At 67.0% G+C, this 55,499-nt stretch carries 55 protein-coding genes and 3 tRNA genes (1 of these 58 running past the window's edge); 37 read left to right on the forward strand and 21 right to left on the reverse strand.

Annotated features, from left to right (window positions below; genetic code table 11):
* The first annotated feature begins 12 nt into the window (after window positions 1-12).
* Complete coding sequence (locus AC5RU7_RS05945) at window positions 13-1,131, forward strand: alcohol dehydrogenase catalytic domain-containing protein (RefSeq protein WP_494051513.1); 1,119 nt, start codon at window positions 13-15, stop codon at window positions 1,129-1,131.
* Between the two features lie 23 nt (window positions 1,132-1,154).
* Here AC5RU7_RS05945 and AC5RU7_RS05950 read toward each other — a convergent pair whose 3' ends face one another.
* Window positions 1,155-2,054, reverse strand: a complete 900-nt coding sequence (locus AC5RU7_RS05950; protein WP_494051514.1) for a LysR family transcriptional regulator — start codon at window positions 2,052-2,054, stop codon at window positions 1,155-1,157.
* Window positions 2,055-2,194: 140 nt separating this feature from the next.
* Between AC5RU7_RS05950 and mmsB the strand changes: the two genes are divergently transcribed.
* On the forward strand, window positions 2,195-3,097 hold the full coding sequence (mmsB, locus tag AC5RU7_RS05955) for a 3-hydroxyisobutyrate dehydrogenase (protein ID WP_494051515.1): 903 nt from the start codon (window positions 2,195-2,197) through the stop codon (window positions 3,095-3,097).
* A 34-nt stretch (window positions 3,098-3,131) separates the two neighbouring features.
* On the forward strand, window positions 3,132-4,616 hold the full coding sequence (locus AC5RU7_RS05960; protein WP_494051516.1) for a CoA-acylating methylmalonate-semialdehyde dehydrogenase: 1,485 nt from the start codon (window positions 3,132-3,134) through the stop codon (window positions 4,614-4,616).
* Window positions 4,617-4,619: 3 nt separating this feature from the next.
* Here AC5RU7_RS05960 and AC5RU7_RS05965 read toward each other — a convergent pair whose 3' ends face one another.
* Genes AC5RU7_RS05965 through AC5RU7_RS05975 form a run of 3 tightly spaced genes read right to left on the reverse strand, consistent with a single transcriptional unit; the run spans window position 4,620 to window position 7,314 of the window.
* Window positions 4,620-5,195 carry a hypothetical protein gene (locus AC5RU7_RS05965; RefSeq protein WP_494051616.1) on the reverse strand — a complete coding sequence of 192 codons (576 nt, stop codon included), beginning with the start codon at window positions 5,193-5,195 and terminating at the stop codon, window positions 4,620-4,622.
* Window positions 5,196-5,217: 22 nt separating this feature from the next.
* Entirely contained in the window at window positions 5,218-6,396 is a 1,179-nt protein-coding gene (locus tag AC5RU7_RS05970; RefSeq protein ID WP_494051517.1) for a winged helix DNA-binding domain-containing protein, read from the reverse strand.
* A gap of 48 nt (window positions 6,397-6,444) precedes the next feature.
* Window positions 6,445-7,314: an SGNH/GDSL hydrolase family protein gene (locus AC5RU7_RS05975; protein WP_494051518.1), complete on the reverse strand. Its 870-nt coding sequence runs from the start codon at window positions 7,312-7,314 to the stop codon at window positions 6,445-6,447.
* A 78-nt stretch (window positions 7,315-7,392) separates the two neighbouring features.
* Between AC5RU7_RS05975 and AC5RU7_RS05980 the strand changes: the two genes are divergently transcribed.
* Entirely contained in the window at window positions 7,393-8,043 is a 651-nt protein-coding gene (locus AC5RU7_RS05980) for an alpha/beta hydrolase (RefSeq protein WP_494051519.1), read from the forward strand.
* A 75-nt stretch (window positions 8,044-8,118) separates the two neighbouring features.
* Here AC5RU7_RS05980 and AC5RU7_RS05985 read toward each other — a convergent pair whose 3' ends face one another.
* Window positions 8,119-8,349, reverse strand: a complete 231-nt coding sequence (locus AC5RU7_RS05985; RefSeq protein WP_009359372.1) for an RNA-binding S4 domain-containing protein — start codon at window positions 8,347-8,349, stop codon at window positions 8,119-8,121.
* A 32-nt stretch (window positions 8,350-8,381) separates the two neighbouring features.
* On the opposite strand from AC5RU7_RS05985, the gene AC5RU7_RS05990 reads away from it, so the two are divergent.
* The 3 genes from AC5RU7_RS05990 to AC5RU7_RS06000 all read left to right on the forward strand — a co-directional run bounded on the left by AC5RU7_RS05990 (window position 8,382) and on the right by AC5RU7_RS06000 (window position 11,930).
* The gene (locus tag AC5RU7_RS05990) at window positions 8,382-9,377 is read left to right on the forward strand and encodes a DMT family transporter (protein WP_494051520.1); all 996 of its coding nucleotides are present in this window, start codon (window positions 8,382-8,384) and stop codon (window positions 9,375-9,377) included.
* 130 nt (window positions 9,378-9,507) lie between these two features.
* Window positions 9,508-10,893: a glycine--tRNA ligase gene (locus AC5RU7_RS05995; protein WP_494051521.1), complete on the forward strand. Its 1,386-nt coding sequence runs from the start codon at window positions 9,508-9,510 to the stop codon at window positions 10,891-10,893.
* A gap of 2 nt (window positions 10,894-10,895) precedes the next feature.
* A complete protein-coding gene (locus AC5RU7_RS06000) occupies window positions 10,896-11,930 on the forward strand; it encodes a GNAT family N-acetyltransferase (RefSeq protein ID WP_494051522.1) in 1,035 nt (344 codons plus the stop codon).
* Between the two features lie 169 nt (window positions 11,931-12,099).
* On the opposite strand, the gene AC5RU7_RS06005 is transcribed toward AC5RU7_RS06000, so the two are convergent.
* Window positions 12,100-12,879: an alpha/beta hydrolase gene (locus AC5RU7_RS06005; protein ID WP_494051523.1), complete on the reverse strand. Its 780-nt coding sequence runs from the start codon at window positions 12,877-12,879 to the stop codon at window positions 12,100-12,102.
* Window positions 12,880-12,933: 54 nt separating this feature from the next.
* Here AC5RU7_RS06005 and AC5RU7_RS06010 point away from each other — a divergent pair, with 54 nt between their 5' ends.
* The 6 genes from AC5RU7_RS06010 to AC5RU7_RS06035 all read left to right on the forward strand — a co-directional run bounded on the left by AC5RU7_RS06010 (window position 12,934) and on the right by AC5RU7_RS06035 (window position 19,400).
* A complete protein-coding gene (locus tag AC5RU7_RS06010; RefSeq protein ID WP_494051524.1) occupies window positions 12,934-14,478 on the forward strand; it encodes a YibE/F family protein in 1,545 nt (514 codons plus the stop codon).
* A gap of 54 nt (window positions 14,479-14,532) precedes the next feature.
* On the forward strand, window positions 14,533-15,714 hold the full coding sequence (gene dusB / locus AC5RU7_RS06015; RefSeq protein WP_494051525.1) for a tRNA dihydrouridine synthase DusB: 1,182 nt from the start codon (window positions 14,533-14,535) through the stop codon (window positions 15,712-15,714).
* A gap of 22 nt (window positions 15,715-15,736) precedes the next feature.
* The gene (locus AC5RU7_RS06020) at window positions 15,737-17,023 is read left to right on the forward strand and encodes a deoxyguanosinetriphosphate triphosphohydrolase (RefSeq protein ID WP_494051617.1); all 1,287 of its coding nucleotides are present in this window, start codon (window positions 15,737-15,739) and stop codon (window positions 17,021-17,023) included.
* Between the two features lie 82 nt (window positions 17,024-17,105).
* A complete protein-coding gene (gene dnaG, locus AC5RU7_RS06025) occupies window positions 17,106-19,031 on the forward strand; it encodes a DNA primase (protein WP_494051526.1) in 1,926 nt (641 codons plus the stop codon).
* Between the two features lie 77 nt (window positions 19,032-19,108).
* Window positions 19,109-19,181: transfer RNA gene (locus tag AC5RU7_RS06030), tRNA-Asn, on the forward strand.
* Between the two features lie 146 nt (window positions 19,182-19,327).
* Window positions 19,328-19,400: transfer RNA gene (locus AC5RU7_RS06035), tRNA-Asn, on the forward strand.
* 54 nt (window positions 19,401-19,454) lie between these two features.
* Here the strand turns inward: AC5RU7_RS06035 and AC5RU7_RS06040 are convergent.
* The 3 genes from AC5RU7_RS06040 to AC5RU7_RS06050 all read right to left on the reverse strand — a co-directional run bounded on the left by AC5RU7_RS06040 (window position 19,455) and on the right by AC5RU7_RS06050 (window position 21,446).
* The gene (locus AC5RU7_RS06040) at window positions 19,455-19,862 is read right to left on the reverse strand and encodes a hypothetical protein (protein ID WP_494010500.1); all 408 of its coding nucleotides are present in this window, start codon (window positions 19,860-19,862) and stop codon (window positions 19,455-19,457) included.
* A 74-nt stretch (window positions 19,863-19,936) separates the two neighbouring features.
* Window positions 19,937-20,164, reverse strand: a complete 228-nt coding sequence (locus AC5RU7_RS06045; RefSeq protein ID WP_494051527.1) for a hypothetical protein — start codon at window positions 20,162-20,164, stop codon at window positions 19,937-19,939.
* Window positions 20,165-20,222: 58 nt separating this feature from the next.
* Window positions 20,223-21,446, reverse strand: coding sequence for a multidrug effflux MFS transporter (locus AC5RU7_RS06050; RefSeq protein WP_494051528.1), 1,224 nt, complete (start codon window positions 21,444-21,446; stop codon window positions 20,223-20,225).
* Window positions 21,447-21,620: 174 nt separating this feature from the next.
* Here AC5RU7_RS06050 and AC5RU7_RS06055 point away from each other — a divergent pair, with 174 nt between their 5' ends.
* The 6 genes from AC5RU7_RS06055 to AC5RU7_RS06080 all read left to right on the forward strand — a co-directional run bounded on the left by AC5RU7_RS06055 (window position 21,621) and on the right by AC5RU7_RS06080 (window position 26,878).
* Complete coding sequence (locus AC5RU7_RS06055; RefSeq protein ID WP_494051529.1) at window positions 21,621-22,475, forward strand: phage holin family protein; 855 nt, start codon at window positions 21,621-21,623, stop codon at window positions 22,473-22,475.
* Window positions 22,476-22,563: 88 nt separating this feature from the next.
* Entirely contained in the window at window positions 22,564-23,187 is a 624-nt protein-coding gene (locus tag AC5RU7_RS06060; RefSeq protein ID WP_494051530.1) for a CDP-alcohol phosphatidyltransferase family protein, read from the forward strand.
* Window positions 23,187-24,095 carry a DMT family transporter gene (locus tag AC5RU7_RS06065; protein ID WP_494051531.1) on the forward strand — a complete coding sequence of 303 codons (909 nt, stop codon included), beginning with the start codon at window positions 23,187-23,189 and terminating at the stop codon, window positions 24,093-24,095. The genes AC5RU7_RS06060 and AC5RU7_RS06065 overlap by 1 nt, the downstream gene beginning before the upstream one ends.
* A 110-nt stretch (window positions 24,096-24,205) precedes the next feature.
* Entirely contained in the window at window positions 24,206-25,402 is a 1,197-nt protein-coding gene (locus AC5RU7_RS06070) for a glycosyltransferase (RefSeq protein WP_494010494.1), read from the forward strand.
* Window positions 25,403-25,475: 73 nt separating this feature from the next.
* A tRNA-Ile gene (locus AC5RU7_RS06075) sits at window positions 25,476-25,549 on the forward strand.
* Window positions 25,550-25,687: 138 nt separating this feature from the next.
* Window positions 25,688-26,878, forward strand: a complete 1,191-nt coding sequence (locus AC5RU7_RS06080; RefSeq protein WP_494051532.1) for an acyl-CoA dehydrogenase family protein — start codon at window positions 25,688-25,690, stop codon at window positions 26,876-26,878.
* A 45-nt stretch (window positions 26,879-26,923) separates the two neighbouring features.
* Here AC5RU7_RS06080 and AC5RU7_RS06085 read toward each other — a convergent pair whose 3' ends face one another.
* The gene (locus AC5RU7_RS06085; protein WP_494051533.1) at window positions 26,924-27,514 is read right to left on the reverse strand and encodes a M23 family metallopeptidase; all 591 of its coding nucleotides are present in this window, start codon (window positions 27,512-27,514) and stop codon (window positions 26,924-26,926) included.
* A gap of 450 nt (window positions 27,515-27,964) precedes the next feature.
* Between AC5RU7_RS06085 and rpsB the strand changes: the two genes are divergently transcribed.
* From rpsB to AC5RU7_RS06115, 6 genes are all read left to right on the forward strand, one after another.
* The gene (rpsB, locus tag AC5RU7_RS06090) at window positions 27,965-28,816 is read left to right on the forward strand and encodes a 30S ribosomal protein S2 (RefSeq protein ID WP_009357887.1); all 852 of its coding nucleotides are present in this window, start codon (window positions 27,965-27,967) and stop codon (window positions 28,814-28,816) included.
* A gap of 127 nt (window positions 28,817-28,943) precedes the next feature.
* Entirely contained in the window at window positions 28,944-29,780 is an 837-nt protein-coding gene (gene tsf, locus AC5RU7_RS06095; protein ID WP_142044739.1) for a translation elongation factor Ts, read from the forward strand.
* A 134-nt stretch (window positions 29,781-29,914) separates the two neighbouring features.
* Complete coding sequence (gene pyrH / locus AC5RU7_RS06100; RefSeq protein WP_009357885.1) at window positions 29,915-30,652, forward strand: UMP kinase; 738 nt, start codon at window positions 29,915-29,917, stop codon at window positions 30,650-30,652.
* A gap of 127 nt (window positions 30,653-30,779) precedes the next feature.
* The gene (gene frr, locus AC5RU7_RS06105) at window positions 30,780-31,337 is read left to right on the forward strand and encodes a ribosome recycling factor (protein WP_494051534.1); all 558 of its coding nucleotides are present in this window, start codon (window positions 30,780-30,782) and stop codon (window positions 31,335-31,337) included.
* On the forward strand, window positions 31,337-32,260 hold the full coding sequence (locus AC5RU7_RS06110; RefSeq protein ID WP_494010491.1) for a phosphatidate cytidylyltransferase: 924 nt from the start codon (window positions 31,337-31,339) through the stop codon (window positions 32,258-32,260). The genes frr and AC5RU7_RS06110 overlap by 1 nt, the downstream gene beginning before the upstream one ends.
* Window positions 32,261-32,334: 74 nt before the next feature.
* Entirely contained in the window at window positions 32,335-32,919 is a 585-nt protein-coding gene (locus AC5RU7_RS06115) for a DivIVA domain-containing protein (RefSeq protein ID WP_494051535.1), read from the forward strand.
* A 15-nt stretch (window positions 32,920-32,934) separates the two neighbouring features.
* Here AC5RU7_RS06115 and AC5RU7_RS06120 read toward each other — a convergent pair whose 3' ends face one another.
* From AC5RU7_RS06120 to AC5RU7_RS06140, 5 genes are all read right to left on the reverse strand, one after another.
* Window positions 32,935-33,279 carry a hypothetical protein gene (locus AC5RU7_RS06120; protein WP_494051536.1) on the reverse strand — a complete coding sequence of 115 codons (345 nt, stop codon included), beginning with the start codon at window positions 33,277-33,279 and terminating at the stop codon, window positions 32,935-32,937.
* Window positions 33,280-33,290: 11 nt separating this feature from the next.
* Window positions 33,291-34,757: a sodium/solute symporter gene (locus AC5RU7_RS06125; protein WP_494051537.1), complete on the reverse strand. Its 1,467-nt coding sequence runs from the start codon at window positions 34,755-34,757 to the stop codon at window positions 33,291-33,293.
* Window positions 34,758-34,824: 67 nt separating this feature from the next.
* Window positions 34,825-35,175 carry a DUF485 domain-containing protein gene (locus tag AC5RU7_RS06130; protein WP_494051538.1) on the reverse strand — a complete coding sequence of 117 codons (351 nt, stop codon included), beginning with the start codon at window positions 35,173-35,175 and terminating at the stop codon, window positions 34,825-34,827.
* Window positions 35,172-35,888: a LytR/AlgR family response regulator transcription factor gene (locus tag AC5RU7_RS06135; protein ID WP_494051539.1), complete on the reverse strand. Its 717-nt coding sequence runs from the start codon at window positions 35,886-35,888 to the stop codon at window positions 35,172-35,174. The genes AC5RU7_RS06130 and AC5RU7_RS06135 overlap by 4 nt, the downstream gene beginning before the upstream one ends.
* 35 nt (window positions 35,889-35,923) lie before the next feature.
* Window positions 35,924-37,105, reverse strand: a complete 1,182-nt coding sequence (locus tag AC5RU7_RS06140; RefSeq protein WP_494051540.1) for a sensor histidine kinase — start codon at window positions 37,103-37,105, stop codon at window positions 35,924-35,926.
* 180 nt (window positions 37,106-37,285) lie between these two features.
* Between AC5RU7_RS06140 and AC5RU7_RS06145 the strand changes: the two genes are divergently transcribed.
* Window positions 37,286-37,666, forward strand: coding sequence for a DUF485 domain-containing protein (locus tag AC5RU7_RS06145; RefSeq protein WP_494010485.1), 381 nt, complete (start codon window positions 37,286-37,288; stop codon window positions 37,664-37,666).
* The gene (locus AC5RU7_RS06150) at window positions 37,663-39,279 is read left to right on the forward strand and encodes a monocarboxylic acid transporter (RefSeq protein WP_494051541.1); all 1,617 of its coding nucleotides are present in this window, start codon (window positions 37,663-37,665) and stop codon (window positions 39,277-39,279) included. The genes AC5RU7_RS06145 and AC5RU7_RS06150 overlap by 4 nt, the downstream gene beginning before the upstream one ends.
* An 84-nt stretch (window positions 39,280-39,363) precedes the next feature.
* On the opposite strand, the gene AC5RU7_RS06155 is transcribed toward AC5RU7_RS06150, so the two are convergent.
* From AC5RU7_RS06155 to AC5RU7_RS06170, 4 genes are all read right to left on the reverse strand, one after another.
* Entirely contained in the window at window positions 39,364-39,984 is a 621-nt protein-coding gene (locus AC5RU7_RS06155) for a hypothetical protein (protein ID WP_494051542.1), read from the reverse strand.
* 6 nt (window positions 39,985-39,990) lie between these two features.
* A complete protein-coding gene (locus tag AC5RU7_RS06160) occupies window positions 39,991-40,395 on the reverse strand; it encodes a DUF4383 domain-containing protein (RefSeq protein WP_494051543.1) in 405 nt (134 codons plus the stop codon).
* 141 nt (window positions 40,396-40,536) lie between these two features.
* Window positions 40,537-41,091 (reverse strand): hypothetical protein, encoded by a 555-nt coding sequence (locus AC5RU7_RS06165; protein ID WP_494010481.1) that lies wholly within the window; start codon window positions 41,089-41,091, stop codon window positions 40,537-40,539.
* Between the two features lie 242 nt (window positions 41,092-41,333).
* Window positions 41,334-41,807, reverse strand: a complete 474-nt coding sequence (locus AC5RU7_RS06170; protein ID WP_494010480.1) for an Lrp/AsnC family transcriptional regulator — start codon at window positions 41,805-41,807, stop codon at window positions 41,334-41,336.
* A 194-nt stretch (window positions 41,808-42,001) separates the two neighbouring features.
* On the opposite strand from AC5RU7_RS06170, the gene pdhA reads away from it, so the two are divergent.
* The 3 genes from pdhA to AC5RU7_RS06185 are packed head-to-tail and all read left to right on the forward strand — an operon-like array spanning window position 42,002 to window position 45,578.
* Entirely contained in the window at window positions 42,002-43,171 is a 1,170-nt protein-coding gene (gene pdhA, locus AC5RU7_RS06175) for a pyruvate dehydrogenase (acetyl-transferring) E1 component subunit alpha (RefSeq protein ID WP_494051544.1), read from the forward strand.
* Window positions 43,171-44,181: an alpha-ketoacid dehydrogenase subunit beta gene (locus tag AC5RU7_RS06180; protein ID WP_494010478.1), complete on the forward strand. Its 1,011-nt coding sequence runs from the start codon at window positions 43,171-43,173 to the stop codon at window positions 44,179-44,181. Before pdhA ends, AC5RU7_RS06180 begins: the two co-directional genes overlap by 1 nt.
* Window positions 44,182-44,189: 8 nt before the next feature.
* Window positions 44,190-45,578, forward strand: a complete 1,389-nt coding sequence (locus tag AC5RU7_RS06185) for a dihydrolipoamide acetyltransferase family protein (RefSeq protein WP_494051545.1) — start codon at window positions 44,190-44,192, stop codon at window positions 45,576-45,578.
* A gap of 110 nt (window positions 45,579-45,688) precedes the next feature.
* On the opposite strand, the gene AC5RU7_RS06190 is transcribed toward AC5RU7_RS06185, so the two are convergent.
* Window positions 45,689-46,348, reverse strand: coding sequence for an SACE_7040 family transcriptional regulator (locus tag AC5RU7_RS06190; RefSeq protein ID WP_494010476.1), 660 nt, complete (start codon window positions 46,346-46,348; stop codon window positions 45,689-45,691).
* A gap of 144 nt (window positions 46,349-46,492) precedes the next feature.
* Between AC5RU7_RS06190 and AC5RU7_RS06195 the strand changes: the two genes are divergently transcribed.
* From AC5RU7_RS06195 to AC5RU7_RS06225, 7 genes are read left to right on the forward strand one after another with little or no spacing between them, the layout of a single operon-like run.
* Window positions 46,493-48,100 (forward strand): carboxyl transferase domain-containing protein, encoded by a 1,608-nt coding sequence (locus AC5RU7_RS06195; RefSeq protein ID WP_494010475.1) that lies wholly within the window; start codon window positions 46,493-46,495, stop codon window positions 48,098-48,100.
* A gap of 7 nt (window positions 48,101-48,107) precedes the next feature.
* Entirely contained in the window at window positions 48,108-50,243 is a 2,136-nt protein-coding gene (locus tag AC5RU7_RS06200; RefSeq protein WP_494010474.1) for an acetyl/propionyl/methylcrotonyl-CoA carboxylase subunit alpha, read from the forward strand.
* A 3-nt stretch (window positions 50,244-50,246) separates the two neighbouring features.
* Window positions 50,247-51,410, forward strand: a complete 1,164-nt coding sequence (locus tag AC5RU7_RS06205) for an acyl-CoA dehydrogenase family protein (protein WP_494010473.1) — start codon at window positions 50,247-50,249, stop codon at window positions 51,408-51,410.
* Window positions 51,411-51,458: 48 nt separating this feature from the next.
* A complete protein-coding gene (locus tag AC5RU7_RS06210; RefSeq protein WP_494051618.1) occupies window positions 51,459-52,226 on the forward strand; it encodes a CoA transferase subunit A in 768 nt (255 codons plus the stop codon).
* Window positions 52,223-53,005, forward strand: a complete 783-nt coding sequence (locus AC5RU7_RS06215) for a CoA transferase subunit B (protein ID WP_494051546.1) — start codon at window positions 52,223-52,225, stop codon at window positions 53,003-53,005. Before AC5RU7_RS06210 ends, AC5RU7_RS06215 begins: the two co-directional genes overlap by 4 nt.
* Window positions 53,002-53,628 carry a MaoC family dehydratase gene (locus AC5RU7_RS06220; RefSeq protein WP_494010471.1) on the forward strand — a complete coding sequence of 209 codons (627 nt, stop codon included), beginning with the start codon at window positions 53,002-53,004 and terminating at the stop codon, window positions 53,626-53,628. Before AC5RU7_RS06215 ends, AC5RU7_RS06220 begins: the two co-directional genes overlap by 4 nt.
* Complete coding sequence (locus tag AC5RU7_RS06225; protein ID WP_494010470.1) at window positions 53,625-54,464, forward strand: HpcH/HpaI aldolase/citrate lyase family protein; 840 nt, start codon at window positions 53,625-53,627, stop codon at window positions 54,462-54,464. The genes AC5RU7_RS06220 and AC5RU7_RS06225 overlap by 4 nt, the downstream gene beginning before the upstream one ends.
* 32 nt (window positions 54,465-54,496) lie before the next feature.
* On the opposite strand, the gene AC5RU7_RS06230 is transcribed toward AC5RU7_RS06225, so the two are convergent.
* Window positions 54,497-55,499 carry the 3' portion of a lipase maturation factor family protein gene (locus tag AC5RU7_RS06230; protein WP_494051547.1) on the reverse strand. It continues 455 nt past the right edge of the window, so only the last 1,003 of its 1,458 coding nucleotides appear in the window; its start codon lies beyond the right edge, outside the window; its stop codon occupies window positions 54,497-54,499.

Raw genomic sequence — 55,499 nt, forward strand, 5'->3', positions numbered from 1 at the left:
CAAGGAACCCCCATGCGAGCCGCTGTCCTTTACAACACCGTTCCCGCGGGAACCAGGTACTCCGACGCCCGCCCCCTGACGGTGGAGGAGCTGGAACGGCCCGAACCGCGGGCAGGCGAGCTGGGAATTTCCATCAAGTATTCGAGCCTGTGCCACTCCGACCTCTCCGTGGTGGACGGTTCGCGCGTCCGGCCCCTGCCGATGGCGCTGGGGCATGAGGCGGTGGGCAGGGTGGCCTCGGTGGGCAGCGGAGTCACCGGTGTCTCCGAGGGCGACCACGTGGTGCTGGTCTTCGTTCCAAGCTGCGGGGACTGCCGCGCCTGCCGGGCAGGCCGGCCCGCCCTGTGTCACCGTGCCGCCGAAGCCAACGGGTCCGGCGACCTCCTGCACGGTGAGGCCGTGCTGCGGACCCGGTCAGGGGAGCGCATCAACCACCACCTTGGCGTGTCGGCTTTCGCAGACTACGCGGTGGTTGCGCGCGAATCGGTCGTGGTGATCGACGACGACGTCCCGGACACGGTTGCCGCGATGTTCGGCTGCGCGGTGCTGACGGGCATGGGCGCGGTCTTCAATACGGCAAAGGTCGACGGCGGGGAGTCGGTAGCCGTGTTTGGCCTCGGCGCCGTCGGCCTGTCGGCAGTCATGGCAGCCCGCATCGCCGGTGCGGGCTCGATCGTCGCCATTGATCCAAACAGGGACAAGCACCAGCTGGCCCTGGACTGTGGTGCCAGCGCTGCGGGTACCCCAGAGGACGCTGCAAGGCTGATTGCAGATGCCGCCGGTGACGGCGTGGATGTTGCCGTGGAGGCAGTGGGCTCCGCCCGTGTCATCGCCTCCTGCCTTGAGCTGGTGACCAGGGGCGGCGCCGTGGTTTCGGTGGGCCTGCCGCATCCGTCCGCGGAACTGGCCGTCCCGGCGCTCCAGTTTGCGGGTGCGGGCAAGCGGCTGCTCGGCTCGTACATGGGCGACGCCGTCCCCGGCCGGGACATCCCGCGCTATCTCGGCTACTGGCGGGACGGCCGGCTGCCGGTGGAACTGCTGCATTCGGACACGCGCCCGCTCGCCGAGATCAATGAGGGCCTGGACGCCCTGGCGGCCGGGAAAGTGGTCCGCCGGCTGTTCCGCCCCTGAATGCTTGCCGCCCGCGGCAGGACTCAGGCGACCAGCAGGTCCTGCCGGGCCGCCACTTCTTCCTTGAGCGCGGCTATGACCGCCTGGACGCGCCCGGACCGCATCGACTCCGGCCGCGCCACTGCCCAGATGGGAAGCTGGCGCTCGAAATCGTGCGGAAGGACGGGGATGAAACCGGGGTCGCGGGCCACCATGAAGTTGGGAAGCAGCCCGATGCCCGCGCCCCTGCGCACAGCCTCCACCTGGGCGAAGATGCTCGTGGCCTGGAAGCTGGATTTCGGCGCGGGCAGCTGCGAGGACCGGTGGCCGAGTTCCGCCACCTGGAGGGCGGATTCGACGTACGACACGAAGCCGTGCTGCCCCACGCCGTCGGGCGTTTCCGGCAGTCCGCGCTGGGCTGCATAGGCGGCGCTGGCGTAAAGCCGGAGGTAGTAGTTGGTAAGGAAAATCGTCTGGGCATTGTTGACGTCGGTTCCGCCCACCACCACTTCCAGGTCAACTCCGGACCGGTTGCGGCTGACCTTGCGGGTTGCGCTGAGCATCTCGATATTCAGAAGGGGATGGCGCTGCTGGAGGCGTACCAGCGCCGGAGCCACGAATTCGGCGCCGAAACCGTCCGACGTGCTGATCCGGACCATGCCGGACAGGGCATCGCGTTCCTGGCCGATGGTGCCGGCAAGCGAGCCCAGCGTTTCCTCGATGGCCTCGGCGGCCGCCACTGCGGAGGCGCCAAGCTCGGTCAGCTCCCAGCCCTGCGGGCTGCGTTCCAGCGTCCTGCCGCCCAGTTGCCGGTCCAATGCCAGGATGCGGCGGGAAATGGTGGTGTGCGTGGTTCCCAGGCTCTCGGCGACGGCGTTGAACCGTCCCAGCCGTGCCACGGTCAGGAGAATCAGCAGGTCGTCTGGGCTGGGAAGCCGGGCCACTGGTGCAACCTTCCGTCAATGTGCATCAGTGCACATACTGTCTGTGATTTTTCCCCTTGATTGCACTCTAACAGCATGTAACCGTTGTCACTGGGCGGTCCGGCCATGGCGGCCGGCCGCAGAGCAAAGGAGCCCGGGCGATGGCAGTAATCGGATGGATTGGACTGGGGAACATGGGCGGGTCCATGTCCGTGAACCTGGCCAAGGCCGGACATGAGGTGCGCGGCTTCGACCTCAACCCCGCAGCCCTTGCCGCCGCGGAGGCCGGCGGGGTCAAGCCCGCCGGCAGCATTGCCGAAGCAGTGGAGGGAGCCGACGCCGTCTTCACCATGCTCCCCAAGGGCGAGCATGCCAGGGCCGTGTACCTGGGCCCGGAAGGAGTGCTGGCCGCCGCAGGTACCAGCACCCTGCTGGTTGATTCCTCCACCATCGACATCGCAGCGGCGCAGGAACTGCACGACGCCGCTGCTGCCGCCGGCTTCCGCTTCGTTGACGCGCCGGTTTCGGGCGGCATGAGCGGGGCGAAGGCCGGGACGCTGACCTTCATGGTGGGCGGGGAGCCGGGAGCGGTGGCGGACGCCACGGAGTACATCCGTCCGATGGCCGCCAACATCATTCCCACCGGCGGCGCCACCACGGGCCAGGCAGCCAAGATCTGCAACAACCTCATGCTGTTCATCAACCTCGCCTCAACGGCTGAGGGTGCCGTGCTGGCAGACCGGCTTGGCCTCGACAAGCAGGTCTTTTGGGACATCGCCTCGGTCTCGTCGGGGGACAGCTGGGCGCTGCGAACCTGGTACCCGGTCCCGGGCGTGGTGGAGACCGCCGCTTCGAACAACGAATTTGCGCCCACGTTCACTACGGAACTGGCCAACAAGGACATTGGGCTGGCCATCAGTGCTGCCGAGGACACCGGCACCCCGCTGGAGCTCGGCAGGCACGTGCAGCAGCTGTTCCAGCGCCTGGTCGACGCGGGGGAAGCCGGCAAGGACTGCTCCATGATCATCAAGCTGGTAGACGGCTCGCTCCGCACCGCTGACTAACACCCGCAGGCAGACCATTCCGAAAGAGGCATCCATGCAGACCATTCCCCACATCATCAATGGACAGCGGGTTACGGAGGCAGAACGCTTTGGCCCCGTCTTCAACCCTGCCACCGGCGAACAGGAAAAACAGGTGGTGCTCGCGTCCGGCGCCCGGGTGGAGGAAGCCATTGCGGCAGCAAAGGCGGCACTCCCGGGCTGGCGGGCTACGAGCCTCGCCAGGCGCAGCGGGATCTTCTTCAAAGTCCGCGACATCCTGGCCCGGCGCAAGCCGGAGCTGGCGGCAATCCTTACCAGCGAACACGGCAAGGTGCTCTCCGACGCTGAAGGCGAAATCTCCCGCGGCCTGGAGAACATCGAGTTCGCCACCGGGCTGAGCCACATGCTCAAGGGCGAGCACTCCGAGCAGGTCTCGGGCGGTGTGGACGTCCACTCCGTCCGCCAGCCCGTGGGCGTGGTTGCCTGCATCACCCCGTTCAACTTCCCCGCCATGGTTCCGCTGTGGATGATCGGCAGTGCGCTCGCATGCGGCAACACGGTCCTGCTCAAACCGAGCGAGAAGGACCCTTCATCTGCCGTTTTCATCGCGGAGGTCTTCGCGGAGGCAGGCTTGCCTCCGGGGGTGCTGAACGTGGTCCAGGGCGATAAGGAAGCGGTGGACGTGTTGCTGGAGCACCGGGATGTCAAAGCCGTCAGCTTCGTAGGTTCCACGCCCATTGCCCAGTCCATCTACAAGCGCGCCGCGGATCACGGCAAGCGTGTCCAGGCGCTCGGCGGAGCCAAGAACCACATGGTGGTCCTGCCCGACGCCGACCTGGACATGGCGGCTGATGCTGCGGTGTCCGCCGCCTATGGCTCGGCCGGCGAACGGTGCATGGCTGTCAGCGTCCTGGTGGCGGTGGGCAACATCGCCGATGACCTCGTGACAGCCATCAAACGCCGGATGGCGGACCTGAAGATCGGCCCCGGGACGGATCCGTCCTCCCAGATGGGGCCGCTGATCACGGCCGAACACCGCGACCGGGTGGCGTCCTATGTGGCCGGAGCGGAAAGCGAAGGCGCCAGCGTGGTAGTGGACGGGCGGGAGCAGCAATTCGCCTCGGATGGCTTCTTCCTCGGCGTCAGCCTGATAGACCACGTCAAGCCGGGCATGAGGGTCTACGACGACGAGATCTTCGGCCCCGTCCTGTCCGTGGTCCGGGCGGAGAGCTACAGCGACGCCGTGCGGCTGGTCAATGAAAACGAGTTCGGCAACGGTGCCGCCATCTTCACACGCGACGGCGGTGCGGCGCGGCAGTTCGAGTTCGACGTTGAGGCGGGAATGGTAGGCGTTAACGTGCCAATCCCCGTACCTGTGGGCGCCTTCTCGTTCGGCGGCTGGAAAAACTCCCTGTTCGGAGACACCCACATGTACGGTCCGGACAGCATCCGCTTTTACACCCGCGGAAAGGTGGTGACCACCAGGTGGCCCGACCCGTCCACCTCGGTGATCGATCTCGGATTCCCCCAGGTGGACTGAGCCCTAGCCGTTCATGATCTCGCCGCGGCGGGCCATGTACTCCTCCATGGACAGTTCGCCGTTGCTGTACTGCTGGTCCAGTTCCGCCAGCTTGCGGGCCCGGAATCCCTGCGGTGCCGACGGCGGCGGGGGAGTGGCGGGCGCGGAAGGCTGTTCAGGGGCGGGGTTCCCGGCAGGTTGCTGCCCGCCCTGCTGCCGGATGCCCGGTTGCTGGAACGGCGGTTCCTGCGGGGCCCAGTTGCCGTTGCCCATGGGCGGCACCGGCGGCTGGCCGTACTGGTTGGGCAGCGGGTGAGGGTCATCCAGGGGCTGCGGGTTGTCGAGGGGCTGCGGCCGGTCCAACTGGCGGAACCCGCCCGCAAAGTAGTCCTGCTGGGTATAGCCGTCACGGGGCTGCTTGCTCTGCGGACCGGTGGAACCGGGAAACTGTCCTGAACCTAGAAACTGCCCTGCGCCGGGGAACTGTTCGGGGTAGCGGCCGGGGAAGCTTTGGTCGTAGTTCCGGCGGGCCACCGATTTCCGGTACATCCGCATGGCCACCGGGATCAGGAGTGACAGGATGATGATCCAGAAAAACATGTTGCTCACGGTGCTGCGCCTCTCATGTGTGTCCTTCAAGTTTAGTCCCGGACGGTACCCGGATGGCCGGGAGTCCGATGAAGGCGGCGTACCGGTCCACGGCTTCCTGGACTGCGGCGGCCGGCGGCGATCCCGGGGTGGCGCTGACAGGATCATGCAGGCGGATATCCAGTTCGCAGCGGTCCGGAAGCAGTCTGTGCCGCCACGAGCCTGCCATCCGGCCGTCCAGCAGCACCACGTGGATGGGCTCGCCGGCCAAGGGAAGGGCAGGGGCGCCGCCGCCCATATAGTGCCGGGTGGCGAAGTAGCCCATGATGTATTCGTCGTAGCACTGGACCAGGTCGATCCACGGTGCCGGAGCCGGTGTACCGCCGGCCTGAGTCCCTGGATGCGCACCGGCGGCCGCGAAATAGTGCTCGACGCCGTCAATCACCGTGGCGGCCAGCGCTTCGGGCCGTGCCTCCCTGGCCAGCCGCACCCCCTTCCGGACGTCCGTCACCGCCAGTCCCGACCACCCGGCGCAGTCCTTGGCCGTGGCAGGGCCCCGGCTGGTGAAATAGCGGCACGCGAGTTCAGCCAGGGCTTCCTCCCGGGCCGGTGCCGGCTGCGGACCGGGAGGAACCCGCTCGTCAAAGAGCGCATAGGTCTGTTTGAGCGCCCCGCCGCGGCTGCGGACAGGCGTGCCGCTGGCCAAAACGCCACTGACCTCGGCGTGCATGATGATGTAGGCAAGCCGCAGCCCATTGGCCTCGAAGCCGGCCGTCTGCAGCTTTCCGGCGAGTTGCTCACGGGTCAGGTGGTTGCCGCCCGCGACAGCGCTGGCCAGCACCTCGCCTGTCCGCCTGGCCGTGGCGGCGTCGATCCCGGTGCGCCGGTACGTCAGTGCGTTGAGTTGGTGGAGCCGCGGGGCGGAAAGGGCCGAAAGCCAGCGCAGGTCCTCGCGGTGGACGAAATGCCAGGTGGGCCGAAGGATGTGGGTGCGCAGGACTGTCCCGTCGGCCACGGCCTGCTCAATGTCTGCAGCCGTTACAGGGGAGCGTCCGGTGGAAGCTACACGCTGGGCCAGGCTCCAGCGGGCATAGGGGAACTCCTGTGCCTGCACCGCCAGGAGCCGCCGGAGTGCCGCCTGTGGGGACCCCGCGCGGGGTTCGCGAAGCATCTGGGCCTGCAGCCTCAGCCGCACCACCGCATCAGGTTCCATGCCCACCGCCTGGGTTGCCCGCCGTCGGGGTTGATCTGCCGCGGCCAGCTACCGCCGGACTGCCCCGGTGTTTCCCAGCGGTCCCTCGCCGGAGCCCAGGGGGACGCCCGGGCCGAAGACGGGACCCGGCGTCGGACGCTTGGCGGTGATGCCGTCACCGGAGGACTGCTGCCGCAGGCGGCGCAGCACCCAGGGGACGAAGTATTCGCGGGCCCACACCAGGTCGCCGGACCGCGCCTCCCGCCACGACCGGGGCGGAAGCGGCTTGGGCCGGAGCGGTTCCAGGGCGTGCTCCACGTTCAGCGCGTCCAGCACCATCGCCGCGATGGTGTGGTGACCGAGCGGCGAAAAGTGCAGCCGGTCCTGGTCCCACATCTGGGGGTCGCTGAGCTGCCGGAGGGACCACATGTCCGCGATGATGGCGTCATGCCGGGCCGCGACGGTGCGCAGGTTTTCGTTGTAGATGGCCACCTTGCTCCGGATCCGGCCCAGGACGGAGGAGCCGGTATCGGGGCCGTTAAAGAGGACAACGGTGGCGCCGCCCATGGCCAGGATCTGGACCACGGAATCGAGCTTCTCGGCCAGGGCGTCGGGATCGCCGCCGGGCCTGATCAGATCGTTGCCGCCGGCGGACAGGGTGACGAGGTCCGGCTTCAGCGCCAGGCAGGGGGCCAGTTGCTGATCCACGATCTGCTGCAGCAGCCTGCCGCGGACGGCCAGGTTGGCGTAGGCAAAGTCCGGCTGGCTTCGTCCCAGTTCCTCCGCCACGCGGTCGGCCCAGCCGCGGTAGCCGCCGGGGCTGGAGGGTTCGGGGTCGCCGATGCCCTCGGTAAAGGAATCACCCATGGCCACATAGCGGCTCCAGGGGTGGGATCCGGCGTGTGCGGGCGGCGTCTGGATGGCACTTGCGTCGGTCACGGTCCCTATCCTGCCTTCCGGCTTGCTGGCTACGCGAACGTAGGTTGCTGCGTCCGGGTACCTGTAAGAATGGAAACCATGACTGAAGCCGAAGTATTTCCTGCCCCTGTCGTCCTGTGGTCCCACCCTGAGGACCAGCGTGACGGGAAGCCGCTGCTGGTGCTGCTGCATGGTTACGGCGCCAACGAGCAGGATCTGCTGAGCCTCGCGGACCTGCTGCCGGGGGACTTCGCCGTCGCCTCCGTGCGGGCACCCATCGCCATGGGTCCCGGCTTCACCTGGTTCCCGCTCACCGCGTCCATCGACTACTCCCTGGAGCGGGTCAAGGCGGCCTCTGCCTACGTCCTGGAGTGGATCGACGCGATCCGGGTGGGGCACCCGTCGGTTACCCTTCTTGGCTTCTCGATGGGAATGGCCATGGCCACCACCCTGCTGCGGCAGCGGCCCACGGACTTCGCAGCCGTCGTCGGCCTGTCAGGTTTCGTGGTGGACGCGGACGGCGACCCCACGTTCCGGGACCATGAACTGGACGGCACCGTCCCCATGTTCTGGGGCCGCGACCAGCAGGACCCGGTGATTACCCCGGACAAGATCGACTTCACCATGGCCTGGGTCCGCAAGCACGTCAAGCTCACCAAGGTGCTTTATACCGGCATGTGGCACGGCATCAACCAGCAGGAGATCGGACACGTCGGCGAGTTCCTCACCCACGAGGTCCTGAAGAAGTAAGGAGTACGACGGCGGGCGGCGGCGTGCGGAGGATGCCCCGCCCAGCGCCTGCACAACATCCGCCGTCCAGGGGCCTCAGGCCTCTGGAGCGACGACCCTCACGGTCTGGTTGTTCACCGTGACGGTGTCGCCGTTGCGCAGCTGCCGGCCGCGCCGGTCGTCGATCTCGCCGTTGACCTTGACCAGCCCGTTCTTGATCAGCTCGGTGGCCTCCACGCCGTCCTCCACGAGGTTGGCGAGCTTCAGCAGCTGGCCCAGGCGGATCATGCTGTCGCGGATGGGGACGTCCTCAACGGGGTTGCTCATACAGCAATAATGCCTGACGTAAGGTGGATTCAATGACCTCCACCTCCCGCCTGCCTGTCCTCGCAGGCCTACCGCTGGCGGTGGGCGCCGGCCTCGCCATCCCGGTCCAGGGCCGGATCAACGGAGCACTCGGAGCCCGCCTGGGTGACGGCATCGCCGCTGCCGTGGTGAGTTTCAGCACAGGCCTGCTTGTCATGATCCTCATCTCACTGCTCCTGCCCCGCGGCCGCGCAGGGCTGGCACGGATCCTTCCCGCCGTCCGGGCCAGGGCGTTTCCCCGCGTCTACGTCCTGGCAGGGGGCATCGGCGCGCTGTTTGTCTTTGCCCAGTCCTTCACGGTGGGCGTCCTGGGCGTCGCATTGTTCACGGTGGCCACCGTCACCGGGCAGACTGTGAGCGGCCTCCTGGTGGACCGGCTGGGCCTCGGCCCGGCCGGAAAGAAGCCGGTCACCGGCATCCGGATCATCGGCTGCGTGTTGACCATCGCAGCCGTCGCCTGGGCTGTTTCGCCTCGCTTCACCGGCACCGGTGCAGCCGGCGACGGCGGCCCTGCCGGTCTGCTCCTTCCCCTCCTGCTTCCCGTCGCGGCAGGGTTCCTGATGAGCTTCCAGCAGGCCATGAACGGGACCGCCACCATGCATTACGGAACACCCATCGCCGCCACGCTGGTCAACTTCGTGGCGGGCAGCCTGGTGCTGTGGGTGGCGCTCGCCGTCAAGCTGCTGGCGGCAGGCCCGGGTAATCCCCTGCCGGGGGAGTGGTGGTACTACCTGGGCGGGCCCATGGGCTGTGTCTTCATCGGGCTGGGCGCGCTCCTGGTCAGGAGCCTGGGGGTTCTGGTGACCGGCCTCGGCATGATCGCCGGCCAGCTGCTCGGTTCCCTGGCCCTGGACGCGGTGCTGCCTGTCCCCGGCACAGTGGTGGCGCCGGCCACCGTCCTGGGCACCGTGCTGACCCTGGGCGCCATCATCCTCGCCACCATGCCGTGGCCGCGGGGCGCGCTCCGCAGGCGCCGGCCGGTAGGCTAGGACACGCAGCTTTTTCGCACCCCTTCATCCGCCCCGCCCGGCCGCCGGAAGTGCCATACCTCTGGTGTTGCCCGGGGCCTGAATAACGCGGACCGCACCCAGCGGCCCTGTAGAAATTGGAGTTACCCCCATGGCAGCAAAATCCGTTCTCGACCAGGTCATCTCCCTCTCCAAGCGGAGGGGCTTCGTGTTCCAGGCCGGTGAGATCTACGGAGGTTCGCGTTCTGCCTGGGACTACGGGCCCCTCGGCGCCGAGTTGAAGGAAAACATCAAGCGCCAGTGGTGGCAGTCCGTGGTGCGCGGGCGCGAGGACGTGGTGGGCCTGGACTCCTCCGTCATCCTGCCCCGCCAGGTATGGGAAGCGTCCGGCCACGTGGAGGTCTTCTCCGACCCCCTGGTGGAATGCCTGTCCTGCCACAAGCGCTACCGTGCGGACCACCTCGAGGAAGAGTACGAGGAAAAGAAGGGCCGGCCGGCCGAAAACGGCCTCAAGGGCATCGCCTGCGCCAACTGCGGCACCCGTGGGGAATGGACCGAACCGCAGGAGTTCTCCGGCCTGCTCAAGACCTTCCTGGGCCCCGTGGCCAGCGAGGAAGGCCTGCACTACCTCCGCCCGGAAACCGCCCAGGGCATCTTCGTGAACTTCAACAACGTGCTCACCACGTCCCGCAAGAAGCCGCCGTTCGGCATCGGCCAGATCGGCAAGTCCTTCCGCAACGAGATCACCCCCGGCAACTTCATCTTCCGCACCCGCGAGTTCGAGCAGATGGAAATGGAATTCTTCGTGGAGCCCGGCACGGATGAGGAATGGCACCAGTACTGGATGAAGGAGCGGATGGCCTGGTACACCGGCCTGGGCATCCGTGAAGAGAACCTCCGCTTCTTTGAGCACCCCCAGGAGAAGCTCAGCCACTACTCCAAGGGCACCACGGACATCGAGTACCGCTTCGGCTTCCAGGGTTCCGAGTGGGGCGAGCTGGAAGGCATTGCCAACCGCACCGACTTCGACCTCTCCACCCACGCCAAGGCCTCCGGCACGGACCTGAGCTACTTCAACCAGGCCACCAACGAGCGGTACACCCCGTACGTGATCGAGCCCGCCGCCGGCCTCACCCGGTCCTTCATGGCCTTCCTGATCGACGCCTACACCGAGGACGAGGCCCCCAACGCCAAGGGCGGGGTGGACGTCCGCACCGTCCTGAAGCTCGACCCGCGCCTGGCCCCGGTCAAGGCCGCCGTGCTGCCGCTGAGCCGCAACGAGGACCTGTCCCCGAAGGCCAAGGACCTCGGTGCCCAGCTGCGCAAGAACTGGAACATCGACTTCGACGACGCCGGCGCCATCGGCCGCCGCTACCGCCGCCAGGACGAGATCGGCACCCCGTTCTGCATCACGGTGGACTTCGACACCCTCGAGGACCAGGCCGTGACCATCCGCGAACGGGACACCATGAGCCAGGAACGCGTCTCCCTGGACAAGGTGGAGGGCTACCTGGCCGCACGCCTGATCGGGGCCTAGCCATGGCCATCGAATACCGCGAATGGCGTGAGGGCGACGACCTGGCGCTTCTGGAGATCTGGGGTGGCCCGGAGACTGCCCAGGCCCGCCAGTTCCGCGGCGCCCTGGCGGTCTCCTCCAACGGGGGCGGCGGCACCCCGTGGCGCCGCTGCATCGTGGCCGAGGACGTTCTTGACGGCGTCGGCATTCCCGTGGCGGCAGGAGTCGTCTACGAAGCCTCGCTGCACCCCGAGCGGCTGTGGACCTACATCGAGGTGGCGCGGTACCACCGGCGCTCCGGCATCGGTGCCAGCCTGCTGGCCATGCTGCGGCGGGAAGCCGAACACGCGCCGTCGGGCGTGACGAAGCTGCGCGCCAAGGTGGAGCCCGGCACCGCCGGCGCCGCCTTCGCGGAGGCCGCCGGGCTGTCGCCCATCCAGCGGTCCCGGCTGGTCATCGTGGAGCCTGGCGCCCTCCGGCTTCCCGTCTTTCCGGAGAAGGACTACGGCGGGCGGCCGGTCAGCGGCGAAAACGCCGGCTCGGACGTGGTGATGGACCTGGCCACCGGATCCGTGGAACTGACGGACGTCGTGGGCAGGTACTACACGTCCATCCACGGCTGGGACCCGCCTGGCGTGCTGTCCGTGGGGCAGGTGCAGAAACTGTTCCTGGACGAGCTCACCGGCGCCCACGGCGCCATCGTGCTGCGGGCACAGCCGGAGTCGGCTTTCGGTGCGGGCGTGGCGCCCGGTAAGAAGGGCCGGATCCGGGCCTTCGCCGTGAGCTATGCGGCGCCCGCCACGCCGGAACCCGGCCAGGAATCCGAGCCGGCATCAGCCGATGCTCCCACCGACGTATTCGTGGGCCATGAGCCGGCCCTCGATGCCGGTGACGCCGCCGAGGCGGTGCGCGACATCCTTGCGCTGATCGCGTACCAGCACCCGGTCATGCTGGAACTGGACGACTCCATGACGGCCCTGCGGGCCGCCGTCGAACCCCTCCTGGAGAGTGGGAAGGCGCGCCTCGCAGCGGCCGAAACCCTCGTCGTCTCGGACTGACGGCGTGGCACCGGGTGCGCGCCTCCCCAAGTAAGTAGCGCCAACGGAAAGTCTGGGATGCACCCGTCCACGCCGGCCTGGAGCAGGCGCCGCAGCAGCAGGGTTTCGTGCTGGAGGTTCCTTCGGATGGGTCCGGGCAACCGTCAGGCTGCTGGTTCCGGGACAGGGTTCAGAGGGTGACCTGTACCGACGATTCCGGCAGCAGTTGGGTGAAGGCGCGGGACGGCCGGACATCCGCGCCGGTGCCCTCACTGAAGGACTTGATGACGAAACCGGTGGCAAGGGTCTGCCAGAGGCGGACTTTCCGGAGCATGAAATGCCCTGCTCCCTGCAGTGCCACGTACTGCATGCTGGCCGCTTCCGCGGAGGCCCGCCGCGCAAACGCCAGCGATTGGGAAGGACTGGTCCAGCGGTCGTTGGTGCCGTGCACAATCAGGACCTTCCTGCCGGCCACGTTGGCCACCGGAGTCTGCGGGGTGAGCCAAGGCGCCAGGGCCACCACGGATTCCACCTGCGGATGGTCCGCCGCGCAGACGGCCGTCAGTCCGCCCATTGAGTGGCCCAGAAGGAAGATGGGCACGCCAGGATGCTGCTCCTCGATCTGCCGCAGCGCCCAGCGGGCGTCCTGCAGCGGAGCCATGTCCGGCCCGTTCCAACCGCGGACGCTGTTCCGCAGCGACCACACCGCCAGGCCGTGTTTCCGTCCCGCCCGGTGCAGGTGCCTGGCGAACGGCACCATCCGCGCCGGACTCAGGTGCCGCGCTTCCACCGGTTCCCGGCTGTGGGATTTTCCGCCGTGCAGCACCAGGGCAACGCCCCGGGTGGGTGCGGATGCTTCCAGGACACCCAGCACGGCCTGGTGGACGGGCTCGGGAACGCTTCCGGACGCCTGCCCGCTGGTGTCATCGGTGCTTCGGTTGGCCACTCCTGGTACCTCCCACTGATCCATTTATCAACCCTACGGCGCCGGACGTAGAGTTCAACGTATGAGGTTTCACTGCTGATGGGCGCCGGCCACTCCCACGCTTCTCCAGGTCATTCGGAGCCGACGCCGGAGGCGATGGCTGCCCGGCGGAAAGCCAACCGGATCCTGGCGGCGGTGTTGATTCCCATCACCCTGCTGACCCTTGCGGGCATGGCGATGCTCTGGCCGTCGGGAAGCAAGGAAGGCATCTCGCTGGCCAATCCGTACTCGGCAGCGCCCGGCGTGACGTTCGACACCGGCACCATCCAGAGCGTGGTGACGGAGAACTGCATGCAGGGGGCGGCCCAGCAGGGCCAACAACAGCAAGGCCAGGCGCAGCAGCAGAATCCGGGGCAGCAGGGCTCGGACTGCACCTTCGCCTTCACTGAGCCGGACAAGGGCGGAAGTCCGGTCAAGGTGGTCATCAATCCGGATATCGCCAAGTCGCACGGGGTCAAGGCGGGGGACCAGATCCGCTACCTGAATCTGTCCAACGCACAGGGCGCGGCGTCCTCGCAGGGTGCGCCCGCTTACATCTTCGTGGACTTCGTCCGCACCCTGCCCATTGTCCTGCTGGCCCTGCTCTACGCGGTGGTGGTCATCGCCGTCGCCCGCTGGCGGGGGCTGCGGGCCCTGGTCGGGCTGGTGGGCGCGTACTTCGTGCTGGCCAGCTTCATGCTCCCGGGCCTGGTGGAAGGCAAGCCCCCGCTGCTGCTCGCGCTGGTGGGGTCCACGGTGATCATGATCGGGGTACTCTACTTCGCCCACGGATTCTCGGCCCGGACGTCCACGGCCTTACTGGGGACCATCTTCGGGCTGGGCATCACGGCGCTGCTGGCGGCCTGGGCTACGAATGCGGCCAACCTGGCCGGGGTGGGCAACCACGACGCCACCACCCTGGTGAACACGTCGTCCAATATCTCCATCACCGGAGTGATCCTGTGCGGGCTCATCATCTCTGGCCTGGGCGTGCTCAACGACGTGACCATCACCCAGTCATCCGCCGTGTGGGAGCTCTATGAACTGGCACCCGCCAGCAGCGCACGCAAGCTGTTCACCTCCGCCATGAGGATCGGCCGCGACCACATCGCTTCCACGGTGTACACCATCGCGTTCGCCTACGCGGGGGCGGCGCTGCCCATCCTCATCATCGTGATGCTGTACGACCGGCCGCTGGGGGAGACGCTCACCAGCGCCGAACTTTCCGAGGAAGTGATCCGCACCCTGGTTGGCTCCATCGGCCTTGTCCTGGCCATCCCGGTCACCACGCTGATCGCCGTCCTGGTGGTCAAGGCGACCGGCGTCCATCCGGCCGCGCCCGCCGTCGCAACAACCGGACCCGCGGTGCCGGGACCGGGGGCAGCCGATGCCGGCCGGCAGCTTGGGGACGAGGTGGACGACACCGGATCGCTCGCAGCCGCGGCACTGGAACGGCGGTCCAGCCGCGCCGCCGGCGGTGCGGAGAGTCCAGGCACTCCGGACAGTGCGGGAACCCCCGACAGCGCGGGAACCCCCGACAGCGCCGGCAGCACCGGCGGGATGCCGCAAACCCGGCGCGGCCGGCGGGCGGCTGACCGGGGCTGACGGCGGCTCAAGGCCGCGGGGAGCCGATTTGCCCGCCTTTGCAACAATGGAAAGGTGACTGTTGCAGCAACTCCTCCCGCTCCCAAGCTGGAACTCCCGCCCCTGAAGCTGGGTCCCATCACCGTGGACACGCCGGTGATCCTGGCGCCCATGGCCGGCATCACCAACTCCGCCTTCCGTAGGCTCTGCCGTGAGTACGGCGGCGGCATGTACGTGGCGGAGATGGTCACCTCCCGCGCGCTGGTTGAGCGGACCCCCGAGTCCCTCCGGATCATCTCCCACGACGACGACGAGAAGGTCCGTTCGGTCCAGCTGTACGGCGTGGACCCGGTCACCGTGGGCGCCGCCGTGCGGATGCTGGTGGAGGAGGACCGTGCCGACCACATTGACCTGAACTTCGGCTGCCCCGTCCCGAAGGTCACCAGGCGCGGCGGCGGTTCGGCGCTGCCGTGGAAGATCGACCTCTTCACTTCGATCGTGCAGACCGCCGTGAAGGAAGCCGCCAAGGGCAACATCCCGCTGACCATCAAGATGCGCAAAGGCATCGATGACGACCACCTCACCTACCTCGACGCCGGCCGGATTGCCCGCGATTCCGGCGTCACTGCCGTCGCGCTGCACGGCCGTACCGCGGCGCAGTTCTATTCCGGGCAGGCTGACTGGTCCGCCATCGCCCGACTCCGCGAGGCCCTGCCGGACATCCCCGTGCTGGGCAACGGGGACATCTGGTCCGCCGAGGACGCCGTACGGATGGTCCGTGAAACCGGCGTGGACGGTGTGGTGGTGGGCCGCGGCTGCCAGGGCCGGCCGTGGCTGTTCGGCGACCTGCAGGCCGCGTTCGAGGGCAGCGACGAGCGCCATCGGCCCAACCTGCGCCAGGTGGCCGACGGCGTGTACCGCCACGCGCAGCTGATGATCGAAACCTTCGGCGGCGATGAGTACAAGGCCCTCCGGGAGATCCGGAAGCATATGGCCTGGTACTTCAAGGGGTACCCGGTGGGCGGGGACCTGCGGGCCAAGCTCGCCACGGTGCCGACGCTTGAGGTCCTGCGCTCGCTCCTGGATGAGCTGGACCCCGAGGTGCCCTACCCCGGCGTCGATTCCGAGGGCCCGCGTGGCCGCGCAGGGTCACCGAAGAAGCCGGCGCTGCCCAAGGACTGGCTGGACTCCCGGGCGCTCAACGACGCGCAGTCGAAGGACATTGCCGCCGCGGAGCTGGACGTTTCCGGTGGCTGAAACTCCCTTGGCTGAGACTCCAATGGCCGGTCCGGCCGCCGCGTTGGCCCGCGCCGCCTACAACGCCGACGATTCCGCCCGCTGGGTGGAAGAACCGCCGAAGAGCACGTACCGCTCCGACTTCGAGCGCGACCGTGCGCGCGTCCTGCATTCCTCCGCACTGCGCCGGCTGGGGGCCAAGACGCAAGTGGTGGCACCGGACACCGACGACTTTGTCCGGACCCGCCTGACGCACAGCCTGGAAGTGGCCCAGGTGGGACGCGAATTGGGCCGTGCCCTGGGCTGCGATCCGGACGTGGTGGATACCGCCTGCCTGAGCCACGACCTGGGCCACCCGCCGTTCGGGCACAACGGGGAGTCGGCGCTGAACGAGGTGGCGCACGCCATCGGCGGCTTCGAGGGCAACGCCCAGACCCTGCGGCTCCTGACCCGCCTCGAGCCCAAGGTGCTGACCGCGGATGGCCAGCCGGCCGGGCTGAACCTCACCCGGGCCAGCCTGGACGCGGCTGCCAAGTACCCGTGGTCCGCGCTGGAAGCCCCGGTCATCCACGGCCAGCGCACCAGCAAGTTCGGCGCCTACGAGGACGACCTTCCCATCTTCAACTGGATCCGCCAGGGCGCCCCCGAGCGCCGCTCCTGCCTGGAAGCGCAGGTCATGGACCTCGCGGACGACATCTCCTATTCCGTCCACGACGTGGAGGACGCCATCGTGGCCGGGCACTTCCAGCTGCGGTGGATGGACAACCCGGACCACCGCGCCCGCGTGGTGGGTTACGCCAAGCAGTGGTACTTGCCGCACAACGACCCCGCGGCCATTGACGCCGCTCTGGCCCGCCTCGAGGCTACGGACGTGTGGGTCCGGGAGGCGGACGGCAGCCGCAAATCCATGGCTGCCCTGAAGAACATGACCAGCCAGCTGATCGGCCGGTTTTGCCAGAGCGCGCTGGAAACCACCCGTGCCGTGTACGGACCGGGGAGGTTGACCCGCTACGAAGCCGAGCTCATGGTCCCGGACGAAACGGTCATGGAGATCGCCGTCATGAAGGGCCTGGCCACCACCTTCGTGATGACCACGGAGCACCGGCAGCCCATCTACGAGCGGCAGCGCGAGGTGCTGCACGCCCTCGTCACCGCGCTGAGCGCCACCGGGGACCGGCACCTGGAACCGATGTTCGCGGCCGACTGGCGGGACGCAGCCGACGACGGCGCCCGGCTCCGCGTCGTAATCGACCAGGTGGCGTCCCTGACGGACGGTTCGGCACTGGCCATGTACGAGCGCCTGGTGGGGAGCCTGCCGTCCCTGTGGTGATGAACGCCCTGGTGATGAATGCTGTGGTGACGAACGCCATGGCCTGCCAGCCGCCGTCGTACCCCGACACTAGGATTAGTCTGTGGCCGGCCTGATCAAACGCGAAGATATTGACGAAGTACGCCAGCGCACGGACATCAAGGAAGTCGTTGACGGCTACGTAACGCTTAAAGGCGCCGGGCTGGGGACCTTCAAAGGCCTGTGCCCGTTCCATGATGAGCGCTCGCCGTCGTTCACTGTCCGGCCCCAGGTGGGCCGCTACCACTGCTTCGGCTGCGGCGAGGACGGCGACGTCATTGCCTTCGTCCAGAAGCAGGACCACAGCTCGTTCCAGGAGGCCGTCGAGAAACTCGCGGCCCGCATCGGCTACGAGCTGCGGTACGAGGACGGCGGCACCGGCCCCAACCGGGAGGAAGTGGGCCGCCGGCAGCGGCTGCTGGACGCCCACAAGATCGCGGACGAATTCTTCCGCGCCCAGCTGCTGACTCCAGGGGCGGCGGAGGCGCGGACCTTCCTGCACGGCCGCGGCTTTGACCGCGCGGCGGCGGAGCATTTCGGCTGCGGCTACGCGCCGCAAGGCTGGGACGCGCTCCTCAAGCACCTCCGCGGGCGTGGCTTCACGGACGCCGAACTGAAGCTCACCGGCATGTTTTCCGAAGGCAACCGGGGTATTTACGACCGTTTCCGCGGCCGCCTCATCTGGCCCATCCGGGACATCGCCGGGGACACCATCGGCTTCGGCGCGCGCAAACTCTACGAGGACGACCAGGGCCCCAAGTACCTCAACACCCCGGAAACGGCGCTGTACAAGAAGTCCCAGGTCCTCTACGGCATCGACCTCGGCAAACGCAGCATCGCGAAGGACCGCCAGCTGGTGGTAGTCGAGGGCTACACCGATGTCATGGCCTGCCACCTGGCAGGAATCACGACGGCGGTGGCCACCTGCGGCACCGCGTTCGGCACCGAACACATCAAGATTGCCCGCCGGCTGCTGTCCGATGACGGCACCGGGGGAGAGGTGATCTTCTGCTTCGACGGCGACGCCGCGGGCCAGAAGGCCGCGCTGCGGGCGTTCGAGGAGGACCAGCGCTTCACTGCCCAGACCTACGTGGCTGTGGAGCCCACCGGCGCCGACCCCTGCGACCTGCGCCAAAGCAAGGGCGATGAGGCGGTGCACGCCCTGGTGCAGTCCCGCCGGCCGCTGTTCGAATTCGCCATCCGCGCCACGCTGAAGCAGTTCAACCTGGACACGGTGGAAGGCCGGGTGCAGGGCCTGAAGGCCTCCGTGCCCGTGGTGGCGGCCATCCGCGACGCGTCCACCCGCACCGGCTACTGCCAGGCGCTCACGGGCTGGCTGGGCATGCCTGACCCGAACGAGGTGCTGCGGCTGGTGAATGCAGCGGTTAAGCGCGGAGACACCGGACGCCCGCCCGCACCCGGTTCCCAGCCCCAGGGCCAGCAGCCGGCCCCCGCTCCGGCCGGCGGGCCGGGCGTGGCAGCGGGTCCGTCGACGGGAGCCGTGCCGTCCTTCCACCGGCCGGACCCCCGCGACCCCGTGGCCTCCATGGAGCGCCAGGCACTCGAGGTGGCCCTCCAGATGCCGTCCCTGCTGGAAGGAGGCGTGTGGGACCGGTTCGCTGCTGCCAGGTTCGCCACCCCGGCTTTCCAGGCCGTCCACGACGCCATGCGTGCCACCGGGCCGGGCCTGGTGGTGGATCCCGTGCGGTGGGTGGAGCACGTGATGCACGAGGTGCCGGAACCGCTGCGGCCGCTGGTATCCGAGCTGGCTGTGGTGCCGCTGCCCGCGAGCACGGAGGAAGCGGTGCAGAAGTACTGCCGGGACATCCTGTCCCGCCTGTTCGAGCTGCAGATCACCCGGGTCAAGGCGGACAAGATGGGCCAGTTGCAGCGGCTGGACCCGGCAGCGGATCCGGAAACCTACCAGCGGCTCAACCGGGAACTGCTGATGCTGGAAATGGAGCGCCGGGCGCTGCGTGCCGAGGCGTAGCCTGGCCCGCACGGCAGGGCCCGGTTCCCCGATTTCGTTTCCCGGGCAGGTCTTTGCTAGGCTAATACCCGCTTCATTCCTCCTTAGCTCAATTGGCAGAGCATTCGACTGTTAATCGAAGGGTTGCTGGTTCAAGTCCAGCAGGAGGAGCTTCCAATCCCCGTTCCGGTCTTCCGGAGCGGGGATTTTTGTTGTCCGGCGGGGCTGCTGTGCGTCCGGGGGCAACCCCTTTTGCCGCGGAAATCAGCCGATTTCACTTTCGCCGGACACCTTTGCTAATGTCGTACCTGCTTCATTCCTCCTTAGCTCAATTGGCAGAGCATTCGACTGTTAATCGAAGGGTTGCTGGTTCAAGTCCAGCAGGAGGAGCTTCACCAAAAAGTCCCCGTCCTTCCAGCTGGAAGGACGGGGACTTTTCCATGTTCAGACGAAATCCATTTCCACCTGCAGGAACCGCTCGGCCTCGGCGATGGCGGCCTCGAAGGCTTCCTTTTCCGTAGGGGACCGGCGCGGCTGCCGCGGGCTCCATTCATGCGAGGCCGAGTGGATCCGGACGAATCCGGTGTCCGGCGGCGCGTAGAAGATCCCGAACCGCTGCACGGGCCATTCCGGGGAGGTTTCCGGGGCCACCAGCAGGGCCGCCTTGAACGCGGGGTTGAACCATTGGGCAATCGGCCGGCGCCGGTCCTCGGTAAAGAGGCCGGCCGCGTACAGTGCAGCCGACTGCTGTCCCATCTGGGCGCGCAGCCGCTCCCACCACAATGGCAGAATCCCGGCGTCGCACCGTTGCCATGTGGCCGGAAGTGGCGGTTGATCCTGCCAGCTGGGCACGGACACATTTTATCGCGGGAGGGGCGCAGCGGGGGCAGATTCCGGAGACAAGGGCAGGCCAGGCGACTCCCGGGCTAAGGCCGGTCCCGGTCCTGGTCCTGATCCTGGTCCCGGTCCCGGTCCTGGCCCCGGCGCCAAGGGCCCGGGTTCACGCGGTACAGCAGCGCCGCGCCCGCCACAGCGCCCAGCGCGATGCCCATGGCGGGGTTGCCCAGGGCACGCCCTGCGAAATAGCCCACGACGGCGCCCAGCACCGTGCCGAGGAAGAGCCCGCGTCCGTTGCGCTGGGGCTTGCGGGTCATGGCTTCTTCCCTCCGGGTGCTTGCCGGGGCTGGTCAGTGGAACAGTCCATGGAGTGCATCAGTGGATTGACGGGACCGTGCGCGGGCGGACCACCAGCCAGAGGGCCGCGATGGCCAGCAGGATGCAGCCTGCCTGGACTGCCCCCATGGGCGCGGCGCTGGTGATGCCAAGCCAGCCCACCACCGGCGAAATGAGGCCGGCGATCATGAAGGTGGCTGCACCCAGGAGGGACGCCGCAGTGCCTGCCTGGGAGGCATGGCCGGCCAGGGCAAGGACCTGGACGCAGGGGAACATGAATCCGGTGCCCATGATGTAGAACCACAGCGGGACCATGACGCCCCACAGGCCAAAGCCCAGCTGGTCGAACAGCACGATCAGCATGGCCATGAAGAACAGCCAGGCCGTGGCCCCGGCCATGATCCACTGCGGGGGAACCCGGCGGATCAGACGCGAGCTGGTTTGCACTCCGGCCACGATGCCCAGGGAGTTGATGCCGAACAGCAGGCCGTACTCCTGGGCCGAGAACCCGAACACGTCCTGGAACAGGAAGGGCGAGGCGGAGAGGTACGTGAAGAGTCCGCCAAAATTAAGCCCCGCCACCATGAGCAGGCCCACGAAGATCCGGTCGCTGAAGAGCACGCGGTAACGCTGCCGGACGGTCATGCCGCTCTGGCCGCGCTTCTCCCGGGGGAGGGTCTCGCGGACAAGGAACAGGGCGGCGACAATGACCACGGTGCCGTAGGAGGCAAGGAACACGAAGATCCCGGGCCACTCCATCACCAGCAGCAGTTGCGATCCGATGACCGGTGCGAGGATCGGCGCCAGGCCGTTGACCAGGCTCATCCGGGAGAACATCCGCACCATCGCATACCCGGAGAAGAGGTCACGCACCATGGCCATCGCAACCACGCCGCCACCGGCAGCGCCGACGCCCATCAGTACCCGGAAGATGCCCAGCGTGGTGATGTCCGTGGACAGGGCCGCCCCCAGTGACGCGGCGATGTGCAGGGCCGTGGCCAGGATCAGCGGATACCTGCGGCCGAACTTGTCGCTGAACGGGCCCACCACCAGTTGCCCGAAGGCAAAGCCCACGGTTGTCCCGGCCAGGGTCAGCTGGACCTGAGCCTCGGTAACCCCAAGGCTCGCCTCCAGGGCGGGAAACGCCGGCAGGTAGAGGTCGATCGTGAACGGACCCAGGGCCGTCAGCGCACCGAGAAGGAGGATGTACAGAAGCTTCCGGCGTCGGCTCAGCAAATCACCCGGATTGGAGGGAGTGGTCACGGATGTCAATCCTAGGCCCGGCGGGCCGGGATTTTCAGCGTTGTAGGCCGCGCCGTCCGGCAAGCCCCGAAGTTCGCCCTGAACCTGAATGGTAGTTTTGTGCCGGGGACTGTGCCGAGCACTTTCCTGCAGGATACGGAAGCCGGATCGAACAAAACCAGTAAGGCGGAACCGATGAGCGGACGTCACAGCGGGGGCACCAGCCCCGGATTGCGCATCACCGCGCTGCCCAGGACGCTAAAACTCCTCTTCCGGCTGGCCCCGCGCCAGCTGAACGACGAGATCGCCTTCGCCAAGTTCGAACTTAAGCGCAAGGGCGTCCAGGTGGGCGTCGCTGCCGCCTTCTTCGCCGTGGCACTGGTCTTCCTGGCATTCCTGCTGATTGGGCTCATCGTTGCGGCCATCATGGGACTGGCCACCATCATGCCCGCCTGGCTGGCCGCTTTGCTGGTATCCGCGGCGTTCATGCTGATAGCGCTCATCGGCGGCCTGATCGGCCTGCGCAAGTTCAAGAAGGCCATGCCCCTGCTTCCGGAAGAAACCATCCGGGGCATTAGGCACGACGTCGGCGTCGCCAGGGAAGGTTCCGCCTTCAACGCCGCCGTCCTCGACCCGGACAGCCCCGAGGCAAAAGCTGCCAAGGCTGCCAAGGAGCAGGCGGCCGCCAAGGCCAAGGCCGAGAAGGCGGCAAAGGCGGCCGAGCACGACAAGGAATTCCCGCACGCTTCCGAACCGGAGCTGGCGCGCCGCCTCAACCAGCGCCGCCACCACCTCACCGAGGTCCGCGACGAGCTCGGCAGCGAACTGGACGTCAAGACGCAGGCGCAGTACCTGCTCGCCGCAGCCCAGGGCAAGGTCCGGGAGGGCCAGGCACTCGCCCTTCGCGCGAAGGATTCCGCCGGTGAAAGGCTGGCCGCGCTCTCCGGTTCCACCGGGGGACTGCAAAATCGCTGGAAGCCGCTGGCGGCACTGGCGGCCGCGGGGACGGTCCTGCTGGTCCTGCTCCGGAAACTGATCCGGACGTACTAGCAGCCGGCCCACCGGCCATTGACCGCCGGCGCGCTTGCCGGCCACGACAAGACCGCGCCAACCAGGCGCAGGAAGGGAAGGGGGACGGGTGAAATTTATCGGTGCCGGCGCCCGTCCCGGACGCCCCCAGGTGGACCATGACGTGGTCTTCACCATCCCCAACCTGCTCACAGTGGTGCGGTTCATGGGCGTTCCGCTTTTCATCTGGCTGGTCCTGGCACAAAAGGAATACGGCGCCGGAGTAGTTGTCCTCGCCGTCATGGCAAGCACCGACTGGATCGATGGCTACATCGCCCGCCGCTTCGACCAGGCTTCGAAGCTGGGCCGTGTCCTGGACCCCATCGCCGACCGGCTTGCCCTGATCGCCGTAGCGGTCACGCTGGTGATTGCCGGCGTCGTGCATTGGCTCTACCTCGCCGCGCTGGTGGTTCCGGACGCCGTCCTGCTGGTCCTGACGCTCTCGTTCTTCGGCGGCCACCCCGACCTTCCGGTCAGCGTGGTGGGCAAAGTGCGGACCGGGCTGCTGCTCCTGGGGACGCCGATGCTGGTTCTTTCAAAGCTGGATACCGGATTTTCGTACGGGTTGTTCGTGGCCGCCTGGATTGTGCTGGGCCTCGGTCTGATCGGCCACTGGATCGCGGCCTACAACTACTTTTGGGCCATCCTGCGGAAAGGCAGAAGGCAGCAGCATCACGACGGCGGGACCACCTGATGGTCTGGGTGGCCGTTCTGCTTGCACTGCTTGGAGCCTTTTGCCTCGCCCTGGGTGCCCAGCGGCAGGGAAGCGCCGTCAAGGCAGACACCGGGGGGTTGGCACTCAGCTCGAACAGCTTCCTCCGCCTGCTCAGGAACCCGCGGTGGGTGTTCGGCCTCCTGCTGCTGTGCGCTGGCATGGCCATGAACGCAGTGGCGCTCGTGTCCGCCCCGCTCACTGTCGTCCAGCCAATTGGCGCCATCGCCCTCGTCATCACAACCATCATCAATGCCAAGGACCAAGACCTCACCATCAACCGGGCAACGGTAGTGGCCATTGCCGCTTGCGTGACCGGGTCTGCGCTCTTTGTCCTCCTGGCGGTCACCGTCACCCAGGAAACCCACCATGTGAGCCTCGACGCCGAACTCACCATCGTGCTGTTGCTGGCCCTCGCCGTTGGACTCTTCGGCACATTGGCCGTCATGTTCAAGCACCGGATAAACGCTTTCGTCTATATCCTCGGTGCCGGCGTCCTCTTTGGATTCGTGGCCGTCCTCACCCGCATCATCGGCAAACACCTTTTGGACCCCAACGGGTTGTTCCTGCTGAACGTGCAGTGGTATTCGGTAGTGGCCCTCATCGCGGCAGGAGGGCTGGGGTCATGGTTTGTCCAAAGCGCCTACTCCTCGGGTCCGCCAGACCTCGTTATCGCGGGCCTCACAGTGATCGATCCTCTCGTGGGGATAGCCATCGGGATCGTCATCCTCGGCGAACTCCGGCCCGATGTGCATGCCGTTATGGCGATTGCCATGGGAACCGCAGCTTCCCTTGCTATCGTTGGGGTTATCGCCCTTTCCCGCCACCATCCCGAGGTCACCAAGCGCAAGAAGGACGCGCGGAAGACCGCGGGCAGGCCCTCCCACTAGCCCGTTCCACTACAGATCCAGCAAAGTCCACGAAGCCGGGCAGAACCACGCCGGGCCAGCCGTGCTGCCAGTCATCGCTGTCCGCACCGTGACCATCAGGAGTTTTCCACGTGACCACGCCAGCCGACCAGCCGCCACTGACCATCCTGATCGCCGCGGACACCTATCCGCCCCACGTCAATGGCGCAGCCCAGTTCGGCTATCGCCTGGCCAAGGGCATGACCGGCCGGGGCCACAACGTGCACGTGCTGGCCTGCCGGGACGGCAAGGGGAAGAGCTTCACGGAGTTCCGTGAGGAGGCGACGGTGCACCGGCTCCGCTCCCACGCCGCCCCCACCCATGAATACTTTCGCATCTGCTTCCCCTGGGAAATCAAAAAGGAAATCAGCCTGCTGTTCGACCGCGTGAAGCCGGACGTGGTCCATATCCAGAGCCACTACATGATCGGCGAGCACGTTCTGTACGAGGCCGTGAAGCGCGGTGTGCGGATCGTGGCCACCAACCACTTCATGCCGGAAAACCTCAACCCGTTCCTGCCATTCCCGCAGTGGTTCAAGGACATCATCGGCCGCATCTCCTGGAAGGACATGGGCAAGGTGATGGGCCAGGCGGACGTGATTACCACCCCCACGCCGCTCGCGGCCAAGGCCATGCACGAGCATGCTTTCCTTCGCAAGGTCCTGCCGCTGTCCAACGGCATCGACTCCGCCGCCTACGAGCTGCAGCCGGGCGAGCTGATCGAGCCGCACCCGCACCCCACCGTGATGTTCGCCGGCCGGCTCGCGGAGGAAAAACACGTCGACGTCCTCATCCGGGCCATCGGCAAGACCCCGCCGGAGCTGAACGTGCACCTGGAGATCGTGGGCGGCGGCGAAGTACGGACCGCACTGGAGGAACTGGTGCAGCGGCTGGGCCTGGGCAGCCGGGTGAAGTTCCTGGGCCTGGTCAGCGACGAGGACCTGCGGAAGGCCTATATCAAGGCAGATCTTTTCTGCATGCCGGGCACTGCCGAGCTGCAGTCGCTGGTGACCCTCGAGGCCATGTCCGCCTCCACCCCGGTGGTGTTGGCGGACGCCATGGCGCTGCCGCACTTGGTGCGCGACGGCGAAAACGGCTACCTCTTCACCCCCAATGACAGCGATGACCTGGCCAAGAAGATCACCCAGATCCTCCAGCTGCCCAAGGACCAGCAGGAGGCCATGGGCAGGGCAAGCCGGGCGATGGTGGAACCGCACAGCATCCAGGGCACCCTGCAGACCTTCGAAGACCTCTACCGTGGCGCGGGTTACGAGGACAAGGTGGTCTAAAACCCCTTCCGGGTTTTGCTAGAGTGTTTTTGCCCTGCCGCCGCAGTTCGTTTTCGCTGTGGCCGGGCGGCACGGGGCTATAGCTCAGCTGGTTAGAGCGCGGGACTCATAATCCTAAGGTCCTCGGTTCAAGTCCGAGTAGCCCTACTCCTGAAACCGCGGCCGACGATTCTCGTCAGCCGCGGTTTCCTTTGTTAAGCGCCTGATGTGCGGTATGTTACTGACCAGTAACTTACTCCTCTCCGCTGTGGAGAGTACCGGCCGCTGAACACCTGGAGGGCAACCATGTCCACGCCTGCTGCAGACCCCTTTGACCTTCCCTACGCCGACGGCGACTTCTACGCCTTTGAGCAGCTGCTCACCGCCAAGGAGCAGGACCGGCTGGCTGAAGTCCGGGACTTCCTGGCGCGGGAAGTGCGGCCCATCGCCGTGGACTTCTGGAACCGTGGCGAGTTCCCGATGAACCTCATTCCCAAGCTCGCCGAGCTTGACCTGGTCAGCCCGGTCCGGCGGCAGGGCTGCTCCAACCTGTTCGCCGGCCTGCTCCATGCCGAAGTAACACGCGCCGATGCCTCTATCGCCACCTTCATGGGCGTTCACGACGGGCTGTTTACCGGGTCCATCGAAACCCTCGCCTCGCAGGAGCAGAAGGACGCGTGGCTTCCCGATATTTACGCCCTGAAGAAGATCGGAGCTTTCGGGCTCACCGAGCCGCTGGGCGGAAGTGACGTTGCCGGCGGTACACGGACCATCGCGCGGCGGGACGGCGCCAACTGGATCCTCAACGGGGCCAAGCGCTGGATCGGCAACGCCACCTTCTCCGACTGGGTCGTCGTGTATGCGCGCGACGTGGACGACAACCAGGTCAAGGGCTTCCTGGTGGATACCGCACTCCCAGGTTTCAGCGCGGAAAAGATTGAGAACAAGATCTCCCTCCGCACCGTCCAAAACGCCGACATCACCCTGGACAACGTGGTGGTGCCCGGCTTCTTCAAGCTGGAGCACGCCAACAGTTTCCGCGACGTCAACAAAGTCCTCAAAGTCACCCGCCTCGGTGTCGCCTGGCAGGCGGTGGGCCAGCAGCTGGCCACCTTCGATGTTGCCCGGCGCTACGCGGTAGAGCGGCATCAGTTTGGCCGGCCGCTGGCGTCCTTCCAGCTGGTGCAGAGCCAGCTGGTCACGATTCTGGGCAACGCCGTCAGCTCCATGGGAATGATGGTGCGGCTCTCGCAGCTCGAAGACGCCGGGATGGCCAGGGACGAGCAGTCCGCCTTGGCCAAGGCCTTCACCACCGAGCGGATGCGGGACAGCGCGGCCATCGGCCGGAGCATCCTGGGCGGCAACGGCATCGTGACGGACTACGGGATGGCGAAGATCTTTGCCGACGCCGAGGCCATCTACTCCTACGAGGGAACCGCCGAAATCAACACCCTGGTCACCGGGCGGGCCATCACCGGCATCTCGGCCATTGTTTGACCGACTGTCTTCTGTCTCCGGTCGCCGTTGTGCGACCTCGCTTCGCTAGGGTGGGCCGCCCAGTGGCAGGAGGATGGAAGGCCTCAGGTCCATGACGAACTGCAGGGGATTGACGTAATCATCGCCCCGACGCACGCCCCAATGGATGCAGGCTGCAGTTCCGCAATGGCCGGGAAGTGCCGTGCCTACAACCTGGCCGGCGCCGACTGCGGCCCCGGCCGCGAGGGTGCTCTCAACCGGTTCGAAGCTGCTCCGCAGTCCGTTCCCGTGGTCGATGGTGATCACGGGGCGGTCAACCACGACGCCCACGAAGCTGACCGTGCCGGCTGCCGGAGAGGTAACCGCCACACCGTCATGCGCTGCCGCGAGGTCCACGCCCCGGTGCCCGCTCAGCCATGGCTTCGGTGGAGGATCGAAATCCCGCAGCACCCGCGGCCGTGGCGCAAGCGGCCACTGCCAGGAGGGTGCCGCAACATCGGGGCCAATGTCCTCGGCCGTCGTCGTCCCCGCAGTCGTCTCCGCAGTCGTCCCCGCCGGGGCCGAAAGGGGAGCGGGGCCGAACGGCGGGGGTTGTGCTGCGGACCCCACCGAAGCGGGAAGCATCAGCAGTGCGGCCAGGAGAAGCTGGGGTTTCATGGGGCCAGCATGCGCCCGGAAAAGCGGGGCCGGCAGGCATGGCGGGACCTATGTGGATAAGCCGTTCCTGCCGGCCGGTGCTGTCCGGCGGAAGCGGGTCCCTGTAGTACACTTGGTGGAGCAGTTTGCTGCGCCCTCAACGCTTCCCGTACCAGTGGATCACCCCTGCGGTGCATTTGCCTGTCCGGATTGCGTCGGCACGCCCCATTCAGGAGTGTGGGGGAGCGGCAGCTGACTACGCGCATCCAGCCCTCCACAAGGTGAAAGCTCCAGCCCAGCCTTCAGAGGATCATGCCTCCTTCGGTCCGTGCCCTACAGCGCGGATGGGAAGCGTGATGGATGCCAGGAGCACGGCCCAACCCCGGGCCACGCTAAATCAACCGTCAACTATTGGCAGGGTAAGAAGCCTGAGGGCTCTCTCATGAATGACCTGCCGGAAGGAGCGTCGGCATGCCCGTCGTAACCATGCGCCAGCTGCTTGACAGCGGCGTCCACTTTGGACACCAGACCCGCCGTTGGAACCCGAAGATGAAGCGCTTCATCTTCACCGAGCGCAACGGCATCTACATCATCGACCTGCAGCAGTCGCTGTCCTACATCGACCGCGCCTACGAGTTCGTCAAGGCCACTGTGGCCCACGGCGGCACCGTGCTCTTCGTCGGCACCAAGAAGCAGGCCCAGGAAGCAATTGCCGAGCAGGCAACCCGCGTTGGCCAGCCCTACGTCAACCAGCGCTGGCTCGGCGGTATGCTGACCAACTTCCAGACCGTCGCCAAGCGCATCCAGCGCATGAAGGAACTCGAAGAGATCGACTTCGACGACGTCGCCGGTTCCGCGTACACCAAGAAGGAGCTGCTGCTCCTCAAGCGCGAACTCACCAAGCTCGAGTCCAACCTCGGCGGTATCCGCAACCTGACCAAGGCACCGTCCCTGCTCTGGGTCGTGGACACCAAGAAGGAACACCTCGCCGTTGACGAGGCCAAGAAGCTGAACATCCCGGTTGTGGCCATCCTGGACACCAACTGCGATCCGGACGAAGTCGACTTCCCGATCCCGGGCAACGACGACGCCATCCGCTCCGTGAACCTCCTGACCCGCGTTGTTGCCGACGCTGTTGCCGAGGGCCTCATCGCCCGCAACAACCGCGGCTCGGGCGCTGCCGAAGCTCCGGAAGAGCCGCTGGCCGAGTGGGAGCGCGAACTCCTGGAAGGCAGCAAGGCCGAAGAGGCTGCTGCCCCTGCTGCGGCAGAAGAAGCTGAAGCTCCGGCTGCTGCCGAAGCTCCCGCCGACGACGCCAAGTAAGACAACTAAATCCGGATTCTCCGCGCTGCCTGCAGCCGGAGCTGCTGACAGGATGGCCGCCCATGAAGATGGGCAGCCGTCCTGTCGGTCCGTACACCACAACAAATTTCTAGACAGAGGGGTTCACATGGCGAACTACACTGCCGCGGACATCAAGGCCCTGCGCGAGCGCACCGGCGCCGGCATGATGGACGTCAAGAAGGCTCTTGACGAAGCCAACGGCGACGCCGAGAAGGCCATCGAAATCATCCGCATCAAGGGCCTCAAGGGCGCCACCAAGCGTGAAGGCCGCTCCACCGCCGAAGGCCTCGTGGCTGCCAAGGTCAGCAACGGCGTCGGCGTCATGATCGAGGTCAACTGTGAGACCGACTTCGTTGCCAAGGCTGACAAGTTCATCCAGCTGGCTGACAAGGTCCTGGCCGTTGCCGTCGAGTCCGGCGCTGCCGACCTGGAGACCCTGCTCGCCACCGAGGTCGATGGCAAGCCGCTGTCCGAGGTCGTCGTCGAAGAAGGCGCTGTCCTGGGCGAGAAGGTTGTTGTCCGCCGCATCTCCCGCGTTGAGGGTGCCACGGTTGACGCTTACCTGCACAAGACCTCCAAGGACCTGCCCGCCCAGGTTGGCGTGCTGTTCGCAGTCGACGGTGAAGGCGAAGCCGCTGCCACCGCCGCCCACGACGTTGCCGTGCACATCGCCGCGATGGCCCCGAACTACCTGACCCGCGACGACGTTCCGTCCGAGTTGGTGGAGTCCGAGCGCCGCATCGCCGAAGAAACCGCCAAGGCCGAAGGCAAGCCCGAAGCCGCCCTCACCAAGATCGTGGAAGGCCGCGTGACCGGCTTCTACAAGGGCGAGGTCCTGGTTGACCAGGCATTCGCGAAGGACGCCAAGAAGTCCGTGGCACAGGTCCTCGAAGAGGCCGGTGTCAAGGGAACCGCGTTCACGCGTTTCCGCGTCGGCTCCTAGTCGAAACTGCAAGGGGGTGGCCACTTCGGTGGCCGCCCCTTTTGCATGCACGCGATCTGTGCGAACCGCCGCCGGTATCGACCTTTGGTACCGGCAGGATAACCTTTTTTCAGAGTCATCAACGGGAAGGCATCATGGAAGCCGTCAACACTGTAATCCAGCCAGAGAAAAGCAGGCGCCGGGTCCTCCTGAAGCTTTCCGGCGAGGTCTTCGGCGGCGGGAAACTGGGCGTCGACCCCGAAACCGTCCGCGACGTCGCCAAGCAGATCGCGGCGGCCGTCCCCGAGGTTGAGGTGGCCATCGTGGTTGGCGGCGGCAACTTCTTCCGCGGCGCCGAACTGTCCCAGAGCGGCATGGACCGCTCCCGCGCCGACTACATGGGCATGCTGGGAACCGTCATGAACTGCCTGGCCCTCCAGGACTTCCTGGAACAGGCCGGCGTGGAGACCCGTGTCCAGAGCGCCATCACCATGGGCCAGGTGGCCGAGGCCTACATTCCCCGCCGCGCCATCCGGCACATGGAAAAGGGCCGCGTGGTGATCTTCGGCGCCGGAGCGGGCCTGCCCTACTTCTCCACCGATACCGTTGCCGCGCAGCGTGCGCTCGAGGTCCACGCCGACGTCGTCCTGATGGCCAAGAGTGGAGTGGACGCCGTATACACCGCCGATCCCAAGAAGGACCCCTCTGCCGAGCGGCTTGAAACGCTCAGCTACGACGATGCGCTCCGCCGCGACATCCGTGTCATGGACCAGACGGCCATGACCATGTGCAAGGACAACAACCTCTCCATGGTGGTGTTCGGCATGGAAGGTGAAGGCAACGTCACCCGCGCAATCCTCGGCGAAAAGCTGGGCACGCTGGTCACTGCCTAGCTGCGGCTAGGATGTTTTCAGGACAGTTCCGCCCCCCGCCTTCCAGGACGGGGGACGGAAACAGCAACCGAGAACCGCGTGCACGGAGCCGGCGCCCCGGACTGCACCACAACCGTCAGGAGAGACCGTGATAGAAGAAACCTTGCTCGAAGCCGAAGAGAAGATGGACAAGGCTGTAGAAGTGGCCAAGGAAGACTTCGCCGCCGTCCGCACCGGCCGGGCCAACCCGGGACTCTACAACAAGGTCCTGGTGGACTACTACGGTTCCCCCACGCCGCTGCAGCAGCTGGCCTCGTTCGCCATCCCGGACGCACGGACCATCCTGATCACCCCGTTCGACAAGACCGCGATGCGAGATATCGAACGCGCGCTGAGCGACTCCGAGGTAGGCGCCAACCCGTCCAACGACGGCAACGTCATCCGGATCACCATTCCGGAACTGACCAAGGAACGCCGCAAGGAATACGTCAAGATCGTCAAGACCAAGGGCGAAGACGCCAAGATCTCCATCCGCAACATCCGGCGCAAGGCCAAGGAAGCCCTGGACCGGCTGGTCAAGGACGGCGAGGCCGGCGAGGACGAGGGCACCCGCGCCGAGAAGGAACTGGACAGCATCACCAAGGCCCACGTGGATGGCATCGACGAGCTTCTGAAGCGCAAGGAAGCAGAGCTGCTCGAAGTCTAATGGGCCAGGCAGATCAGGCCCCCGCACCACGGGCACGCACACGGGGGAAGCAGCCCAGGAGCAATCCGACGCCGAAGGCCGGCCGCAACCTGCCGGCCGCCGTCGTGGTGGGCCTTGCCATGCTCTTTGCGGTGCTGGGCGGACTCCTGTTCCTCCCGCTCGCCTTCGTTGCCGTCACCACGGCCTTCGCCGTCTTCGGCGTCTGGGAAATCTATCGGGCGCTGGAAGCCAACGGAACCAGGATGCCCATCGTGCCGGTCATGACCGGCACGGTGGCCATGCCGTTCGTGGCCTACTTCGGCGGTATCGAAAGCCTGCTGTTCGGCATGCTGCTCAGTTCTGTCGCCGTGCTCCTGTGGCGGTCCATCGAAAGCGCAGCAGGCTCGGCCAACAGTATCTTTGCCGGCGTCTTCACCCTGGGCTGGGTCCCGTTCTTCATCAGCTTCGCGGCGCTGCCGCTGCACGCCACCGGCGGGGCCTCCCCGCTGGGGTTCTGGCCCGGCGGGACCATTCCCGAAGGGGCGTGGCAGGTGGCGGTGATGCTCCTGCTGGTCGTGTCCAACGACACCTTCGGTTACCTGGTGGGTGCATCCCTGGGGAAACATCCCATGGCGCCCAAGATCAGCCCGAAGAAGTCCTGGGAGGGATTCGCCGGTTCGGTGGGCGGCGCCGTGCTCATCGGCATCCTTGCCTGCTTGTTCATCCTCGACAAGCCCTGGTGGGTGGGGGTGGTGTTGGCGGTCGGTACCGTGGCCGCTTCCACGGCCGGCGACCTCGCCGAATCCATGGTCAAGCGCGAACTGGGCGTCAAGGACATGAGCAGCATCCTGCCCGGGCATGGTGGAGTCATGGACAGGCTCGACTCCATCGTGTTTGCATCCCCTGTTGTCTTTGTCCTTTACGGACTGGTCGCCGGAGCCTGACACACACCCGGCTGGCCCGGCACCTCTAAACTGGTGCAGCGGCGCTACGGCCGAAGAGCATTGAAGGAATCACAGTGGCATTGGACATTCATCGGCAGATCCCCGGGTCCTTTGAGCGCGTGCAGCGCAGCGAGTACGGGTACAACGCCAGGCAGGTTGACCAGTTCCTGCAGCGCGCGCGGGTTTCCCTGGAAACCCCCGAAGCCGCAACCCATCCCGTCAACAGTGCCGACGTCCGGGCTGTCTCCTTTGATCCGGTCAAGGGCGGCTACTCGGCCGCGGTGGTGGACGCTGCCCTGGACCGGCTTGAGGACGCCTTCGCCAGGAGGGAACGGGATGAACTGATTGCAGCCCAGGGCGAGGAAGCCTGGCTGCGGGAGATCGGGAACCTTTCCGGGATCCTCCGCGGGCGGTTGCACCGGCCCGACGGCGAGCGTTTCCGCCGCCCAGCCAGGAAGAAGGCGCGCAGCTACAATACGGCAGACGTGGACCGCTTGTGCCGGGAACTCGTGGCGTACCTGGAACAGGACAAGCCGCTGAGCGTGGACAGCGTCCGCCGGGCGGTATTCCGGCCCGCCGTCGGCCGCGAAGGCTACGAGGAAGCCCAGGTGGATGCGTTCCTGGACCGGGTCGTCGAACTGATGGCTGCGATCGACTGACCCGGCCGGCGAGGCTCAGCTTTCGCCCGGCGGGGTGGGGGACAGCGGCGTGAACCTTCGCCAGATTCCGGCGTAGCTGCGGTAGCCGTAGACGGACCACGCAACCACGAACGCGACGGCGCAGATTGCACCCACGATGATCGCCGCCGTCATCCCTGCCTGACCTACCAGGGCCACGCTGACGATGCTGGCCGAGGTGAACGTCAGGAACATGCTGATCCTGGTGAGGACCTCGCTTCGGGTGGTGCTGCGGGATGCCAGCAGGCCCCAGTGCTCGGTGGCGAGCAACTGCGCCCGCACCGCCAGAGGCACCGGCTCCTGCCGGCCTAACGGACTTTCGCCGTCGGTGGATGGCGTCATTGCCCACCCAATCAGCGTTCCGTGGCCAGCGGCCGCTCCGGGGTGTGCAGACGGGTCATGACCCGTGCCATGGACTTCGGTACCCGCCGGGCAGTGGCGAGTGAAACAACCACCATCACCGCGAACGCTGCGGGGACGCTCCACGCAGCCGGCTGTGCCAGCCAGCCCGGGGTATGCCCGGCCCCTGCCACCGCGCTGGTGATCATGGCCCCGCCGCACAGAAGCCCGCCGGTCACCATCCCGGCGATGGCGCCGGCGTCGGTCAGGCCCCGCCACCATATGCCCAGGAGCAGGACGGGACAAACGGTGGAGGCGGTAAAGGCGAATACCAGGCCTACGCTGCCGGCCAGGGTGAAGGAATCGGTCACGAAGGCAAATCCCAGCGGCACGACGGCGGACACCACCGCCGCGAGCCGGAACCCGTTGACGCCGGCGCCCAGGACGTCCTGGCTGATCACGCCGGCCAGGGAGACCACCAGGCCCGACGTGGTGGACAGGAACGCGGCGAAAGCGCCCGCCACCACCAGCGCCGAGAGCAGTTCCCCGGCCGTTCCGCCCACCAGTTTCCCCGGGAGCAGGAGCACCACTGCGTCGGCCTGGCCGGAACGTGCCAGGTCCGGGGCAAACATTCGTGCCACCAGACCGCAGGCGGTGGGAAACAGGTAGAAGACGGAGAGCAGCCCCAGGACGATCAGGGTGGTCCGCCGCGCGGAATGCCCGTCCGGGTTGGTGTAGAACCGGACCAGCACGTGCGGCAGCCCCAGCGTGCCGAACAGCAGGGCCACCATCAGGGAAACGCCCTGGTAGAGCCCGGCAGGGGGTGCACCGGTGGGATTGACCGCGGGCGGCGACAGCTCGGGGGTGCCGTTGCCGGCGAGCATGAACATGATGAACAGCACGGGCACTGCCAGGGCTGTCAGCTTCAGCCAGTACTGGAACGCCTGGACGAACGTGATGGAGCGCATCCCGCCAGCCACCACCGTGAGGCAGACGACCACCACGACAGCCAAGGACCCCACCCACGACGGCAGGCCGGTGGTGATCCGGATGGTCAGGGCGGCGCCCTGCAGCTGCGGGACGATGTAGAGCCAGCCCACCAGCACCACCACCAGGCTGGTAACCTTGCGGACGGCCCGCGAGTCCAGCCTGGCCTCGGTGAAATCAGGAATCGTATACGCGCCGGAGCGCCGCAGCGGCGCCGCCACGAACAGCAGCAGCATCAGGTACCCCGCCGTGTATCCCACCGGAAACCACAGCGCGTCGGTACCGGACAGCAGGATGAGTCCGGCCACACCCAGGAAACTCGCGGCGGACAGGTACTCGCCGCCAATGGCCGAGGCATTCCACCAGGGGCGCACGGTCCGTGATGCCACGTAGAAGTCGCCGGTGGTGCGGGAGATCCGCAGGCCGTAGAAGCCGATCACCGCTGTGGCCACGGAAACCACGGCCAGGGAAGTGATCGCCACGCCGGGATTCACTGTGGCGTCACCTTGCCCCGCCCGCCCGCACCCTGGTCACCGGCACGATGCTCGTTTGGCACCGCGCTCACTGGTCACCGGCCAGGTCGCGGTAGCGGGCCTCGTTGCGGGCGGCAGTCCGGATGTACAGCCACGCGCTGAGCCCGATCACGGGGTAGGTTCCCACCCCCAGCAGGAGCCAGCCGAACGGGATTCCCGCCACGCGGGCTTCTGACAGGCCCGGGACTGTGGCCAGGAGCAGCGGAAACGCGGCAAGGATCAGCAGGAAGCCGAAGGCCACTACCAGGGCCAGCCGCAGCTGCGACCTGATCAGGGACCGGACGAAAACCTGGCCCACGTCCGATTCCAGCGCGGCTTCGCGGCTCTCCTGCGCGGCCCGGGCCGCGGTGGCGGGAGCGGTCACGCGCACCCTGGTCATGCGCTGGGCCTGATCCGGGTGGCCTCAAGCTTTTCCCGCACCAGGGGCAGGTGGCGCCTGCTGATCGGAAGGCTGGCCCCTGCCACCGTGACGCAGGGACCGTCGGCCGCAAGCTTCATGGAGGTGACGTGCTTGAGCGACACCAGGTAGGAACGGTGTGTACGGATAAAACCGGCTTCCGCCCACTGCTGCTCAAGATCGGCCAGCGGGACCCGGATGAGGTAGCTGGCGTCGGCTGTGTGGAGCCGGGCATAGTCTCCCTGCGCCTGCACGTGCGTGACGTCGTCGCGCCTGATCATTTTGGTGGTTCCGCCCTGGTCCACCGTGATCATCTCCGGCGAGCCGCCGCCGTCGCGCAGCTCTGCGATCCGGCCCACCGACCGGGCCAGGCGCTCTGCCCGGATGGGCTTGAGGAGGTAGTCGACGGCGGCGAGTTCGAAGGCCGCCAGGGCGTGTTCCTCGTCCGCGGTGACAAACACTACCGCCGGCGGATTACTGCTCGTGGAAATGGCGCGGGCGATGTCCAGTCCGGAGACGGCCGGCATATGGATGTCCAGGAAGACGGCGTCCACGGACCCGGTGGACAAGGCCCGGAGGGCTTCGGTCCCGGAGGTCGCGCGGAGGATTTTGCCGATCCTGGCGTCCCTGCCCAGCAGGAACGCGAGTTCTTCCACGGCGGGCAGCTCATCATCAACGACGAGGACGTTAATCATCCTCCTAGGGTAGCTTTCCGGCGGCGCGAGCCGGATCAGGCGTCATGGCCGGGCTGGGACTTGGGCACCCGCATGGTGATCAGGGTGCCTTCGCCTGGAGCTGTCTCGATGATCAGCCCGTGCTCGTTGCCGTAGACCTGGCGGAGCCGGGCGTCCACGTTCCGCAGCCCCACGTGCTCGCCATCGGTATGCCCGGCGAGCATTGACTGGAGCTGCGCGGGGTCCATGCCCACGCCGTCGTCCTCGATGGTCACCTCGGCAAACGCTCCGGCGTCTTCCGCGGTGATGCTGATGTGGCCCGGCCCTTCCTTGGCTTCCAGGCCGTGCCGCACGGCGTTCTCCACCAGCGGCTGCAGGCTGAGGAACGGGATCACCGTGCTGAGCACCTCGGGCGCCACCCGCAGGCTGACCTGCACCCGCTCGCCGAAGCGGGCGCGCTCCAACAGCAGGTAGCGGTCAATGCAGCGCAGTTCCTCGGCGAGCGTGGTGAAGTCCCCGTGCCGGCGGAACGAATAGCGCGTGAAGTCCGCGAACTCGACCACCAGTTCCCGCGCCCGCTGGGGATCCGTGTTGATGAAGGAGGCGATGGCGTTGAGGGAGTTGTAGATGAAGTGCGGGCTGATCTGCGCCCGCAGCGCCCGCACCTCGGCTTCCATCAGCAGGGTCCGGGACGCGTCCAGCTCTGCCAGCTCCACCTGGACGGCCACCCAGTCCGCCACCTCGCCGGTAGCCCGCACCAGTCCGGCGCCGGCCGACGGCGCGAAAGCCGCGACGGCGCCCACCACGCGGGAGTCTGCCCGCACGGGCGCGATGACGGCCGCAAGGCCGCCGCCGGTACCGTCCGCGCCGGCCGGCAACACGGCGGTCCGGCCTCCTGCCAGAACGGGAGCAGCAAGTTCCATCAGCCGGGGCTTGAGTTCCTCGCCTGCGCCGTCCCAGGCCAGGACGCCGGACGTGTCCGTGATGGCCAGGGCATCCGAGCCCAGCAGGGTGCGCAGTTGCCGGCTGGCTTTCGCCGCCCCGGCCGGATTCAGGCCGCGCCGCAGGTGCTGGCCGGCCTGGGACGCCGCGTGCAGCGTGTGGTAGGTGGCGCGTTCGGCGTCCGTGCCGAGGTCCCGGAAGGAGCGGAGCACCTTGAGTCCCACGCCGACGACGACGGCGATGGCCATGGCGATCACGGCCACGGCCGCGGCGGTCAGGAGGGGGGAGTCCGGCATGGAGCCCAGCGTAGCGGCGGGTGCCGTTTGCCGCAGCATCCCGACCGTTGAGCGACCACGGGCGCCCTTCCACTGGAATCCGGCGGCAGGCACCCGCACAGTGATTGGAGTCACACCCAAGGTGTGCCTGCGCAGGGCCGCCGGCCGGTGTGTCCCGGCAAGTCTCAACGAGGAGGAACGATGGGTCACGATGCCCATACTCCGGACGCAGCGGCGTCCGTGGACTTTGAACAGGTCCAGTCGACCGGGCAGTTCCAGGAACTGCGCAAGCGTCACCGCAGCTTTGTCTTCCCCATGGCAGTGGCCTTCCTGCTGTGGTACTTCGCCTACGTCCTGCTCGCCGACTACGCCGTGGGATTCATGTCCACGAAGGTCTGGGGCAACATCAACATCGGACTGATCCTCGGCCTGCTGCAGTTCGTCTCAACATTTGCAATCACCAGCTGGTACGTCAGTTACTCGAACCGGCGGCTGGACCCCATCGCCGCGGATATCCGGAATGAGATTGAAGGACATGAGTTTGATAAGGATGGCAATCGAGTGGGCGAGGTAAACAAGTGACCGGGATTCCCGCAGCGGTTGATGTCGCCGCCCTCAAGGACACCACCCTGCTGAACATGGGCGTCTTCGCACTGTTCGTGGCCGTTACCATGGTGATCGTCTTCCGGGCCAGCCGGAACAACAAGACCGCCGCGGACTACTACGCCGCCGGACGCTCCTTCACCGGATCCCAGAATGGAACTGCCATCGCCGGGGACTACCTCTCTGCAGCGTCCTTCCTGGGCATCACCGGCGCCATCGCCATCAACGGATATGACGGATTCATGTACTCCATCGGCTTCCTGGTGGCCTGGCTCGTGGCGCTGCTCCTGGTGGCTGAGCTGCTTCGCAACACCGGCAAGTTCACCATGGCGGACGTGCTGTCCTTCCGGCTCAAGCAGCGGCCCGTCCGGATTGCCGCCGCCATCTCCACCCTTGCCGTCTGCTTCTTCTACCTCCTCGCCCAGATGGCCGGCGCCGGCAGCCTCATCTCCCTGCTCCTGGGCATCAGCGACTGGGGCGGACAGGCCCTGGTGATCATCGTCGTCGGCGGCCTCATGATCATGTACGTCCTCATCGGCGGCATGAAGGGCACCACCTGGGTCCAGATCATCAAGGCAGTCCTGCTCATCGCCGGCGCGGCCGTCATGACGCTCTGGGTCCTGGCCATCTACGGCTTCAACCTCTCCAGCCTGCTGGGCGCCGCAGTGGAAACCGCCAACAACCCGGCGGTGCTGAACCCCGGCCTGCAGTACGGCAAGACCGAAACCTCCAAGCTGGACTTCATGTCCCTGGGCCTGGCCCTGGTCCTGGGCACGGCCGCCCTGCCCCACGTCCTGATGCGCTTCTACACGGTCCCCACCGCCAAGGAAGCCCGCAAGTCCGTGGTGTGGGCCATCTGGCTGATCGGCCTCTTCTACCTGTTCACCCTGGTGCTCGGTTACGGTGCAGCTGCCCTGGTGGGTCCCGAAACCATCAAGACTGCCCCGGGCGGCGTCAACTCCGCCGCCCCGCTGCTGGCGTTCTTCCTGGGCGGGCCGCTGCTGCTTGGCTTCATCTCGGCCGTGGCCTTCGCAACCATCCTGGCCGTGGTGGCGGGCCTGACCATCACCGCTGCGGCATCCTTCGCCCATGACATCTACGCCAGCGTCATTGCCAAGGGCAAGGCCGACGCCGACACCGAGGTGAAGGTTGCCCGCCGGACCGTGGTGGTCATCGGCGTCCTGGCCATCCTGGGCGGCATCCTCGCCAACGGGCAGAACGTTGCGTTCCTGGTGGCACTGGCGTTTGCCGTCGCGGCATCCGCCAACCTGCCCACCATCATCTACTCGCTGTTCTGGCGGAAGTTCACCACGCAGGGTGCCATCTGGAGCATGTACGGCGGCCTGGGCGCGGCCATCGTGCTGATCATCTTCTCCCCGGTGGTCTCGGGCGGCGCAACGTCCATGATCAAGGACGCGAACTTTGCCTTCTTCCCGCTGAGCAACCCCGGCATCGTCTCCATCCCGCTGGCCTTCTTCCTGGGATGGCTCGGCACGGTGCTGGACAAGAAGCGCGAGGACAGCGCCAAGCAGGCAGAGATGGAAGTCCGGTCCCTCACCGGGGTCGGCGCCGAAAAGGCCGTCAACCACTGACCGTCCGCCCGCGGCTGCCCTGAAACCGCAGCCACCCTGCAACGAAAAAAGCCTCCGTGCCGAATCATCGGCGCGGAGGCTTTTTCAGCGCTGGTGGTGTCCCCCGGGCGGGGGAGTGAGCCCATGCTCGCCGTGCGGGACGGCGAACTGGCCTGCCGTGGAAGCGGCGAGTCCCGGCGTCGCGATTCCTGCCACCAGCACCGCACCGGCGAAGGCTGCCAGCAGCAGCCGGCCGGGATACGCGGCGGACATCCCGGATGCGGAGGATGGGCTCCGGTGCCGGCCCAGCCACGCCACGGCCGCGATGATCATTAGCGTCAGCAGCAGGGCAGCCAGGTGGCTCAGGTTGAGCCCCCCGCCGGCCGGTGCGCTGAACAGTGCGGCGGCCGCATGGACGGCGGCGGCTGCCAGCAGGGTGCCCCGTGCACTCCGGCTGCCCGGAAAGGTCCCTCGGGCCAAGTGGATCACCGCGCCCGCCAGGAGGCCGGCACCCCAGAGCCCGGCGAGTCCGCCCGCGGCGAACTCCGCCGGCCCTGCGGTATCCGCTGTCCCGGCGAAGAGGCTTGAGGAAATGGCCAGGTTGACGGTGCCGGCACCGAAGCCAGCGAAACCGGCGAAGAGCCGGACGGCGGCAGGTACCGGAGCGTCAGAGGCTTCCGGCGCTTCTCCCGGCTCCAGCGTCCGGGCGGGTGCGGTCCGGTCCATCGTGCCCTAGGCCCGGACGGTTGCCGGAGACTTGTCCAGCGACAGGCCCACACCCAGCAGCAGTACGGCGCTGGCAAGGTGCAGCACGTTGTCAGCGCCGTTCAGGGCGATGATGTTCAGCGGGGAGTTCAGCAGGAACAGGCCAAGCACGCCGACCAGCAGGTAGACGGCGCCAACGGTGGCGTTCACGGAACGGGCGATCTCGGTGCCCTTCAGCCCGGCGAAAAGCAGCGTGGCACCGATGGCGAGGTGGATGACGTTGTGCAGCGGGTTGACTTCGAAAATGATGAGGTTGGCGCCCTCGGTGGCGGCGAAGCCGACGCCGGACGTGACGGCGAAGCCGAGGAGGCCCACCAGCAGGTATACGGCTCCGAAGACGGTGGCGACGAGGCGGTTGGGTGAAGTGCGCATGGCCCGAATCCTTCCGGTAGGGCGGGGGAGGTGTTCCCCGCCGGACTGCGGGTCCCTGGCCGGGACCCTCGGAAGCGATTCGGACCATGCGGAAGTGCGGATGGGTAAAGGCCAGCAATCTTCCTAATGCGGAATCCGGAGCTACGGCGCCGGCCTGAGCTTGATATTGGTCATCTTCAGTTCGTCCGTGCCCTCGAACCGGTATGCCAGGTCCACGTTCTTGCCCTCGCAGGTGATCAGGCCCACGATATCGGCAGACTTGACGCCGTTCTCCGTGGCCACCTGGAGGTCGTTGTACTCCGGCTCGCAGGTATCGTCCATGTTGAGGCTGGCGATGCCGGACATGAACGACTCCTTGGACAGCTGCTCCTGCAGCGCGGGGTCAAGGTAGTCATCGTAGGCTTTGGAGCTCTCCCCGGCGATGACCAGCTTGGTGAAGCCGTCCGCAAGGCCCTTGGCCTGGTTGGTTGCGCTGCCCGCCACATTGACCAGGATGACGATGCCCAGGCCGACCAGCAGCAGGACGCCGCCGATGGCTGTCAGAACCACCCACAGCTTGGGGCGCCTCCTCGCCGGCGGCTCCTCGCCGGGAAGGCCGAACGGGCCTGCGGCCGCGTACTGGCCCGGCTGCTGAGGGAGTTGCTGCTGGCCCGGGCCGGGGTGGCCCGGCTGGTACGGTTCCTGGGGACTGCTCAAGGTGGAGCCTTTCCAAAAATGGTGCTGGGGTGCAGAGGTCCGGTTCGGGTCCCCGGCGAATTTCTGGGACAAGCCTATAACCCGGGCGCCCAGGCCTACTTGCCGGCCGGGTTTCGCCGTCGTAAAACGCTCTTTCAGTTACGGCGCTGTTCCGCAAAACGCCCGCTCACTTTTGGCGCCCCTTCCGCAAACGCCCTCTCACTGACGGCGGGCGAACCGCTTCATCCCTGCGGCAGCCCTCCTCAGCCGCGCGCTGATCCGCGTTCCAGCAGGGGCTGCACGCGGAACGGGATGAGCTCACCCATCGCAAGGGCAGTGTCAGCCCGCTCCACGCCGTCGCAGGCCAGGATCTTGCCGTTGATCCGGAAGAGATCCTCGGCGTCCACTGCCACCACGCGCAGGAGCAGGTCTGCGGATCCGGTGAGGCCGTAGCCTTCCAGGATCTCGGGAATCTCTGCCAGCTGCCCCGCCAGCTGCGTGAGCTTCTGCTGCTGGACGTGCACCGAGATGAAGGCCATCAGGGGGTATCCCAGCGAGGCCGGATTGATGCGCCGCTCGAAGGACAGGAAGGCGTGCTTCTTTTCCAGCTGCGCCAACCTCGCCTGCACGGTGTTCCGGGAGAGGCCCAGCTGCTGGGCAAGCGCCACCACCGTTTTCCGTGGGTCCTCCGCGAGGGCCGATAACAGTCGGGTATCAGTGCCATCCAAAGCTTGCATAATGCGCAAAGCTAGCACGGTCCCGACGCCGGGCACAGAGCATTTTGCTCAAGGATCGGCGCGGCAGTTGTACCCCGTGAGCATTGTGAGTAGGGTCACAATTATCCGGGGCAACGGCGCCCGGGAGGCCGGCAGGGCGGGAGCCACAAGTTCCAAAGCTGCTGGTCAACGACGTGAGAAGGTTGCGGGCTATCGTGTCTACAGACGGAACGGGCCAGGGCGGAGCATCCGCCCCCACCAGCGCCCAGGGCACCTCCGGACCGGCCTCCAGGCTGGTCCAGCTGATAACTCCTGCAGGGGAGCGGGTCAGCCATCCCGAGTTCGATTTCTGGGTCCGGGATATCACCGATGAGCAGCTCTGCTCGCTGTATGAGGACATCAGCGTCGTCCGGCGCATCGACCTCGAAGCCACGGCGCTGCAGCGGCAGGGCGAGTTGGGGCTGTGGCCGCCGCTGCTGGGCCAGGAGGCGGCGCAAATCGGGTCTGCGCGGTCCCTCCGCAGCGACGACTTCGTGTTTTCCAGTTACCGGGAAAACGGCGTGGCCTACTGCCGGGGCGTTGGCCTGGTGGACCTGCTCCGGGTGTGGCGCGGCAATGCGCCCTCCGGCTGGGACCCGTACACCGTCAACATGGCCACACCCCAGATCATCATCGGCGCCCAGACGCTGCACGCCACCGGCTACGCCATGGGCATCCAGAACGACGGCACCGATTCCGTGGCCATCACCTACTTCGGCGACGGTGCCACCAGCGAAGGCGACGTCAACGAGGCCATGGTGTTCGCGGCCAGTTTCCAGGTCCCCGTGGTGTTCTTCTGCACCAACAACCATTGGGCCATCTCTGAACCTGTCAGGCTCCAGTCCCATATCCAGCTCGCGGACCGCGCGGCGGGCTTCGGGATTCCCAGCCTGCGCGTGGACGGCAACGATGTCCTGGCCGTGATGGCGGCTACCCGCGTCGCGCTGGACCGGGCACGGCGGGGAGGCGGTCCCACCTTCGTCGAAGCCGTCAGCTACCGGATGGGACCGCACACCACCGCCGACGATCCCACGCGCTACCGGGACCCCAACGAGCTCGAGGACTGGGCCGCCAAGGACCCCATCAGCCGGATGGCGGCGCTCCTGGACCGGAAGGGCTTGCTCACCGAAGACCTGCAGCAACAGGTCAAGGACAAGGCCGACGCCGTTGCCCGCGAGATGCGCGACGGGTGCACCCGCATGCCCGATCCGGAGCCGCTGGACGTTTTCAAGCATGTGTACAGCACCCCCAACTCCTGGCTGGACCGGCAGCAGGACCACTACTCCCGTTACCTGGCCTCCTTCGGCGATCCCGATACGGCCACTCTTGAAGAAGGTGCACGCTGATGACCCAGATGACCTTTGCCCGCGCCATCAACGCGGGTCTGCGGAAGTCCCTTGAGAACGATCCAAAGGTTGTCCTCCTGGGTGAGGACATCGGCACCCTCGGCGGCGTGTTCCGGGTGACCGACGGGCTGCAGAAGGACTTCGGGAAGCACCGGGTGGTGGACACGCCGCTCGCAGAATCCGCCATCGTGGGCACCGCCGTCGGGCTCGCCTACCGGGGCTACCGGCCCGTGGTGGAAATCCAGTTCGACGGGTTCGTCTACCCGGCCTTCGACCAGATCGTCAGCCAGGTCGCCAAGCTGCATTACCGGACGCGCGGAGCAGTGAAGATGCCCATCACCATCCGGATCCCGTTCGGCGGCGGCATCGGCTCGCCCGAACACCACTCCGAGTCCCCGGAGGCCTACTTCACGCATACCGCCGGCCTCCGGGTGGTCTCGGTGGCGAACCCGCAGGACGCCTACACCGTAATCCAGCAGGCCATCTCCTGTGATGATCCCGTCCTTTTCTTTGAGCCCAAGCGGCGCTACCACGATAAAGCCGACGTGGACGAGTCGGCCGGTCCCGGCACGGCCCTGCCCATGGACCAGGCGAAGGTCCTCACGGAGGGCTCGGACGTCACGCTGGTTGCCTACGGTCCGCTGGTAAAGACGGCGCTGGACGCCGCAACCGCTGCCGCTGACGAGGGCATTTCCATCCAGGTGATCGACCTGCGCTCGCTGGCGCCGGTGGACTATGAAACGATCGTGGCGTCGGTCCGGCGGACCGGGCGGCTGGTGGTCACCCATGAGGCCGGCGAGTCTGGCGGGCTGGGTGCCGAAGTAGCCGCGAGCATTACCGAACGCTGCTTCTATCATCTCGAGGCGGCGCCGGTGCGGGTCACCGGCTTCGACATCCCGTATCCCTCCTCGAAGCTTGAGATGCACCACCTGCCCGGCCTGGACCGCATCCTGGATGGTGTGGACCGCGCGCTGGGCCGCCCCAACTCCCTCAGCGGGCTGGAAGGATGAGCGGCACTATGATCAAGGAATTCCGGCTCCCGGACCTCGGCGAGGGACTCACCGAGTCAGAAATCCTCAGCTGGAAGGTGGATGTGGGTGACACGGTGAGCCTGAACCAGGTGATTGCCGAAGTGGAAACGGCCAAAGCGGTGGTGGAGCTGCCGTCACCGTTCGCGGGCGTCATCAAGGAACTGCACGAACAGCCGGGCACCATCGTGGAGGTAGGGAAGCCCATCGTGTCCTTCGAAGTCGCGGACGACGCCGGGACGCCACCTTCCGCGGCAGGTGGCACTGCTGCCGGGGTGGGAGAGTCGGAGGGGGAAGCGCCCAAGAGGCAGCCGAACCTGGTGGGGTACGGCGCCGTCGTCGAAAGTTCCGCCCGCCCGGCGCGGCGGGCCCGCACCTTTCCCCTGGCCGGCTCTGCCGGAGCAAGATCTCCGATGGTCGAACCTGTCCAAGCCAGTCCTGCCGCGCCGGAAGCAGCGGTGGCTGAACCGGCCCCTGAACACCAGGGCGAGCGGCCCCGTTCAACGCCCCCGGTGCGCAAGCTGGCGAAGGACCTCGGCGTGGATCTGGCACAGGTTCCCGGAACCGGTCCCAGCGGACTCATCACCCGGGAGGACGTCCAGGCCTTCCTGGACGGCAAGCCCGCGCAGGAGCCGGACGGCGCCCTGGCGGCCGGGGCCACCTCCATGCAGCAGGGAGCACGGGAGACCCGTACTCCCATCAAGGGTGTCCGGAAGTTCACGGCCGCGGCGATGGTGGAGAGTGCCTTCACGGCGCCGCACGTCACCGAGTTCCTGACGGTGGATGTCACGCCCACCATGGAGCTGCTGGCCAAACTCAAAGCCAGCAGCGCGTTCTCCGGGGTAAAGCTCACGCCGCTGACCCTGGCCGCCAAGGCGGTGCTGATCGCACTACGGCGCAACCCCGGCCTGAACGCGAGGTGGGACGAGGCCAGCCAGGAGATCGTCACCTTCAACTACGTGAACCTGGGTATCGCGGCAGCAACGCCCCGCGGCCTGACTGTGCCCAACATCAAGGACGCCGATGCGCTGTCCCTGCATCAGTTGGCGGAAGCGCTGACGGCCCTCACCGAGACTGCCCGCGCTGGAAAGACCACCCCGGGGGACCTGTCCGGCGGCACCATCTCCATTACCAACATTGGCGTTTTCGGCATTGATGCCGGCACCCCCATCCTCAATCCGGGGGAAGCGGCCATCCTGGCCATGGGGGCCGTGCGGACCATGCCCTGGGAGTACCGGGGCGAGGTGGCGCTGCGGCAGGTCCTGACGCTCAGCCTGTCCTTCGACCACCGCTTGGTGGACGGCGAGCAGGGGTCCCGGTTCCTGGCCGACGTCGGCGCGATCCTGGCCGAACCCGGCATGGTCCTGACCATGGTGTAGTAGAAAGGCGGCCCGCACCCGCGCCAGAATTCCGTCAGAAGTTTTTGTCCAGATATGGTGACTCCAAGCGGTTCCAAGCCGCCATAGCTGGACAACAACTCCAGTGGTTGTCAGGGGGCCGGGGGAATACTGACGGTGAGGGCGGCCAGGGCCATCCCCTCCAGCAGCGGGCGGGCGGCCGCGGCGGTAATCCTGCGGCCATGGCTGCGCACGGAATGCGGGGTGGAGTTGATGAGGCCGAACGTGGCGTGCGCCCGCATCCGAAGTTCCGGAATGTCCACGTCCGGGTGGACGCCGGCGAGGACCTCCACCCACACCTCCACGTAGCTCCGCTGGAGGATGCGGACAGCGGCCTGGTCCTGCTCGGACAGGTTGCTGAAATCGCGGTCCTGTACCCGGATTACGTCCGGCTTGCTTAGGGCGAAGTCCACCTGGAACGCCACCAGCCGCTGCAGCGCGGCAAGGGGGTCGGGGCTGGCCTCCACCACCTGGCGGCCACCGTCCAGCAGATCCTGGCTGACCGTCAGCAGCAGGTCGGCCAGGACTGCCTGCTTGCCCGGGAAGTGGCGGTAGACGGCCGGGCCGCTGACTCCCGCCGCCGCTCCCAGGTCCTCCAGCGACACCTTGTTGAACCCGTTCACCGCGAACAGTGACGCGGCGGCAGCCAGCAGTGCCTGGCGGCGGTTCTCCTTCGCCTTGCTGCGCTGGGTCGACGGGCTGCGGCCGGCTGCGCTGCGCTCGCTGGTCTGCGTGGTATCGGTGCTGGGCACTTTTCCTCCTAGGACCCGCAGATTCTAGCAAGGCGGCCCATGTGTTGGACATCACAGTTACGAGAGACTAACCTGAATTTCAGTTATTGGGCACTAACCGAGTTGGAGTGGATCCGGCTTGGCTCATGGAGGAACGGACCGTCAATGGAGACCCTTGTCAGCAGGATCAACCCGGCCAGCGAGGCGTTCGGTGCCAACAGCCAGGCCCAGAGGGAGCTGGCCGGGGAGCTCCGAAAAAGACTGGCCGAAGCGGCTCTGGGGGGTCCTGAAAAGTCCCGGCAACGCCATGTGGCAAGGGGCAAGCTGCTGCCCCGGGAGCGCATCGACCAGCTACTGGATGACGGCAGTCCTTTCCTGGAAATCGCGCCGCTGGCGGCCAACGGCATGTACAACGACGAAGCTCCGGGCGCGGGCGTAATCGCCGGCATCGGGCTGGTGCACGGCAGGCAGGTGCTGGTGATCTCCAACGACGCCACCGTCAAGGGCGGCACCTACTACCCCATGACGGTCAAGAAGCACCTCCGGGCCCAGGAGATCGCCCTCGAAAACCGGCTTCCCTGCATCTACCTCGTCGACTCGGGCGGCGCATTCCTGCCTAAGCAGGACGAAGTCTTTCCGGACAGGGACCACTTCGGACGCATTTTCTACAACCAGGCGCGCCTGTCAGCGGCCAAGATCCCGCAGGTCGCCGCCGTCATGGGTTCCTGCACCGCGGGCGGAGCCTACGTTCCCGCGATGAGCGACGAGACGGTTATCGTCCGCAACCAGGGCACCATCTTCCTGGGCGGCCCGCCGCTGGTGAAGGCGGCCATCGGCGAAATCGTCAGCCCGGAGGAATTGGGCGGCGGGGAGGTGCACTCCAGGATTTCCGGTGTGACCGACCACCTGGCCGAGAACGACCATCATGCCCTGCAGATCATCCGGGACATCGTGGCCACGCTGCCGCCCCCGGCCCCGCCCGCGTGGCAGGTGGAACCCGCCGTCGAACCCGTTGCCAGCACGGAAGAGCTGTACGGCGCCGTACCCACGGACGTCAACGCCCCCTACGACGTGCACGAAGTCATCGCCAGGCTGGTGGACGGCAGCACCTTCCACGAATTCAAGAAGGACTACGGCACCACGCTTGTCACCGGCTTTGCCCGGCTGCACGGACACCCCTTGGGTATCGTGGCCAATAACGGCGTGCTGTTCAGCGAGTCCTCCCTCAAGGGGGCACACTTCATCGAACTCTGCGACCAGCGCGGCATTCCGCTGCTCTTCCTCCAGAACATCTCCGGCTTCATGGTGGGCCGGGACGCGGAGCAGGGCGGCATCGCCAAGAACGGGGCCAAAATGGTCACGGCCGTCGCCACGGCCCGGGTTCCGAAGCTCACGGTGGTGATCGGCGGATCCTTCGGAGCAGGCAACTACTCCATGTGCGGCCGGGCCTATTCGCCGCGGTTCCTGTGGATGTGGCCCGCGGCCCGGATCTCCGTCATGGGCGGCAACCAGGCCGCCAGCGTGCTGGCCACCGTCAAGCGGGACCAGTACGAAGCCGCCGGGGAGGAATGGCCGGAACAGGACGAGGAAGAGTTCAAGGCCCCCATCCGGCGGCAGTACGAGGACCAGGGCAGCCCCTACTACTCCACCGCCCGCCTGTGGGATGACGGCGTGATCGACCCCGCAGACACCCGCACCGTCCTGGGACTGGCGCTCGACGTCGTCTCCCGCACCCCGTTGCCGGACACCTCCTTCGGCCTTTTCCGGATGTGAGCACACCATGACCGCACCCACTGACGTCTCCGCAACACCGGCAGCAGCCGTCGCCGCAGCCCCGCTGTTCGGCACCGTCCTGGTGGCCAACCGCGGCGAAATCGCCTGCCGCGTGATCCGTACACTGCGTGCGCTCGGCATCAGGTCGGTCGCCGTGTACAGCGATGCCGACGCCGGCGCCCGGCACGTGCGGGAGGCTGACATTTCCGTGCGCATCGGCCCGCCCCCTGCCGCCGACAGCTACCTCAACATCGAGGCGGTGCTCAAGGCCTGCCGCGCAACAGGGGCCCAGGCGGTGCACCCCGGCTACGGCTTCCTCAGCGAGAACGCCGATTTCGCCCGGGCCCTGGAAGACGCGGGAATCACCTTCATCGGTCCCGGCGTGGAGGCCCTGAACGTCATGGGGGACAAGATCCGGTCCAAGAACCACGTGGCAGGCTACGGGGTCCCCGTGGTGCCGGGCGTGGCCCGCCCCGGAATGAGCGATGCCGAGCTGGCGGAGGCAGCGGCCGGCGTCGGATTTCCGCTCCTCATCAAGCCCTCCGCCGGCGGCGGCGGGAAGGGGATGCACGCAGTGGACAAAGCGGAGGACCTTCCGGCGGCCCTGGCCACGGCCCGGCGGGTGGCGGCGAGCGCCTTCGGCGACGACACCCTGTTCCTGGAACGCCTGGTGACCACCCCGCGGCACATCGAGGTGCAGGTGCTGGCGGACCACCATGGCAACGTCATCCACCTCGGCGAGCGCGAGTGTTCGCTGCAGCGGCGGCACCAGAAGGTCATCGAGGAGGCACCGTCACCGCTGCTGGAAAACCTGCCCAACGGCGCCGCCATCCGGGCCCGGATTGGCGAGGCTGCCTGCAATGCCGCCCGCAGCGTGAACTACACCGGTGCCGGAACGGTGGAGTTCCTGGTCTCCGACGAGCACCCGGACGAGTTCTACTTCATGGAAATGAACACCCGCCTCCAGGTGGAGCACCCGGTCACGGAGATGGTGGCCGGCCTGGACCTCGTGGAATGGCAAGTACGGATTGCGGCAGGCCGGGAACTCTCCATCCGGCAGTCCGACGTCGTGCTGACCGGCCACGCGGTGGAAGCCCGCGTGTATGCCGAAGTGCCGGAGAAGAACTTCCTGCCATCAACCGGCAGGGTGCACCTGCTGGACGAGCTGCCCGCCGGCGCGCAAGGCAAGGTCCGCGTGGACTCCTCCCTGGTTGAAGGGCTGGAGCTGTCCTCGAACTACGACCCCATGATGTCCAAGGTCATCGCCTGGGGCGGGGACCGGGCCGCCGCACTCGATGCACTGGACACGGCGCTCGCCGGCTACACCGCCCTTGGCCTGGACACCAACGTCGAGTACCTCCGGCTGCTCGTCAATGATCCCGACGTGCGGGCGGGACGCTTGGATACCGGCCTGATCGGGCGGAAGCTTCCCGGCCTCACCTTCCGGCGGGTGGGTCCTGCCGAGCTGGTGGCTGCGGCGCTGGATGTCCTGGCCGGCCAGGAACAGCAGCTTCCGCCTGCTGCCGGGCCCTGGCAGATGCGCAATGGCTGGCGGCTGGGCAAGCCCGCACCGCGCCGCATCACCCTGGGGACCCCCGACGGCGGCATGGCCACCGTGGAGGTCACCGGCGACGCCGCGTCCGGCCCGGTGGCGGTGACGGTGGACGGAGGTGCGGGCCACACCGCCTCCCTGCACGTCCAGGGGAAGGGCCACGTGGAATTGATGCTCGACGGCGGCACCCACCACTACGCGCTGGCGGAAGACGGCACGGGGCAGGTCTTCCTCGGCAACCAGGGCTGGTCCTGCCGCCTGGACGTTCTGACCCGGGAGGAACGGCTGGAACGGATCCTTGCAGCCATCCAGCGTGAAGAGGGGTCCGCTGACCCGGCCGTGCGTTCGCCGATGCCCGGCACCGTGGTGTCCGTCCCGGTCACCGACGGCGACGCCGTGGCAGCCGGCCAGGTGCTGGTCTCGGTAGAGGCCATGAAGATGGAACACCAGCTCCTGGCACCCCTCGCCGGAACGGTGCACCTCAACGCACAACCGGGAGACCTGGTGAAGGCCGACCAGGTCCTCGCCACCGTCCACCCGCATACCGCGGAACAGGACCACCACAATCCCACAACAGGCGAAGGAGCCTAACGAATGCCAGGCGTAGAACTCACCGAGGAGTACCAGGACCTTAGCGACACGGTGCGCGACTTCGCGGACAATGTGGTGGCTCCGGTTTCGGCCAAGCACGATGAAGAGCACAGCTTCCCCTACGAGGTAGTGAAGCAGATGGCGGAAATGGGACTGTTCGGCCTGCCCTTTCCCGAGGAATACGGCGGAATGGGCGGCGACTACTTTGCCCTCGCCCTGGCGCTGGAACAGCTGGGGCGCGTGGACCAGTCCGTGGCCATCACGCTGGAGGCAGGCGTCTCTTTGGGCGCCATGCCCGTGTACCGGTTTGGCACCGACGAGCAGAAACAGCAGTGGCTGCCCATGCTCGCGTCCGGGCAGGCGCTCGCCGGTTTCGGCCTGACCGAGCCGGAGGCGGGATCGGACGCCGGCGGCACCAAGACCACTGCCCGGCGGGATGCGGGGGACTGGGTGATCAACGGCAACAAGGAGTTCATCACCAACTCCGGGACGGACATCACGCGGCTGGTGACAGTCACCGCCGTCACGGGCCAGAGGGAACGCGGCGACGGGACGGTGCAGAAGGAAATCTCCACCATCCTGGTGCCCACCGACACGCCCGGCTTCAAGGCGGAAAAGCCGTATAACAAGGTGGGCTGGAACGCCTCGGACACGCACCCGCTCACCCTCAAGGACGTCCGGGTTCCCGAAGCGAACCTGCTGGGAACCGAAGGGCGGGGCTACGCGAACTTCCTGTCCATCCTGGACGAGGGGCGTATCGCCATCGCGGCCCTGGCCACCGGCGCGGCGCAGGGCTGCGCGGACCTGTCCGTCCGGTACGCCAAGGAACGCAGGGCGTTTGGTAGCGAGATCGGCAAGTACCAGGCCATCTCGTTCAAGATCGCGCGCATGGAAGCCAGGGCCCATACCGCCCGCCTGGCCTACTACGATGCGGCTGCCCGCATGCTTGCCGGCAAGCCATTCAAGACGCAGGCGGCCATCGCTAAGATGGTCGCAGGCGAGGCGGCCATGGACAACGCGCGGGATGCCACCCAGGTATTCGGCGGCTATGGCTTCATCAACGAGTTCACCGTGGCACGCCACTACCGCGACTCCAAGATCCTTGAAGTGGGGGAGGGCACCACGGAGGTCCAGCTGATGCTCATCGCCCGCGAACTGGGTCTGTAGCACCCGGCGTTTGCCGCATGGAACGTAGCCGGCCTGAAAGGATCGATGATGATTGACAAGGTTGTTGCAAGCGCGGACGAGGCAGTGGCGGACATTCCTGACGGCGCCTCCCTGGCCGTGGGCGGCTTCGGGCTCTGCGGAATACCGGTCACCCTGATCGACGCCCTGCACCGGTCCGGAACCTCGGACCTGGAAACCGTCAGCAACAACTGCGGCGTGGACGACTGGGGGCTGGGCATCCTGCTCCGGGACGGCCGCATCCGGCGCACCATCAGCTCCTATGTCGGTGAGAACAAGGAGTTCGCGCGCCAGTACCTGGTCGGCGAGCTTGAGGTGGTCCTCACTCCGCAGGGCACCCTCGCGGAGAAGCTGCGGGCGGGTGGCGCCGGGATCCCGGCGTTCTACACCAAGGCGGGCGTGGGCACCCAGGTGTCCGACGGCGGCCTGCCGCAGAAGTACGACGCCCACGGCGGCATCGCGGTGGCCTCCGAACCGAAGGAGGTGCGTTCCTTCGGCGGCGTCGATTACGTCCTGGAGGAGTCCCTCACCCCCGACTTCGGGCTGGTCCACGCCTGGAAGGGCGACCGGCACGGCAACCTGGTCTTCCATGCCACTGCCATGAACTTCAACCCGCTGTGCGCCATGGCGGGCCGGATCACCATCGCCGAGGTTGAGGAACTCGTGGAGCCCGGCGAGCTTGATCCCGAGCACATCCACACGCCGGGCATCTTCGTCCAGCGGGTGGTGGTGGCGCCTGGCGGCGAGAAACGGATCGAAAAGCGGACGGTGGCCCTCACCGGGCAGGCAGGAGCATGACCATGGACCCGAACAGCCCTGAAGCACCCCGGCCCGAAGCGGTCCGGCCTGAATACCGGCGCGCGGCATCCCAGCAGCATGCCGCACCCGGCGAGTCGACGGCCGGTGCCGACACCAAGGGCTGGACGCGCAACGAGCTCGCCGCCCGGGTGGCCAAGGAGCTCAGCAACGGCCAGTACGTGAACCTCGGCATCGGCATGCCCACCCTAATCCCCAACTACATCCCTGACGGGGTGGAGGTGGTGCTCCACTCCGAAAACGGGATCCTGGGCGTTGGCCCCTACCCGGCGGAGGACGCCGTCGACCCGGACCTGATCAATGCCGGCAAGGAAACTGTCACGGTCAACAAGGGCGCCGCGTTCTTCGATTCCGCCGCGTCCTTCGGCATGATCCGCGGCGGGCACGTGGACGTAGCGGTCCTCGGGGCCATGGAAGTGGCAGCGAACGGCGACCTCGCCAACTGGATGATCCCGGGCAAGATGGTCAAGGGCATGGGCGGCGCGATGGACCTTGTCTTCGGGGCCAAGAAGGTCATTGTCATGATGGAACACGTGGACCGGAACGGGAACCCGAAGATCGTCCAGCAGTGCTCGCTTCCGCTGACCGGCAAAGGCTGCGTGGACAGGATCATCACGGACCTCGCGGTCATCGACGTCGTGACGGACAGGTCCGGGTCACGGCTGGTCCTGCGCGAGCTGGCCCCGAATGTCTCGGTGGAAGATGTTGCGGCGGCCACAGGTGCCGAACTGTTCGAGGAAGACATGGAACTGACCGTATGACTGCCGCCAGGCCGGAAGAAGGGGGCGCGGGGGCCCGGGCGGACCAGGACGCCGGCCCGCGCGTCATCGAGCAGCGCGGGCTGTACTTCGATGAACTGGAGGAGGGCGTGCTGTACGCCCACCGCCCTGGCCGGACAGTGACGGAGGCGGACAACGTCCTCTTCACCACCCTCACCATGAACACCCAGGCACTGCACCTGGACGCCGCATGGAGTGCGGGGCAGCCCTTCGGCCAGCGGCTCGTGAATTCCATGTTCACGCTCGCCACCATGGTGGGCCAGTCGGTGGGCCAGCTGACCCAAGGCACCATCATCGCCCAGCTGGGCCTCACGGACGTGTCCTTTCCGCACCCGCTCCATCACGGGGACACCCTTTACACCGAAACGCTGATCACCGGAAAGCGGCTGTCCGGTTCACGGCCGGGACAGGGGATCGTCACAATGCGGCACACCGGCAGGAACCAGGACGGCACCGTGGTGGCGCTGGCAACGCGGAGCTGCCTGATGTGGACCCGTGAGGCGCATGCGCGGCAGCGCGCCGGACAGGGGAACGGCGGGGAGGAGAAAGAAGGCGTCGGCCGGGGAAGCGGCCACCGGGACGGACAGGAGACAATGCCGGTATGACCTTTGTGATGGGACCCGCCCTGCTTTTCTGCCCCGCTGACCGGCCCGAACGCTACCAGAAGGCTGCCACACGCGCAGACGCCGTTATCCTGGACCTCGAGGATGCCGTGGCCCCGGCGGACAAGCAGCGGGCCCGCGGTGCCATCCTCGCCCAGGTGGGGGCAACGGGCGACGAGCCGGAACTGGACCCGAGCCGGACGATCGTGCGCGTGAACCCTGCGGGGACCGAGGAGTTCGAAAAGGACCTCCACTGCCTGGCCCACACCCCCTACCGGACCGTCATGCTTGCCAAGGCGGAGACTGCCGAACAGCTGGAGGCGCTGGCGGACTACCAGGTCATCGCGCTGTGCGAGACGGCCGTGGGCGTCCTGAACGCCCCCGCCATTGCCGCCGCGCCCAATGTGGTGGCACTGATGTGGGGAGCCGAGGACCTGCTGGCAACCCTGGGGGGAACATCCAGCAGGAAGGACGACGGCGGCTACCGGGCAGTGGCGCTGCACGCACGGTCGTCGGTGCTGCTGGCGGCCCGTGCGTTCGGCAAGGAGGCCGTGGACGCGGTCTATGTGAACATTCCGGACCTTGGCGGACTGGCTTCGGAAACGGCGGACGCCGTGGCGTCAGGCTTCAGCTCGAAGGCGTGCATCCATCCCAGCCAGGCTTCCGTGGTGCGCGGCGCATACGCGCCCTCCGAGGCCGAGGTCACAGAGGCCGCGGCCCTGCTGCAGGCTGCCCGTGCCGCCGGTTCCGGGGTCTTCCAGTACAACGGAAAGATGATCGACGGCCCCCTCCTTCAGCACGCCGAGGCCGTCATCCGCCGCGCGGGTGAACACGCCTAGGGCGTTCGCGCCCCGTTACCTGCGCCGCCTCGTTACCTGCGCCGCCCCGGTGACCGGCGCAGCGACAGCGGCGGTATCGGTTCGTACAGCAGAGTCCGCACCCAGCGGTTCCCGGTCTCGCGGAACTCCCGCCGGGTGGCGAAACGGTAGTGGTAGCTGCGGACGCGCACCCAGCGCGGCGCCCCGCCGTCGAACGGGTCATGGCGCAGGAGCCGCAGCGTCTGCCGGTCCGCCTCCAAGAGCTTGCCGAGGAACGCGTAGAACCACTCCTCATGCACGGTGCGCAGCGGCAGGAACCACATCAGCCAGTCCAGCCGGAGGTGGTAGGGCGCCCACTGCCGCGGAATCCGCCGCAAATCCCCGGGCTTGCCCTTGAACCCGTACTCGCGCCAGGAGGAATCGTCCGGCTCCTCATCCATAGTTCCCTCCACCACGATTTCGATCCGCTTCTTGGTAACGGTGCCGAACGCGCCGTACGTGTTGACCAGCTGCCACCGGTTGAAGCTGGCGTTCATCAGCTGCCGGCTCGAGAACAGGTTCCGCAGCGGCCAGTAACTGAGCACCACGAGCAGCACCGTGGCAGCGAGGGTGATGGCCAGCCACCAGGCCGGCGTCTCCTGCGTCCCGCTGTGCCAGTCCAGGGGAATCGCGGGGATGACGGCGTGGGCCACCGGGTCGCTGACCGCTGCGAAGGCCAGGACGATCGCAATCCAGTTCAGCCAGGCGAAGTTTCCGCTGGCCACCAGCCACAGCTGGGTGGCAATGATGATGCCTGCCGCCACGCTGGCAACGGGCTGCGGCGCGAACAGGAAGAACGGGACCACCAGCTGGGCGAAGTGGTTGCCCAGCACTTCCACCTTGTGCAGGGGCTTGGGCAGCAGGTGGGCCTGCCGGCTCAGCGGGCCTGGCATCGGCTGCGTCTCGTGGTGGTAGTACAGCGCCGTCAGGTCCCGCCATTCCCGGCCACCCCGGATCTTGATCATCCCGGCGCCGAATTCCAGCCGGAACACCAGCCATGCAATCAGGAGCAGGATG

It is taken from the genome of Arthrobacter sp. K410C (assembly GCF_059090105.1).

Bases quoted from the DNA above. Each gene is read 5' to 3' on its own strand.
- pyrH (WP_009357885.1), top strand. From the start codon at position 29,915: ATGGAAGCCGTCAACACTGTAATCCAGCCAGAGAAAAGCAGGCGCCGG.
- AC5RU7_RS06085 (WP_494051533.1), bottom strand. From the start codon at position 27,514: ATGAAACCCCAGCTTCTCCTGGCCGCACTGCTGATGCTTCCCGCTTCG.
- AC5RU7_RS06225 (WP_494010470.1), top strand. From the start codon at position 53,625: ATGACCTTTGTGATGGGACCCGCCCTGCTTTTCTGCCCCGCTGACCGG.
- AC5RU7_RS06210 (WP_494051618.1), top strand. From the start codon at position 51,459: ATGATTGACAAGGTTGTTGCAAGCGCGGACGAGGCAGTGGCGGACATT.
- mmsB (WP_494051515.1), top strand. From the start codon at position 2,195: ATGGCAGTAATCGGATGGATTGGACTGGGGAACATGGGCGGGTCCATG.
- AC5RU7_RS05945 (WP_494051513.1), top strand. From the start codon at position 13: ATGCGAGCCGCTGTCCTTTACAACACCGTTCCCGCGGGAACCAGGTAC.
- AC5RU7_RS06065 (WP_494051531.1), top strand. From the start codon at position 23,187: ATGGTCTGGGTGGCCGTTCTGCTTGCACTGCTTGGAGCCTTTTGCCTC.
- AC5RU7_RS06205 (WP_494010473.1), top strand. From the start codon at position 50,247: ATGCCAGGCGTAGAACTCACCGAGGAGTACCAGGACCTTAGCGACACG.
- rpsB (WP_009357887.1), top strand. From the start codon at position 27,965: ATGCCCGTCGTAACCATGCGCCAGCTGCTTGACAGCGGCGTCCACTTT.
- AC5RU7_RS06155 (WP_494051542.1), bottom strand. From the start codon at position 39,984: ATGGACCGGACCGCACCCGCCCGGACGCTGGAGCCGGGAGAAGCGCCG.
- AC5RU7_RS06220 (WP_494010471.1), top strand. From the start codon at position 53,002: ATGACTGCCGCCAGGCCGGAAGAAGGGGGCGCGGGGGCCCGGGCGGAC.
- AC5RU7_RS05995 (WP_494051521.1), top strand. From the start codon at position 9,508: ATGGCAGCAAAATCCGTTCTCGACCAGGTCATCTCCCTCTCCAAGCGG.
- AC5RU7_RS05960 (WP_494051516.1), top strand. From the start codon at position 3,132: ATGCAGACCATTCCCCACATCATCAATGGACAGCGGGTTACGGAGGCA.
- AC5RU7_RS05980 (WP_494051519.1), top strand. From the start codon at position 7,393: ATGACTGAAGCCGAAGTATTTCCTGCCCCTGTCGTCCTGTGGTCCCAC.
- AC5RU7_RS06160 (WP_494051543.1), bottom strand. From the start codon at position 40,395: ATGCGCACTTCACCCAACCGCCTCGTCGCCACCGTCTTCGGAGCCGTA.
- AC5RU7_RS06215 (WP_494051546.1), top strand. From the start codon at position 52,223: ATGACCATGGACCCGAACAGCCCTGAAGCACCCCGGCCCGAAGCGGTC.
- AC5RU7_RS06200 (WP_494010474.1), top strand. From the start codon at position 48,108: ATGACCGCACCCACTGACGTCTCCGCAACACCGGCAGCAGCCGTCGCC.
- AC5RU7_RS06110 (WP_494010491.1), top strand. From the start codon at position 31,337: ATGGGCCAGGCAGATCAGGCCCCCGCACCACGGGCACGCACACGGGGG.
- AC5RU7_RS05970 (WP_494051517.1), bottom strand. From the start codon at position 6,396: ATGGAACCTGATGCGGTGGTGCGGCTGAGGCTGCAGGCCCAGATGCTT.
- AC5RU7_RS06135 (WP_494051539.1), bottom strand. From the start codon at position 35,888: ATGATTAACGTCCTCGTCGTTGATGATGAGCTGCCCGCCGTGGAAGAA.
- AC5RU7_RS06020 (WP_494051617.1), top strand. From the start codon at position 15,737: ATGGCCGGTCCGGCCGCCGCGTTGGCCCGCGCCGCCTACAACGCCGAC.
- AC5RU7_RS05965 (WP_494051616.1), bottom strand. From the start codon at position 5,195: ATGTTTTTCTGGATCATCATCCTGTCACTCCTGATCCCGGTGGCCATG.
- AC5RU7_RS06145 (WP_494010485.1), top strand. From the start codon at position 37,286: ATGGGTCACGATGCCCATACTCCGGACGCAGCGGCGTCCGTGGACTTT.
- AC5RU7_RS05990 (WP_494051520.1), top strand. From the start codon at position 8,382: ATGACCTCCACCTCCCGCCTGCCTGTCCTCGCAGGCCTACCGCTGGCG.
- tsf (WP_142044739.1), top strand. From the start codon at position 28,944: ATGGCGAACTACACTGCCGCGGACATCAAGGCCCTGCGCGAGCGCACC.
- AC5RU7_RS06180 (WP_494010478.1), top strand. From the start codon at position 43,171: ATGACCCAGATGACCTTTGCCCGCGCCATCAACGCGGGTCTGCGGAAG.
- AC5RU7_RS06120 (WP_494051536.1), bottom strand. From the start codon at position 33,279: ATGACGCCATCCACCGACGGCGAAAGTCCGTTAGGCCGGCAGGAGCCG.
- AC5RU7_RS06130 (WP_494051538.1), bottom strand. From the start codon at position 35,175: ATGACCAGGGTGCGCGTGACCGCTCCCGCCACCGCGGCCCGGGCCGCG.
- AC5RU7_RS06000 (WP_494051522.1), top strand. From the start codon at position 10,896: ATGGCCATCGAATACCGCGAATGGCGTGAGGGCGACGACCTGGCGCTT.
- AC5RU7_RS06185 (WP_494051545.1), top strand. From the start codon at position 44,190: ATGATCAAGGAATTCCGGCTCCCGGACCTCGGCGAGGGACTCACCGAG.
- AC5RU7_RS05985 (WP_009359372.1), bottom strand. From the start codon at position 8,349: ATGAGCAACCCCGTTGAGGACGTCCCCATCCGCGACAGCATGATCCGC.
- AC5RU7_RS06045 (WP_494051527.1), bottom strand. From the start codon at position 20,164: ATGACCCGCAAGCCCCAGCGCAACGGACGCGGGCTCTTCCTCGGCACG.
- AC5RU7_RS06005 (WP_494051523.1), bottom strand. From the start codon at position 12,879: ATGGATCAGTGGGAGGTACCAGGAGTGGCCAACCGAAGCACCGATGAC.
- AC5RU7_RS06055 (WP_494051529.1), top strand. From the start codon at position 21,621: ATGAGCGGACGTCACAGCGGGGGCACCAGCCCCGGATTGCGCATCACC.
- AC5RU7_RS06010 (WP_494051524.1), top strand. From the start codon at position 12,934: ATGGGCGCCGGCCACTCCCACGCTTCTCCAGGTCATTCGGAGCCGACG.
- AC5RU7_RS06195 (WP_494010475.1), top strand. From the start codon at position 46,493: ATGGAGACCCTTGTCAGCAGGATCAACCCGGCCAGCGAGGCGTTCGGT.
- AC5RU7_RS06140 (WP_494051540.1), bottom strand. From the start codon at position 37,105: ATGCCGGACTCCCCCCTCCTGACCGCCGCGGCCGTGGCCGTGATCGCC.
- AC5RU7_RS06170 (WP_494010480.1), bottom strand. From the start codon at position 41,807: ATGCAAGCTTTGGATGGCACTGATACCCGACTGTTATCGGCCCTCGCG.
- AC5RU7_RS06080 (WP_494051532.1), top strand. From the start codon at position 25,688: ATGTCCACGCCTGCTGCAGACCCCTTTGACCTTCCCTACGCCGACGGC.